The organism is Mesorhizobium sp. M4B.F.Ca.ET.143.01.1.1, assembly GCF_004792275.1.
Taxonomy (GTDB): Bacteria; Pseudomonadota; Alphaproteobacteria; order Rhizobiales; family Rhizobiaceae; genus Mesorhizobium; species Mesorhizobium abyssinicae.
In genome coordinates this window covers 215,146-271,897 of sequence record NZ_SRSR01000003.1, presented here as the reverse complement: position 1 = coordinate 271,897, position 56,752 = coordinate 215,146, and the positions used below count along the sequence as shown (strand labels likewise).

The window sequence follows — 56,752 nt, the reverse complement described above, 5'->3', positions numbered from 1 at the left end:
GGATCGCCCATGACCTTGCGGTTGAAGGCATCCTCAGGCAGCGCCTCGACCGCCTTGGTGTTTGCCGACACCGGCGCGCCGACCTTGGTGACCCATTCGACGTAGAATTTCGGGTCGATCATGTAGTTGATGAAGGCTTCGGCGCCCTCGACATTCTTGGAGCCGGCCGGGATCGAGAAGGCGTCGAGCCAGGCGACGGCGCCTTCCTGCGGGATGACCAGCGAAACTGGCAGCTTGAAATGCGTCTTGGCGCGGTCGGCCGAGCCGCTCCAGTAGGTGCCGATGTCGATCTGGTTGGAGGCGACCATCTGGTTCCAGTCGTTCTCCGAGCTCCAGAACGTCTTGATCTGCGGCATCAGCGAGGTGAGCTTCGCCTTGACCGCTTCCATATCCTTGATGTCGTTGATGTTCTGGCCACTGGCAATGGCGCCGAACTGCACCGCCTCGACGGCATCGTCGCGGATGATGACGCGGCCCTTATGCGCTGGATCCCACATTTCGGCGATGCTTGTCGGTGGCTTGGGGAACGACTTCTCGTTGATCGCTAAGGCGGTCAGCCCCCAGACCCACGGCACGCCATAGACCTTGCCGTCATGGTTGAGCATCGGTGAGCCGGCCTTGTCCTTGCTGATGTCGGCGTAGTTGGCAAGCTTCGACACGTCGATCGGCTGGATCAGCTTGCCGGCCATTGCCTGATCGTTGAAGGCGGCATTGATCATGACGACGTCGTAAAGGCCGGGATTGGTCCTGAGCTTGGTCAGCATCTCCTGTTCGGAGTTGAAGAAGTCGTTGACCACCTTGTTGCCGGTCGCCTTCTCGAAGGCTGCGATCGCCCATGGCTCGTCGGCGCCGTAACCCTTCCAGTTGAGCACATGCACTTCGCCGGCATTGGCGGCAAGCGTGAATGCTGAAGCGAAGACGGCTGTCGCCGTCAGAAAAGCGGTCAGTCTGGGCATGCGCATGTTTCTTTCCTCTCATTGTTTGCCCGGTTTGCGGGCTTGTTAAGTTGTGGCCTCTTGTTCCCGGTCCTGAGCGCTCGCCGTTTGAACGCGCCGGGCAAGGAATTCCTGGATTTCGGCGTCGGTCGGCGCCGACGATCCGCCATGACGAGTGACGGAAAGCGCAGCCGCCGCGTTGGCGTAGCGCGCTGCTTCGTAAGGCGGCATTCCGCGCGACAGGCCGCTGACGAAGGCGCCGATATGGGCATCGCCGGCGCCGTTGGTATCGATGGCTTCCACGTCAAAGCCCGGCACCGCCTGCGTCCGGCCATCGGCAAGCCGTACGAGGCAGCCCTGCGCGCCGGCGCGGATGACGACGCCCGCCGCTCTCTGGCAATGGTCGGCGAGCAGCCGGATGGCGACGGTCTGCGCGTCGCCCGAACCGGCGATCTCGGCCGCCTCGTTGGTGTTGCAGCTCAGCCAGGTCGTGCGCGCCAAAACCCGGTCCAGGATCGGGCGCGGGATCTCGGCTATCACCGGCGTCGGATCGAAGACGAAGGGGACTTCCGCAGGCAGCGCCTCGATCCAGTCGGTGAGCGTATCTCGGCTTCCTGGATAGCTCAGCGTGTAGCCAGAGGTGAAAACCCAATCGCCCGAAAGGATTTGGACCGGCTTCATCATGTCGAGCGTGAGCCAGCTCTCAGCCCCCGGCCAGGAGACGAAGGTCCGTTCGGCATCGCCGCTGATCATGGCGACGCAATTGCCGCTGTCCATCAACGGCGATGGCAGCGTCAACGTCGTGATGCCTTCGGCGGCAAAGGCCGTGCGCAGGAAATCGCCGTCGGGCCCGGTGCCGAGCTGACCGCCGAACACCACCCTCATGCCGGTGCGGCTCGCCGCCACCATCATGTTGAAGCCGCCACCGGCGACCCGCGCGTAGCTCGACGCGGTCTTCTCGGTGCCTGGCGCCGGCAAGGCGTCGATGCGGTAGACATAGTCCACCACGGCGCTGCCGACATGGACCAGCCGTCCGCTCATGCGGCAGCCTCCTTGCCGGAGCGGATCTTTGCCTTGCGTGCCGCGACGAGATCGTCTGCCAGCGCGCGAACCTCGGCGAGATCGATGCCGTGCAACTTGGCGATGCGGTGCTGCGGCAGGCGCGACAGTCCGGCTGAGGCGCCTGCCATGCCGGCGGCGATGGCGCCGATCGTGTCGGTGTCGCCGCCGAGATTGGCGCTGATGACGGCCGCCCGCCAGGGATCGCCATCGGCGACCTCCAGCACGGCGAACGCCGCCGGAACCGATTCTTGGCTGGCGACGCCGGTGCCGACCAGATCGACGATCAGCCTGATCGCTTCTTTCTCAGTCTTGCCGCGCACGAGATCCTGCGCCCAGGCGATCCGCGCTGCGATATCGCCGCCGGTGACCCAATTCCCGTGCGTTGCCCCCAGCCGCGCCGCGGTCACGGCGCGCTCGGAAGCCGCGCGCCAGTCGGCGCCTGAGACTCCGCTGCTGACCGCCGCAGCGACCGCGGCCGCCGAAGCTATGGCGATCGAGGTGTTGTGCGTCGCCCGGCAGGCTTCCGCGACCTTCGCAACCAGCGCGTCGAGCGGCTCCGGTGGCATCATGATGCCGACCGGCGCGATGCGCATCGCCGCGCCATTGGTATCGCCGGCGCTGCCGGCTTCCTCCGGCGGCACGCCGTCATTGATGGCGTCGATGGCGCGCTTGGTCGACGGGCCGAGCAGGTCGTAGCTGCCGCGCGCCTTGACCTCGCGCTCCCAGTCGAGCAGCGCATTGACCCAGCGCGTGTGGTCGAAACGGTCGCCGGACTCGACCATAATGCGGCCAAGCAGCAGCGCCTGTTCCGTGTCGTCGGTGATCGTGCCGGCAGCAAGGCCCTTCGACACCGGATGATCGTCGACGGGCGCGACGAAGTCCTCGACATGGCCGTAAAGTTCGGCGATCCGGGCCGGCGACAGAAGCTGCGTCGGCATGCCCAGCGCGTCGCCAAGCGCGCCGCCGATCAGCGCGCCCATGGCGCGGTCGATCGCCCCGGCCGCAGGCGTCATCTCAAAACTCCAGATGCAGGGCGAAATGCGCCGGGTTGAGCAGGCTGGTGACGAATTCGATGGCGCGGCCGTCGGCGGCGCGGGTCAGGCGCCGGGTGCGCAGGAAGGGCGTGCCGGGCGCGCAATCGAGGATAGCGGCATCCGCCGCGCTCAGCATCTCGATGTCGACCCATTCCTCGCCATGGTCGGGCACCAGCCCTGCCCCGCGCAGCGTCTGGTGCAGCGAGCCTTCGCGCAGGCCGCGCAGCGGCACGTCTTCCAACTCGGGCGAAAGCGGCAGGCGGCTGCGCTCGATCGAAATCGCATGGCCGTCATTTGCATTGGTGCGGACGCGATCGACGGCGATGAAGGCCGGATTGCCAAGGCCGAGCCTGGCGGCAAGGTCCGCGTCCTCGATGACTTCGAGCCGCAGCGTGCGCGTCTCGGCATTGGCGCCGGCATTGGCAAGCGCGCGCGACCAGCCGACGGCATCGTCGACCGGCATGCCGTCGAAGGTGACGAAGGAACCGATGCCGACCCTGGTGGTGATCAGGCCCCGGCTCGACAATTCCTCGAGCCCTTTGCGGACCGTGTTGCGGCTGACGGAGAAGCGCTGGACGAGTTCGTTCTCGCTCTGCAGGCGGTCGCCGAAGCCGAGCACCCCGGAGCGGATTTCGTGCTCCAAAACCGTCGCGATCTGCTCGGGCTTGCCGGTTCCGGGGGTGATCTGCGTCGCGCGACGGGCCATATCGATACCTGTTCAGTGAACCTGTATAGTCCTGTTCAATAGTGCATTCGAAAGGCGGCGTCAACGGGTAAGCCTTTGAGCAGGGAACGAACTCCTCAGGCGACTGCCTCATTCCCATTTTCAACCGTCGCGCCGCCCCTCACCTGCCTGCCGACCCCTCTCCCCGTATAGTGACGGGGAGAGGGGCGCTGTCCTGCCGGTTTCGCCAATCATCAGCGTTGCCAAGAAAGGGCCGTCGTTGTGGCCAGCCCCTTCTCCCCGTCACTATACGGGGAGAAGTGCCCGGCAGGGCGATGAGGGGCGGCGCCAACCTCGGACAATTGGCAACTGGCGGCGACGATCGCCAGTCAGACGAAGAAGAATTCCTCGACCCGCTGCTTGGCCTTGCGCAGCCCAGGCAGGATCTCGCGCTCCATCGCCTCGACCGAAAAGCGGGCCGACTGCGTCGAGACGTTGATGGCGGCGACGACCTGGCCGGTACGCTCGCTGATCGGTACGGCTATCGAACGCAGGCCGAGCTCCAGTTCCTCGTCGACAATGGCGAAGCCGTCCGTCTCGGCCTGTTGAACCGCCTTGGCCAGCAAGTCCCGCCTGACGATCGTCTTCGGCGTCCGCCGCTCGATCTTTGCATCGGCGAGGAAGGTCTTCATCTCACCGGCGCTCAGGCCGGAGAGCAGCACGCGACCCATCGATGTGCAGTAGGCGGGCAGCCTTGTGCCGACGTCCAGCGCCACGCTGAGGATGCGGCGGCCGGGGATGCGCGCGACATAGACGACATCCTCGCCCGACAGCACCGCGGCGTTGCAGGCCTCGTCGAATTGCGCGGCCACCTCGCGCATGATCGGCGCCGCGAAGGTCCACAACGAGGCGCCGCCGAGCCAGGTCCGCGCGACGGTGAGCAGGCGCGGCGACAGTGAAAACAGCCGGCCCGACTGCGTCGCGTAGCCGGTGGCGACCAGCGTCAGCAGAAAGCGGCGGGCGCCGGCGCGGGTCAGGCCCGCCTCCTCCGCCATCTCGGTCAGCGTCATGCCGGCCGGGTAGCGGGCGAGGATCTCCATCACCGCAAGGCCGCGCTCCAGCGAGCCGACATGATCGCGCGAACTGGCTTCGTCTTCCACGACTGGGCCCATGGCATTGACTCCCCGTCAGGGCAAGATTAGAAAGTATCTCATATAAAACATATGTTCGCAATGCGAACTTTCTTGCCAACGCCGGAGCCCAAGCATGGTGAAGTTCCTGCCGCTGAAGGAGGCTGTCGCAGAGAACCTGCACGACGGCGATACGGCCGCATTCGAGGGTTTCACCCATCTGATCCCGACCGCAGCCGCGCACGAAGCCATCCGCCAGGGCTTCCGCGATCTCACTTTGATCCGCATGACGCCGGACCTGATCTACGACCAGATGATCGGCATGGGCATGGCGAGAAAGATCATCTTCTCCTATGTCGGCAATCCCGGCGTCGGCCTGCTGCGGCGCGCCCGCGACGCCATTGAGAATGGCTTTCCGCGCGCGATCGAGATCGAGGAGCACAGCCACGCCGGCATGGCCAACGCCTATGAGGCGGGTGCTGCCGGCCTGCCCTGCGCAGTGTTCCGCGGCTATCGCGGCGCCGGCCTCGCTTCGGTCAACCCGAACATAAGGGCGCTCACCTGCCCCTTCAGCGGCGAAGTGCTCGCCGCCGTTCCATCGATCCGGCCCGACGTCAGCTTCATCCATGCGCAGAAGGCCGACCGCAAAGGCAATGTGCTGGTCGAAGGCATCATCGGCATCCAGAAGGAAGCCGTGCTCGCAGCGAGGCGCGCCGTGGTGACGGTCGAGGAAGTGGTCGACAATTTCGACGATCTCCACCCCAATCTCACCGTGCTGCCGAGCTGGACGATATCGGCCATCTCGGTCGTGCCGGGCGGCTCGCATCCGTCCTACGCACACGGCTACTATGCGCGCGACAACGCCGCCTATCTCGACTGGGACGAGATCGCCGCCGACCGCGACCGCTTCCAGGCATGGATGCAGAGGAACGTCATCGAGGGCAGCGCCGACGACTTCGCCGCCCGCGTCGAACATCTGAGGAAAACCGCATGAGCGACGCCGGAAATCTGGGCTTCACGCCCAACGAAATGATGACGATCGCCGCCAGCCGCGCGCTGAAGAGCGACGACGTCTGCTTCGTCGGCATCGGCGCGCCATCAGCCGCCTGCAACGTCGCGCGGCTCACCCATGCGCCGGACATCACGCTGATCTATGAGAGCGGCACCATCGGCACCGCGCCCGACGTGCTGCCGCTGTCGATCGGTGACGGCGAACTGTGCGAGACAGCAGTCACCACCGTCGCGGTGCCGGAGATGTTCCGCTACTGGCTGCAGGGCGGCCGCATCTCCATCGGCTTCCTCGGCGCGGCCCAGCTCGACAGGTTCGGCAACATCAACACAACCGTCATCGGCGACTACGCGCACCCGAAAACGCGCCTTCCCGGTGGCGGCGGCGCGCCGGAGATCGCCACCTCTTCAAAAGAGGTCTACATCACCATGGCGCAATCGAAACGCGGCATGGTCGAAAAGATCGACTTCTTCACCTCCTTCGGCCATGGCGAGGGCGGCGATCACCGCAAGCGGCTCGGCATCGACACGGCCGGCCCGACGCTTTTGATCACCGACCTTGCGATCTGGAAGCCGGATCCGGTCACCAAGGAATTCACCGTCGTGTCGCTGCATCCAGGCGTGACCCGCGAACAGGTGCAGGCGACCTGTGGCTGGGTGGTAAGATTTGCCGAGGCTCTTGACGAGACGCCGGCGCCGACGAAACTCGAGCTGACGACATTGCGCGATCTTCAGGCCCGCACCAAGGCGGCGCATGAGGGGACCGCCAAGGGGAAAGCTGCATAGATGACCGACGCCTTCATCTGCGATTACATCCGCACGCCGATCGGCCGCTTTGGCGGCGCGCTCTCCTCGGTGCGCGCCGATGATCTCGGCGCCATACCCTTGAAGGCTTTGGTCGAGCGCAACACGGGTGTCGATTGGGCTGCCGTCGACGACATCGTCTATGGCTGCGCCAACCAGGCCGGCGAGGACAACCGCAACGTCGCCCGCATGGCGCTGCTGCTCGCAGGCATGCCCCAGGACATTCCGGGCTCCACCGTCAACCGCCTCTGCGGCTCGGGCATGGATGCCGTCACCATCGCGGCGCGCGCCATCAAGGCCGGCGAGGCCGAGCTGATGATCGCCGGTGGCGTCGAGTCGATGAGCCGCGCGCCCTTCGTCATGCCCAAGGCTGACACCGCCTTCTCGCGCAACGCCGAGATCCACGACACCACCATCGGCTGGCGCTTCATCAACCCGCTGATGAAGAAACAGTATGGCGTCGATTCCATGCCGGAAACGGGCGAAAACGTCGCCGCGGACTTTGCCGTTTCGCGCGCCGACCAGGATGCCTTTGCCGTGCGCAGCCAGGACAAGGCGGTGACGGCGCAAGCCAATGGCCGGCTGGCGAAGGAGATCACGCCGGTGACGATCCCGCAAAGGAAGGGCGATGCAATCGTGGTCGGCAAGGACGAGCATCCACGCGCCGGCACCACCATCGAGGCGCTGGCCAAACTGCCGACGCCGTTCCGCCAGGGCGGCACGGTGACCGCCGGCAACGCCTCCGGCGTCAATGACGGCGCGGCCGCCCTCGTCATCGCTTCGGAAGCAGCCGCGAAGAAACACGCCCTGACGCCGATCGCCCGCATCCTTGGCGGTGCTGCCGCCGGCGTCGCGCCGCGCATTATGGGCATCGGCCCGGCGCCGGCGACGAAGAAACTCTGCGCCCGCCTCGGCCTGACGCCCGAGCGGTTCGACGTCGTCGAGCTCAACGAGGCCTTCGCCTCGCAGGGCATCGCGGTGCTGCGCCAGCTTGGCATCGCCGAGGACGCCGCGCACGTCAACCCGAATGGCGGCGCGATCGCGCTCGGCCATCCGCTCGGCATGTCGGGCGCCCGCATTACCGGCACGGCGGCGCTGGAGCTTCGCGAGCGCGGCGGCCGCTATGCGCTCGCCACCATGTGCATCGGCGTCGGCCAGGGTATTGCGATCGCGCTGGAGCGGGTTTGACGGGCCTTGCCGATCAATATGGCAGGCCGACGTAATTCTCCGCCAGAGCGGTAGACGCCGCTTTGGAATGCACGAGATAGTCGAGCTCGGCTTCCTGGATGCGCTGGCCGAATTCACCCGTCTCGGGAAAACGGTGCAGGATCGTCGTCATCCACCACGAGAAGCGCACCGCTTTCCAGACCCGCGCCAGCGCCTTGGCTGAATAGGCGTCGAGCCCTGCCTGCGACCTCTCGCGATAGAATTCGCGAAGCCCGGCAAAGAGATAGCGCACGTCGCTGGCGGCAAGGTTGAGGCCCTTGGCGCCGGTCGGCGGCACGATATGGGCCGCGTCGCCGACCAGGAACAGCTTTCCGAAGCGCATCGGCTCGGCGACGAAGGAGCGCAGCGGCGCGATCGACTTTTCGAAGGACGGCCCGGTGGTGACGGCGGCGGCCGTCTTCGGCGGCAAGCGCCGGCGCAACTCGTCCCAGAAACGGTCGTCGGACCAGGCTTCGACGCGCTCGTCCGCCGGGCACTGTACATAGTAGCGGCTGCGGTGCGGCGAGCGCATCGAGCACAGCGCAAAGCCTCGCTCGTGATTGGCGTAGACCAGCTCGTGGTCGGCCGGCGACACCTCCGCCAGCACGCCCAGCCAGCCGAACGGATAGGTCCGCTCGAAGGTCTTCAGTGCGCCCTCCGGCACCGAGCGGCGGCTGACGCCGTGATAGCCGTCGCAGCCGGCGATGAAGTCGCAGTCGATGCGGTGGCCGACACCGTCCTTGTCATAGGTGACGAAAGGCGCCGTGCCATCGAAATCGTGAAGCGCGACATTGGCGGCTTCGTAGACGGTGACCAGCCCCGCCGCCTCGCGCTTGTCCATCAGATCATGCGTCACCTCGGTCTGGCCGTAGACGGTGACATGCTTGCCGCCGGTGAGCGCCGTGAGATCGATGCGGTGCAGGCGACCGTCGAAGGCGAGCGAGATGCCGGCATGCGGCAGGCCTTCGGCGTGCAGCCTGTCCGCGGCGCCGGCCTCGCCGAGCAGGTCGACCGTGCCTTGCTCCAACACGCCGGCGCGCACGCGGCCGAGCACATGCTCCCGGCTCGACCGTTCGAGAATGACGGTCTCGACACCGATGGTGGCGAGCAACTGGCCGAGCAGCAGGCCGGATGGGCCCGAGCCGATGATAACAACCTGTGTACGCATCAGTGTCCGAGGCTTTCGATCTGTCCGGCAAGCTCCGCGGCGAGCCGGAGTGCTCCCGCTGTCGCCACCACCATCTGTGGCAGGATCAGCCATTCCAGTGTCCAGGCGGCGCCAGAGCGCTCCTGCTCGTGCACCAGCGCCTGGTGCATGCCGGCAAGCTGGGTGGCGTTGAAGCGGGCAAGGGCCACCAGCGCCTCCGCCTTCACCGGGTTCTGCTTGTGCGGCATCGCCGACGAGCCGCCGCCCGCGGACAGCTTGATGTCCATGCCGCCTTGCGCCATCAGCGCGATGTCCTGGCCGAACTTGCCGAGACTGCCGGTCACCAGCGACAGCCAGCCGGCGAAATCGGGCAGCGCGTCGCGCTGGCTATGCCATTGCGCCGCATCGCCAAGGCCGAGTTTTGCGGCAAGGGCCGCCCGCACGGGCGCAGCCTTGTCGCCGAGTCTATCGAGCGTGCCGGCCGCGCCGCCGAACTGGACGACGAGCATACGCGCGCACTGTTCGTTCAACCTGAGTTGGTGGCGCTCGAGCGGCGCCCGCCATGAGGCGATCCGACCTCCAACCGTGATCGGGATTGCCGGCTGCATGCGCGTCATCGCCATCTGCGCCCTGCCCCCGAAATCCTGTTCTAGGCCCGCAAGCCGCACGATGTTTTCGCTGAGCAGCAGGCCGATATGGTCGACCGCCCCGCTCAGCCGCAGCACCAGCGAGCTATCGATGACGTCCTGGCTGGTCGCGCCGAAATGAACGAACGCATTGTGCGGTTCGCCGACGGCGGCCTTGATCTGGCGTACCAGCTCCGGCACCAGGACCCCGTCCCTGGCAACGCCGGCCCTGAGCCTGGCCGTGTCGGGCCGGAACAAGGCCAGCGCCGAGCCGATTGCCGTTGCGGCGTTGTTGGAAATGACGCAGCACTCGGCCTCGGCCTCGGCCAGGGCGCGCTCGAAAGCCAGCATCGCGTCGATGTCGGCTTCCACGGAAAAATGCCTTGCCGCCTCCTCGTCGCCAAGGAGAGCCGAAAGCAGCGGATGATCGAAGGGCGATACGGTCATGTTCAGGCCGGTCAGCTGTCGAAGAAGACCGTCTCCTTGTCGCCCTGAAGGTGGACATCGAAGACGTAGGTGTCGCCCTGGCGCTCGGCGATCAGCGTCGGCACGCGCAAGCGATGCTCGATGCGGGCAAGGATCGGGTCCTCGCCATTGGCCTTTTCCTCGTCCGAGAAATAGAGCCGGGTGTGGAGGCCGATATTGATGCCGCGCGCCACGATCCACAGCGTGATGTGCGGCGCCATCAGCCGCCCGTCGCGGAACGGCACGCGGCCTGGCTTGATCGTTTGGAACAGGCAGGCGCCCGTTTCCATGTCGGTCGGCTGCCGGCCCCAGCCCAAAAAGTTCGGATCGGCCGCGCCGCGCAATTCGGCCGGCGAATTGTAGAATCCGCTGGCATCGGCCTGCCAGATCTCGATCAGCGCGTCCTTGAGCGGCGCGCCGGCACCGTCGAAAACGCGGATGCGCAGCTCGATGCGCTCGCCCCTGGTCTCACCGTTGACCATGCTCGAGCCAAGGTCGCTCTCATAGACGCCGCCGATGCCGCAGAAATTCGGCGTCAGCCCGATATGAACGTAGGGTCCCGCGGTCTGCGAAGGGCTCTCCTTCAGCCGGTCGAGCGATTGCGCCATCAATTGCCCTCCGGCCTGTTCTCGAACAGCGTCGAGCGACGTCCGCGCAGCACGATATCGAACTTGTAGGCGAGCGCGTCCATCGGGATCGTCGACTGCATGTCGAGGGTGGCAATCAGCGCTTCGATGGCTGCCTTGTCGGAAATTCCGCCGACGATCGGGCAGCGCCAGATCAGCGGATCGCCTTCGAAATACATCTGGGTGATCAGCCGCTGCGCGAAACCCTGGCCGAACACCGAAAAATGGATATGGGCAGGGCGCCAGTCGTTCGGACCGTTCGGCCACGGATAGGGTCCCGGCCTGACAGTGCGAAAGGCGTAGCCGCCGTCATCGCCTGTGATGGTGCGGCCGCAGCCGCCAAAATTCGGATCGAGCGGCGCCAGATAGCCGTCCTTCTTGTGGCGGTAGCGGCCGCCGGCATTCGCCTGCCAGAATTCGAGCAGCACGCCCGGCACGCCCTTGCCCCGTTCGTCGAGCACCCGCCCATGCACGATGATGCGCTCGCCGATGGCGCTCTCGCCTGGCTGGGCGAAATTGTGGATCAGGTCGTTGTCGAATTCGCCGAGCATGGCGTGCCCGAACACCGGGCCGGTGAGTTCCGACAGCGTGTTGTCGAAGGAAAGCAGTGCCTTTTGCGGCGAGCGCAGCACCGAGCTCTTATAGGCGGGCGTCAGCGCCGGCGGATGCCAAAGGCGATCGCGCTGGAAGAAGGCGCCGGTCTCCGGCGCCCGGTTGGAGCCCGGCTCAGGCATGGGCATTCTCGTCCATCTGCGCGAACACCTCCTTGGCGATCCTGAAGGCGCGGTTTGCGGCCGGTACGCCGGCATAGATCGCGACATGCAGGAAAGCCTCGCAGATATCGTCGCGCGATGCGCCGGTGTTGGCGGTGGCGCGCACATGCATGGCCACCTCCTCGTCATGGCCGAGTGCCGCAAGCAGCGCCAGCGTCACGATCGAGCGCTCGCGTTTCGACCAGCCCGGCCGCGCCCACACCGTTCCCCACGCGGCCTCGTTGATCAGGTGCTGAAACGGCCGGTCGAAATCGGTGGCCGCATCCTCGGCCCGGTCGACATGGGAATCGCCGAGCACGGATCGCCGGACCTCAAGTCCGGTCCGGTATCGGGTTGTGTTCTTGGAAATGTCATCCATGGATTTGCTTTCCGCTGGGAAGCGATGCGACGAAATCGCGGATCAGCCTGGTAAACGGCCCGGGCTGCTCGACGCAGGCAATGTGGCCGGCATTGGGGATCATCTCGAAGCGCGCGCCAGGGATGAGATCGGCAAGCGAGCGCACGAGGTCGGGCGGCGTCGAGCCGTCCTGGTCGCCGACGACGCAAAGCGTCGGCACCGCGATGCCGCGCGCGGCCTCGGTGAAGTCAGCATCGCGAACGGCAGCGCAGGTGCCGATATAGCCGGCGAGCGGCTGCCTGGTCAGCATGTTCCAGCAGCCGTCGAGATCGGCGGAACGCTCCGCGTGGAAGGCAGGGGTGAACCACAGCTTGAGCACGGCGTCGGCGATCTCCTGGATGCCTTTGCTTTCGACCGTCGCGATGCGTGTGTTCCAGCTGTCGGCCGTGCCGATCTTGTGCGCCGTGTCGCTCAGGATGAGGGCCTCGACGCTTTCGGGGCGCCGCGCATGGAAGCCCTGCGCGATCAGGCCGCCGACCGACAGGCCGCACAGCACGATCTTGGCAAGGCCGAAGTGATCGACGAGGCCGCAGAGGTCATCGACATGATCGTCGATCGAGCTGACGCCGCCGATGTCTGACAGTCCGTGCCCGCGCTTGTCATAGACGAGCGTCGGCATTTCATCGCCGAGCAGCGAGACAATTTCGTCCCAGATCCGGAAGTCGGTCCCCAGCGAATTCATGAATATGATCGGGCACGCATTGCCAGTCCCCGGCCTGTAGCGGTGGTGCAGCGTAACGCCGCCAATGCTGACGAATGGCACGATTTCGATCCTCCGATGTTAGCTTGCACTAGGTATTTGGTTCGGTAAAATGATATTTTGCGGCGTTTCATTAACTCCGAGGTTATCGAACCATGGCCGAAAGCCGCATCCGCTTCCGACACCTGCAGGCGTTTCTCGAAGTGGCGCGGCAAGGCAGCGTGGCAAGGGCGGCCGAGTTCCTGCATGTCAGCGCGCCGGCCGTGACCAAGACGTTGCGCGAGCTGGAAGAGGCGCTCGGCATCGCCGTCGTCGAACGCGACGGCCGCGGCATCCGCGTCACGCGGCTCGGCGAGATCTTCCTCGGCCATGCCGGCACGGCGATCACGGCACTGAAGCGCGGTGTCGATTCCGTCCGCCAGGACGGCGCTATCAACCGCCATCCGATCCGCATTGGTGCCTTGCCGACGGTGTCGGCGCGGGTGATGCCGCTCGCCATGAGCCTGTTCCTCGAGGAGAACACGGGCGCCGCCCTCAAGATCGTCACCGGCGAGAACGCGGTGCTGCTGGAACAGCTGCGCGTCGGCGCGCTCGATCTCGTCGTCGGCCGCCTGGCGGCGCCGGAGCACATGACCGGCTTCTTCTTCGAGCATCTCTATTCCGAACAAGTGTTGTTCGTGGTGCGGGCCGGACATCCGCTGTCGGAACCGGGGGCCGATATCTTCGCCCGCCTCGACGAATTCCCCGTGCTGATGCCGACGCGGGAGTCCGTCATCCGCCCCTTCGTCGACCGCCTGTTCATCACCAATGGCATGACCGCGCCGGCCACCGAAATCGAGACCGTCTCGGATTCCTTCGGCCGTTCCTTCATGCGCCAGAGCAACGCGGTGTGGATCATCTCGGCCGGCGTCGTCGCCAACGAGATCGCCAGCGGCGCCTTCGTCGCCTTGCCAGTCGACACCGAGGAGACCAAGGGACCGGTCGGCCTGACCATGCGCACCGACACTGCCCCCTCGCCGGCCTTTTCCATCCTGCTGCAGACGATCCGCGAGGCGGCGCGGCATAACGCCTGACAACGGACTCCGTTCGGCGCGGCATTTCATAACCTATGGGTTAATGAAACACCGCAAAATATCATTTTACCGAACCAAACCGCTAGTGCAATGTGACCGTGGAGGATCAAGGCCGAGCCCTGTCTGGCGGCACCGGAAAACCGGTACCGGCCCGTACGGGGACGGCCACGGAGGGAGGAGCAGATGACCAGGACTATCGGCAGCAAACCCGTTGTCGCCGGCATGTCGCGACGCCAGTTCATGGCCACTTCGGTGGCCGGCGGCGCGGCTCTTGCGCTCGGCCGCGGCAAGGCCTTCGCGCAGGCCGCGGACACCCTGAAGGTCGGCTTCGTCAGCCCGCGCACCGGGCCTCTCGGCGGTTTCGGCGAGACCGACGGCTACGTGCTCGACCTCGCCCGCAAGGCGCTCGCCAATGGCATCGAGCTCGGCGGCAAGAAATACAGTGTCGAGATCCTCGATCAGGATACGCAATCCGATCCCTCCCGCGCCGGCCAACTCGCCAAGGACCTGATCAACAACCAGGCCATCGACCTGATGCTCGCCGTCTCGACGCCTGAGGTGATCAACCCCGTAGCCGATGCTTGCGAAGCGGCCGGCGTACCTTGCCTGTCCACCGTCATGCCGTGGGAAGCCTGGTATTTCGGCCGCGGCGCCAAGCCGGGCCAGCCTTCGCCGTTCAAATGGACCTATCATTTCGGCTTCGGCGTCGACGAATTCTTCAAGGCCTATGTCTCGCAGTGGAATCTGATCGAGACCAACAAGAAGGTCGGCGTCATGTATCCGAACGACGCCGACGGCAATGCCATCCGTGCCCATCTTGCACCGCTGCTCGCCAAGCAGGGCTTCACCATCGTCGACCCCGGCGCCTACGAGACCGGCACCACCGACTATTCCTCGCAGATCGCGCTGTTCAAGCAGGAAGGCGTCGAGATCTTCAATTCCTTCCCAATCCCGCCGGATTTCGCCGCCTTCTGGCGCCAGGCGGCGCAGCAGGGCCTGACCCGGCAGATCAAGATCGCCCAGGTCGCCAAGACCGGCCTGTTCCCGTCCGACATCGAGGCGCTCGGCGACCTCGGCATGAAGATTGCGAGCGCCGCTTACTGGCACAAGGCCTTCCCCTACAAATCGCCGCTCACTGGTGTTTCCGGGACCGAGCTGGCCGACGGCTACGAAGCGGCGAGCGGCAAGCAGTGGACGCAGCAGCTCGGCGCCACGATGTCGCTGCTCGACGCCGGCTTCGAAGCGCTGAAGTCCAGCACCGACGCCAAGGACAAGGCGGCGGTCGCCAAGGCGCTGAGCGCGCTCAACACCGAGACGATGATCGGCAAGGTCGATTTCACCAGCGGCCCCGTCGCCAACGTCTCGCCCGGCCCGATCATCGGCACGCAGTGGGTGGCGGCGAAGGAAGGCAGCAAGTTCCCGCTCGACTATGTCGTGACCGAAAACGCCACCGACCCGAAGGTGCCGGTCGAAGCCAAGCTGCAGCCGTACAACGGCTGATTGGACTGCTGACGGGGTTCGCATCGTGACCATTTTGCCCAACGCTGCGATCCTCGATGCCGCCGGCATCCACAAGCGCTTCGGCGCGCTGGTGGTGCTCGACGACATCGACTTCGCCATGGGAGCCGACGAGGCGGTCGGCATTGTCGGCCCGAACGGCGCCGGCAAGACGACATTGCTCAGCGTGCTGTCCGGCGCCTATCCGCCCAGTGCCGGCACCGTCGCATTCAAAGGCGGCGACGTCACCGCGCTGCCGGCCACGGCGCGCTGCCGCCTCGGCCTCGTGCGCACGCATCAGGTGCCGAAGCCTTTCGGCGGCATGACCACCTTTGAGAACGTCTTCGTCGCCGCCTCGCATGGCGCCGGCCTCAAGCGCGACGAAGCCTATGAGGAAGCGCTTGGCTCGCTGAAACTCTGCGGCATGCTGGGCGTTGCCAACCGGCGCGCCGAGACACTCGGCTTGCTCGACCGCAAGCGGCTGGAACTCGCCCGGGCGCTCGCTGCCAGGCCGGCGCTGCTTCTGCTCGACGAGATCGGCGGCGGCCTGACTGACGGCGAGGCCGGCGAGCTGGTCGAGACCATCAGGGAATTGCGGCGCCGCAAGATCGGCATCGTCTGGATCGAGCACATCGTCCACATCCTGCTGCAGGTGGCCGAGCGACTGATCTGCATGGATGCCGGAAAGATCATCGCCGACGGCGATCCGCAAGCGGTAATGGCCAACCCGCATGTGATCAGCGCCTATCTCGGCGGAGGCCCGAAATGAGCCTGCTTTCGGTCGAGGATCTCGTTGTCCGCCACGGCCTGTTGCAGGCGGTACGCGGCGTCAGCTTCACCGTCGAGCGCGGCGAGACGCTGGCGCTGGTCGGCGCCAACGGCGCCGGCAAGACGACGCTGCTGCGCGCCATTGCCGGAGCGCATCCGCAGGCATCGGGTCGCGTGCGGTTCGACGGGGCCGACCTTTCCGGGGTGCCCTCGCACAGCAGAGTCGGCATGGGCATCGCGCTGGTGCCCGAAGGCAGGAAACTGTTCGTCGAAATGACGGTCGAGGAAAACCTCCTGCTCGGCAAGACCGCCGGCCGCCCCGGCGACTGGAGCGTCGACAAGGTGCTCGACACGTTTCCCAACCTCAAGCCGCGCCGCCATTCCAGGACCGGCCATCTGTCCGGCGGCGAGCAGCAGGCGACCGCCATCGGCCGCGCGCTGATGAGCAATCCGGAATTGCTGCTGCTCGACGAGGTCTCGCTCGGCCTGTCGCCGCTGGTCGTCGACCGCGTCTACGCCTCGCTGCACGGCCTGATCAGTTCCGGCACGACGATCATCCTGGTCGAGCAGGATCTCAACCGTGCCCTCTCCGTCTCCGACAAGGTCATCTGCATGCTGGAGGGAAGGATCGCGCTTGCCGGAGACAGCAAGAGCGTTTCGCGCGACGAGGTGACGAAAGCCTATTTCGGCCTGCATCGGAAGGGCGCCGGAGGCGTGCCGGCATGACCAACCAGATCGTCCAGGGCATCCTGCTCGGCGGCTACTACGCGCTGATCGCCTGCGGCCTCTCCTTCATGTTTTCGGTGATGCGCATCATCAACCTCGCCCATGGCAGCCTCGCCGTGCTGTCTGCCTTCGCGCTGTGGCAGCTCGCCTCGCGCTTCCACATTTCACCCTTTCTTGGATTGCTGATCGTCCTGCCGCTGATGGCCGCGATCGGCTGGGCCTTGCAGCGCTTCCTACTCGAACGCAGCGCGCGCGGCGGTGCGCTGTTGCCGATCCTGACGACCTTCGGTCTCGCAATCGTCATCGACAATCTCTTGTTCGAACAGTTCGGCGCCGACACGCGCTCGCTGGCGCCCTTTATCGGCAGCCTCTCCTACGATTCCTGGGAATGGCCGGGCAGCATCTATGTCGGCAAGCTCGCGGTCATCATCTTCGTCACCGCCGTGGCGCTGCTTGGCGGGCTGCAGCTCTTCCTCACCCGCACCGGCCTTGGCCGCGCGATCCGCGCCACCTCGGCGGACCCTGATACGGCCGGCCTGGTCGGCATCGATGCGCGCCGCGCCAATGCGGTCGCCGCGTCCATCGCCATGGTCACCGTCGGCCTCGCCGGCGCCTTCCTCGGCATGCGCGCCACCTTCGAACCCTATGCCGGCGCGCCGCAGTTGCTGTTCGCCTTCGAGGCGGCGGTCATCGGCGGCGCCGGCTCGCTGTGGGGCACGCTGATCGGCGGCATCGTGCTGGCGCTTGCCCAGACGCTCGGCGCCCAGGTACATCCGCAGGGCTTTCTGATCGGCGGCCATGTCGCGTTCCTGATCGCGCTGTTCATACGCCTGTCCACCTCCGGCCTCGGCCTGCGCGGCCTGCTGCGCCTGCCCGCGAGGAAGGCATCATGAGCGCCGCCTCCCCTGTCATCGAGCGCGGCACCGCCGCCTCGCGCATTGCCGCGATCGCGGTGGCCCTGATCATCGCGCTGCTGGCGATCGCGCCGCAATTCCTGTCGGTAGGCGCCGTCGACCGCATGACCGCGCTGTTCATCTATGTGATCCTCGCGGCGATGTGGAACGCGCTCGCCGGTTTCGGCGGACTGGTCTCGGTCGGCCAGCAAGTGTTCTTCGGCCTCGGCGCCTATTTCAGCATCCGGCTGGCGGATGCCGGCCTCAATCCTTTCGTCGCGCTCTTCGTCTCGGCGATCGTCGTCGGCGCGGTCTCCTGGCCGATCTCGCTGTTCATGCTGCGGCTCAGGAACGGCGAGTTCGCCATCGGCATGTGGGTGATCGCGGCCCTCACCCATCTCCTCGTCAACCTCGACCGGCTGGTGCAGGGCGAGACCGGCACGTCGCTGATCTCGCTCAACGTCTACGACGCTTCGACCAGACGCGTGGCGATCTACTGGCTGGCGCTGGCGTCGATGACCGCCCTGCTTGCCGTCCTGTTCGGCCTGCTGCGCGGCAGCACCGGTGCCGCCATCCGCGCCATCCGCGACAACGAGGATGCGGCAGCCTCGGTCGGCGTGCGCGTTACCGGCACCAAGCGGCTGCTTTTCGTTCTCGCCGCCTTTGGCATCGGCATTGCCGGCGCGCTGTGGCTGGCGACCTCGATCACCTTCCAGCCGAAGACCTATTTCAGCGTCCAGTGGACGGCCTACATGATCTTCATGGTGCTGGTCGGCGGCATCGGCACCTTCGAGGGCGCCATCCTTGGCGCGTTGCTGTTCTTCCTCATCGAGACCTGGTTCGGCGGCGCAGGCGTCTGGTACCTGATCGGCCTCGGCGCCACAGCGCTTGCCTTCTCGCTGCTGTTGCCGCGCGGCCTGTGGGGAACGCTGGAGGAGCGATTTGGGCTTCGGCTGCTGCCCGTCGGCTATAGCGTCAGAATTCCCGTCAACGCGACCCTAACGACGGGCGAGACTGCCTCGCCGGCACAGACAACGACATCTCGGGAGAAAGCCTGACCATGCTTTTCGGCAAGACCATCCTCATCACCGGCGTCGCCTCTGGCATCGGCGCCCGCACGGCGGAACTCGCCGGCCAACTTGGCGCCGACGTGATCGGCGTCGACGTGCGTGAGCCAGCTGCAAGTGCCGGCAGCTTCGTCAAGGCCGACATCTCGTCGAAGGCCGGCGTCGACGAACTGGTGGCACGGCTGCCGCTGCGCCTCGATGCGCTCTGCAACGTCGCCGGCCTTTCCGGCAACACCGGCGCCGTGTCGACGCTCGCCGTCAATTTCTACGGACTGCGCGCGCTTTCCGAGGCGCTGGCGCCGAAGCTTCGCGAAGGCGGCGCCATCGTCAACGTCGCCTCGATCGCCGGCTTCGGCTGGCGCGCCAATCTCAACCGCGCCGCTTCGATGATCGGCATCGAGGGCTTTCCCGATGTCGCCAGGGTGGTCGCCGACCATGCGGTCAAGAACGAGGAAGGCTATCCGGTCTCGAAGGAGCTTCTGCTGCTGTGGACCTTCCGCGCCGCGCATCAGGAGCGCTTCAAGAGCCGCGGCATCCGTGTCAATGCGGTCAGCCCAGGCCCGGTCGAGACGCCGATCCTGAAGCAGTTCCGCGCCGTGCTCGGCGACGACCGCGTCGACAGCGATATTTCGCGGGTGGGTCGTGCCGGCACGTCGGGCGATATCGCGCCGGTCGTGCTGTTCCTGTGCTCGGATGGCGCGCGCTGGATCAACGGCGCCAATGTGCCGGTCGACGGCGGCCTCGAAGCCTCGATCAACGCCGAGGTGCTCGGCTTCTAGTTTGCAACGCTCCACCCGGAGCGAGGGAGAGACCAAATGGATATCGGACTTCTGATCGACGGCGACGAAAGAACTGCAACGGGCAAGGCTTCCTTCGACCGCCTGGACCCCTTCACCGGCAAGCTGGCGACGCGCGCCGCCGCCGCCAGCATCGCCGACGCCAATGCCGCCGTCGGCGCCGCTGCCGCGGCCTTCCCGGCCTGGTCGCGGACGGGCCCAGGCGAGCGCCGCGCTTTGCTTTCCAAGGCCGCCGAGGTGATGGCCTCCAAGGTCGGCGAATTCACCAGGCTGATGATGGAGGAGACCGGAGCGACCGGGCCGTGGGCCGGCTTCAACGTTATGCTGGCCGCCAACATGCTGCGCGAGGCAGCCGCGATGACGACACAGATCGCGGGCGAGATCATCCCCTCGGACAAGCCGGGCACGCTTGCCATGGCGATCCGCCAGCCGGCCGGCGTCTGCCTGGGCATCGCGCCCTGGAACGCACCCGTCATCCTCGGCACCCGCGCGCTGGCGATGCCGCTCGCCTGCGGGAACACGGTGGTGCTCAAGGCCTCCGAGATGTGCCCCGGCACGCATCGCCTGATCGGCCAGGTGCTGGTCGAGGCCGGCCTGCCGAAGGGCGTCGTCAATGTTGTCACCAACGACCCGAAGGATGCCGCCGGGATCGTCGAGGCGCTCGTCGCGCATCCGGCGGTGAAGCGGGTCAATTTCACCGGCTCGACCAAGGTCGGCCGCATCATCGCCGAGCTCGCCGGGCGCCATCTCAAGCCGGCCCTGCTCGAGCTTGGCGGCAAGGCGCCGCTTCTGGTGCTTGACGATGCCGACATCGACGCGGCGGTCAACGCCGCGACCTTCGGCGCCTTCATGCATCAGGGCCAGATCTGCATGTCGACGGAGCGGCTGATCGTCGACGAGAAGGTCGCCGACGAGTTCGTCGCCAAGCTTGCAGCCCGCGCCGCGCAGCTTCCGGCCGGCGACCCGCGCGGCCATGTCGTGCTTGGCTCGCTGATCAGCAGCCAGGCCGCCGACAAGATGGAGGAACTGGTCGCCGACGCCGTCGCCAAGGGTGCGAAGCTCGTCGCAGGCGGCAAGCGTACCGGCACAGTGGTGGACGCAACGCTGCTTGATCACGTGACGCCTTCGATGCGCGTCTATGCGGAAGAATCCTTCGGGCCGGTCAAGCCAGTCATTCGCGTCAAGGGCGAGGACGAGGCGGTGCGCGTCGCCAACGACACCGAATACGGCCTGTCGTCGGCCGTCTTCAGCCGCGACATCAAGCGCGCCATGGCGGTCGCTGCCCGCATCCAGGCCGGCATCTGCCACATCAACGGCCCGACCGTCGGCGACGAGGCGCAGATGCCGTTCGGCGGTGTCAAAGGTTCCGGCTACGGCCGCTTCGGCGGCAAGGCCTCGATCGCCGAATTCACCGACCTGCGCTGGGTGACGATCGAGGATCCCGGCCAGCACTACCCGTTCTGACGGAGAGCCTGGCGACCTTCTATCTGCCGAGGCTCAGCCCTGCCTTCCTCGCCTCGTCGCGCAGGAACGGCAGGCCGACCTCGATGACGTCGCGCGGGTCTTCAGCCACCGGGCGCCACACCGCCAGTCCGCCGGCGATGTCGACGTCGACATGGTTCATGCTTTCGAGCGTGATCGGCCCCTCGTAGCCGATGTCGGCGATCGCCTTCATGCAGGCCGCCCAGTTGATCATGCCGCGCCCCGGCACGCCGCGGTTGGCTTCCGACACGTGCACATAGCCGAGGAAGGGCGCGGCCGCCTCGAAGCCGGCGGCAAAGCTCTCCTCCTCGATATGCATGTGATAGGTGTCGAGATGGATGAAGATGTTGTCGGCGCCGATGCGCTCGATGATCCGGGCCGCATCGATGCCGCGGTTGATCAGATGCGTCTCGTAGCGGTTGCAGGGCTCGATGCCGAGCTTCAGCCCGCGCGCCTTCGCCGACTTCGCCGCCCGTTCGAGGAAGCGGCACATGCCGTCGATCTCCTTGCGCGTCGGCGCCCGGCCCGTCGTCTTGCCGATCGTGCCGTAGGTGACGCCGCCGAGCGCCTCGCTGCCGACCTCGTTGCAGACCTTGAAGGCCGGCTGCAGGAAGTCGAGCGCCTCGTCCGGCCGCTCGACCACGTCGAGGGAACGCGGCAGGCCGAGCGACGGGATCAGCTCAACGCCATAGTGGGTGGCGAAGCCCCGCGTGCGCTTGGTGTCGATCTCCTCCGGGCGCAGCAGCGGAATTTCCATCAGCCCGATGCCGTGTTCCTTCAACCGGTCCATCTGCGGCTCGATGCGGGCAAGGTCCCAGACCGGAGCGATGGCGAAAGTGTGCAGTCCAAAGGTGTTCATGAGCTCTAGCCTCGTTGTTCGTGCGCCGCCGCGGCGCTGACATCGCCACCGCCGACGATGCGGCTGACGACTTCGTTCATGTTGGTCTTGCTGGTGACGAGATCGGCATCGGCGCGGCCGTGACGCAGCACGACGATGCGGTCGGTGACCGATAGCACGTCGTTCAGCCGGTGCGAGATCAGGATGACGGCGATGCCTTCCGACCGCAGCCGGCGGATCAGGTCGAGCACGCTCTGCACCTCGCGCACCGCAAGCGCAGCCGTCGGCTCGTCCATGATCACGAGCTTCGGGTTGAAGGTCAGCGCGCGGGCGATCGCCACCGTCTGCTGCTGGCCGCCCGAGAACGAGCCGACCGAGCGGTTGATCGACGGCAGTCGTGCGCCGAGCCGCTCGATCATCCGCGTCGCCTCGCGGTCCATAGCCGCCTTGTCGACGAAACCGGGAAACAGGCCGAACACCCGTTTCGTCGGCTCGCGGCCGAGGAAGATGTTCGATGCCACGTCCTGCTGCTTGGCCAGCGACAGGTCCTGATAGATCATCTCGATGCCGAGTTCGCGCCGCTGGCCCGGGTCGAGCCCAAGGATGTCCTTGCCGTCGAATTCGATCGAGCCGGAATCGGCACGGTAGATGCCGGTGATGGTCTTCATCAGCGTCGACTTGCCGGCGCCATTGTCGCCGACCAGCCCGACCACCTCGCCGGCAGCGACCTTGAGGTCGACGCCGTGCAGCACGTCGACCGCGCCGAAGCTTTTGCGGATGCCTTGAAGCGAAAGAAGCGTCATACGCGCGACTCCTTCCGAACCTGGTACTGGTCGATGAAGACGGCAAGGATCAGCACCGCGCCGATCGCCATCTGCTGGTAATAGGACTGCACGGCAAGCAGCGTCAGCCCGTTCTGCAAGACGCCCATGATCAGCGCGCCGATCATCGTGCCGAGGATCGAGGCGCGGCCGCCGAACAGGTTGGTGCCGCCGATGATCGCCGCGGTGATGGCGGTGAGCTCGTAGTTGATGCCGGCGGTCGGGTCGCCGGCATTGACGCGGGCGGTGAACAGCAGGCCGGCGAGCCCGGCGAGCGCGCCGGACAGCGTATAGATGATGCGGCGATGGTGCTCGACGCGGATGCCCGCGGCGCGCGCCGCGCCCTCGCTATCGCCCAGCGCCAGCGTGTGGCGGCCGAAGCGTGTGTAGGCGAGCACGCAATGCGCGACGATCGCCGTCAGCACCAGGATGATCACCGGCATCGGGATGCCGAACGGCCGCCCTTGCCCGATATAGACGATCGCCGACGGCAGCCCGTAGATCGCCCTGCCTTGCGAGATGACCAGCGCCAGGCCGCGCGCCAGGCCGAGCATGCCGAGCGTGACGATGAAGGCCGGCACGAAGGCGCGGGTGACGAGCTGCCCGTTGATGTAGCCGGCAAGGCCGCCGGCCAGGATGCAGGCGATGAGCGCGAAGACCGACGGCCAGCCGAGATTGACCGCGACGAAGGCACCCGCCACGCCGGCAAGGCCCATGACCGAGCCGAGCGACAGGTCGAGCCCGCCCGAGCCGATGACGAAGGTGGCGGCGATCGCCAGCACGCCGATCGTCGATGTCGCGAGCAGGATGTTGAGGAAATTGCTCAGCGACAGGAAGAACGGCGACAGCAGCGCCATCGCCCCGCTCAGCGCCACAAGCACCAGCAGCGACTCCAGCCTGATGTGGAGCCGTTCGACGGATGCGCGCTGCACCCGAGCCCAGAAACCGGGCTGTTCAGAAGCCATGTCTTTGCACCTTTGAGAGCGGCCGTTAGGCAGTAGGGCAGTAGGGATTAGGCAGTAGTGGATTAAGGAGCGACCTGAAGCGATGCGAACCGCTTACTCCCCTACTGCCTACTGCCTACTGCCTATTCCCTATTCCCTATTCCCTGCTCACTTCACATATTGCAGCATCGGCTCCTTGCCGGCGTCGAGCATTTCCTTGGTCAGCACCAAGGTAGGCACGGCGATGCTCTCCTCGACCTTCTCGCCGGCGAGCGCCTTCTTGACGTTCTCGACAGCCTGCTTGCCGACCAGATAGGGGAGCTGCGCCACCGAAGCGTTGAGGCGGCCCTCCTTGATCGACTTGACCGCATCCGAATTGCCATCGACGCCGATGATCGTCACCTGCTCACCCTTGCCCGCCGCATAGACCGATTCCACAGCGCCGAGCGCCATGGTGTCATTGGCGGAGAAGATGGCGACCAGGTCAGGATGCGCGGTCAGCGTATCGGTTGCGATCGAGGCCGCCTTGCCGCGATCCCAGTCGCCGGGCAGCGAAGCAACGATCTCCAGCCCCGGCGCCAGTTCCTTGAGCTTGTCGGCAAAACCCTTGGCGCGTTTCTGACCGGTGATGTTGCCGGAAAGGCCCTCGATCACCAGCACCGGACCCTTGGCGTCCTTGCCGAGCTTGGAGACTAGATATTCTGCGCCCTGTCCGCCGGCCGCGACATTGTCGGAGCCGATGCGGAAGGTGATCTTGATGCCTTCCTTGTCGAGCACCGCCGGATCGAGATTGCCGTCGAGGTCGACCACCTTGATGCCGGCATCCTGCGCCGCCTTCAGGCAGGGCAACAGGTTGGTCGAGTTGATCGCCGCGGTGATCATCGCCACCGGCTTGCGCTCCAGCATCGTGTTGCAGAGGTTGAGCTGCGGCTCGGCCGCCTGGTCGCTCTCGGCGGCCTGCTGGAAATATTTCACCCCGGCTTCCTTGGCGCCGTCCTCGACGCCCTGGCCCATCGCGCCCCAGAACGGGTTGGCAAGCGTTTTCATCAGCACGCCGTATTCGCCGTCCTCGGCCTTGGCGGCGCCTACTGCCGACATCGCCAGAGCGATGCCCAAGGCCATCGTAAATCGATTTATCTTCAGAACGAATGCTGTCACGTTTTCCTCCCTGTTGATGTCACGCGCCACGAGCCAAAGCCAGGTGCGGCGCCACTCGGTTTTCGACAATGGGGGCTATTGTCGGCTTCCTCCCCCCGAATGCGGGCCGCTGCCTGGCGAGCCAACGGATTCCCGCATCAACACCTTGCAGGGCTCGAGCCGCGCCCTGGGCGGGCCGCGCTCCCCCTCGATCCTGCGAAACAGCACGTCCATCGCATTGCTGGCGATCTCGCGCACCGGCTGCACCACGGCGGCGATCGCCGGCCAGGTCACCTGCATCCATTCGGCGTCGTCGAAGCCGACCAGCGAGATGTCGTCCGGGCAATGCCAGCCACGACGGCGGAATTCGGAAAGCGCCACCAGCGTGCCTTTGAGGAACAGCGAATAGACCGCCGTCGGGCGTTCACCCCGATTGGCACCCTCGCTGAAATAGTCGCTGAGCAGCGTCCGCAGCGGCTCGACCTCGCTTTCGGCAAGCACGACGTCGATGCGGATGTCGGGCACCAGTTGCAGCGCGGTCGCGCGAAACCCTTCGAGGCGGGCGCGCACCGTTGCCGCCTGCTGGCCGAGACCGACGACCAGTATGTGGCGATGGCCCTTGCCGACGAGCGCGCGCGCCACCTCCGCACTTGCCGCGGCGCTGTCGGCCGAAACCGTATCGAATGCGTCGTCGGCGAGCACGCGGTCGATCAGCACGCCGGTCATGCCGTTGGCTTTCATGAAGCCGGCCGCCGGCCCATGCTCGTTGCGCACCGGTGCCAGCACGATGCCGGCGACGCGCCAGTCGTGCATGCGGGCCAGGATCTCCTTTTCGCGCGCTTCCGACTCACGGCTGGAGGCGGCGACCAGCGTGAAACCGCGCTGCTCGGCGAGCCCCTCGAGCTCGCTGACCATCTGGCCGAAGAACTCGCTTTCGAACTCTGGCATGATGGCGCCGATGATGCGCCGCTTGGCCCGGCGCATGTCGGACGCCAGCGGATCGACACGGTAACCGAGGAGATCGACGGCATCGAAGACGCGCTGCGCATTTTCGGGCTTCACCGTGGTGACGCCTGCCAAAACCTTGGAGACGGTGGCGGCGGACACGCCGGCGCGGCTTGCCACGTCGTGGATCGACGGACGCCGCTGCTGGGTCTCCCGATGCGCCATCATCCTGCTCCGAAAGGCGGGTAGCCGCACGCCACCTCGCCAGCGCAATGGATAAATCGATTTTTCGCAGTTGTAAATCGTTTAATCCGGAGTAAAACACCGCTGTGAGTGGCACGATCCGGCAACGCCGGGAGGAAACATCATGTCAAACAATGCCTTGCCGCTGGTCATCAGCGCACCCGAGCCGCGCACGCTCGAGCTGATCTTCACACCACCGCAACTGGCGCTCTTTCGCAAGCGATATCGCATCGTGGAAACAACGCCCGAAGGTGTCGCCGGGTTGCCGGCGCATGTGCTTGCCGAGGCGCGCTACATCGTCGGCCAGCCGCCGCTCCGCCCGGAGACGCTGGAACGACTTCAGGCGCTGCGCTGCGTCTTCAACGTCGAGACCAATCTCGTCAACAACATGCCCTACGACACACTGTTTGCCCGCGGCATCCATGTCGTCACCACCGGCCTGGTCTTCGCCGAACCGGTCGCCGAGCTCGGCCTTGCCATGGCGCTCAACCTGGCACGCGGCATCGTCGATGCCGACCTTGCCTTCCGGCAGGGCAAGGAGCTGTGGGGCGGCGACGGCAACGCGACCGCGCGGCTCCTCTCCGGCGCCGAAGTCGGCATCATCGGCTTCGGCGATCTCGGCCGCGCGCTGAACCGCCTGCTGACGGGCTTTCGCACCCTGATCAGGGTGTTCGATCCCTGGCTGCCGCCGTCGATCCTCATCGACAACGGCGTCGAGCCCGCCTCGCTCGACAAGGTGCTGTCGGAGAGCGACTTCGTCTTCGTCGTCGCCTCGGTGACCAGCGAGAACCAGGGCTTCCTCGGCACCGAGGCCTTCGCGAAAATGCGCAAGGGCGCCGCCTTTATCCTGCTCAGCCGAGCCGGTGTCGTCGACTTCCCGGCGCTGATGCAGGCGGTCCGCAACGGCCAGATCGTCGCCGCCAGCGATGTCTTTCCGGAAGAGCCGCTGGCCAGGGACCATCCGGTGCGCACCCTGCCCGGCTTCCTGCGCTCCGCGCACCGCGCCGGCGCGCTCGACGTCGCCTTCAAGCGCATGGGCGACATGGTGCTGGAGGATATGGAGCTGATCGACCGCGGGCTGCCGCCGCTGCGCTCCAAGCGGGCGGAACGCGAGACGGTTTCCAGGATGCGATCGAAGCCGGTCGACAAGAACTGAGGACGAATTCCCGGTAACCGCGCAACGTCATTGCAGGCGTCGGCGGAGTACAATTGAATCGAACGTTGGGCGACCGAAAAGGTTCAATTTGCGCCGGATCCTGTTTCGACAGAATTATCATCTCTCCAATCGCCACATCGTGGAACTTTCGTCCAGACCTGTCGTTTGGCCTTCGATCGTTGCTTCGACGATCCCCAAAGCAACAGGAGGATTATATCGTGAACATCAAGATGATAGGGCTGGGCGCCATGGCGCTTTCGATGGTCGCCAGCTCGGCGCTGGCTGCAGGAAACACCGGCACATCGGCACTCGACGACCCGGCCAAGATGCAGCCCTTCTATACCGACTCCAGCATGAAGACGATGGTCAGCAGCGATGACTTCGTGAAGGCCTGGAAGGCGCTGACGCCAGAAGACCAGATGGCGATGATGACGGCCTGCGACGACGAGTCGAAGAACGCCAATCCCACCAACACCCATCCGGAGTTCTGCAGCAGCGTCAAGGCTAACGGCGGCAGCAAGTAGACCTGCCGACATCGCAATGGATGAAACGGCTCCGCTTGCGGGGCCGTTTTCTTGCTGGTCGGACCCTACAGCGATCGCAGCCGAAGCGCATCGCGGGCGATGCGCCAGGCGGATTCGACATGCCGCCGCGCCGCCGCCTCCGCCTCTTCCGGCTTGCGCGCCCTGATGGCGTCCATGATCGCGTTCATCTCGTTGATCGCCGGCTCGCGGCGGTTTTCCGAGGCTATCGTCATCGAACGCAGTTGGTTGATGCGAACATTGAGCCCGGTGACGATCTCCCAGGCGATCCGCTTGTCGGCGGCCTCGAACAGCACCTCGTAGAAGCTGGCCGTCGCCCGCATGACCTCGACCGGAGCGCCCGAGGCCCAGGCTTCGAGCAGCTTTTCCAGGGCGGCGTCGAGAAGAGCGATTTGCTCCTTGCTGGCCGACGTCGCGCAGGCCCGCGCGGCGATGCCTTCCAGCAGCGCGCGCAGTTCGTAGATCTCGTCGGTACGGCCGAGGTCGGGCTTGGCCACGGCTGGTCCGTGGCCCGGTACCATCTGCACCAGGCCCTCGGCCTCAAGTTGCCGCAACACCTCGCGCACCACCGAACGGCTGACGCCGAGCTGGTCGCAGAGCGGCCGCTCGACCAGCCTTTCGCCGGGCTGGAAATGGAAATCCATGATCGCCTCGCGCATGCGCTCCAGCGCCAGTGTCCGCAGCGTCTTGGCAGAACGGTCGATCCGAAGCGTGTCGTCAGGCATTTTTTCCGCCCTTAGGGCAATTCCAGGAAAAGTCTGAAGCGGTTTTCCGTCAGGAGTTGCGTCAAAACAAAGAGTTAGAGCGGGTCGCCGTTTCCATGGAACGGCGAGGCGCTCTGGCGTCGCCACAAAAACAGATTCCATGGCCGGTTGACAAGGTTCTTGGCTCTCCATATCATGGTATACCATAAGACAAAGCAGAAATGACGAACCCGCATCGCGCCGTTTCGTCCGAGGAATCTCATGAAACCGGCCATTCGCAAGATCGTGACCTATGTCGAGAACACGCTGATCGAAGGCGGCAAGGCGGCGCCCCGCCCGCTGCGCCTGATCGGCGTCGCGGCGGTGCTGACCAACCCGTGGGCCGGACGCGGCTTCATCGAGGACCTGTCGCCAGAGATTCGCGCCGTCGCCCCGGTGCTCGGCGAAACGCTGACCAATGAGATCATTGGCGTCGCCGGCTCCGGCGAAGTGATCGAAGGCTACGGCAAAGCCGCCATCTGCGGCACGTCGGGCGAAGTCGAGCACGCTTCGGCGCTGATCCACACGCTGCATTTCGGCAACCACTATCGCCGCGCCGTCGGCGCCAAGACCTATCTCGCCTTCACCAATCTGCGCGGCGGGCCGAACACGCCGATCATGATCCCGCTGATGGACAAGAACGATGAAGGCCGCCGCTCCCACTATCTCACGGTGCATTTCCAGATCGGCGACGCACCGGCGCCCGACGAGTTGGTGGTGGCGCTCGGCGCGTCGATCGGCGGCCGCCCGCACCATCGCATCGGCGACCGCTACCAGGACCTGAAGGAACTCGGGGATCTGCATGGCTGACGCCGCCGCACTGGCCCTGGGCAAGGCTCCCGACGGCACCGGCTTCATCCGAGCCGGGTCCGGAGCGCCAGTTCTGCTGATCCATGGCGTCGGCATGGGCGCGGCGATCTGGCAGCCGCAGATCGCCTTGATGCAGGACCGCTTCGACCTGATCGCCATCGATATGCTCGGCCATGGCGGCTCGCCGCTGCCGCCGCAGGATGCCGGGCTGCCGGACTTCGCCGACCAGGCGATCCGCCTGCTCGACCATCTCGGCCTCGACCGCGTCGCGGTCGTCGGCCATTCCATGGGCGCGCTGGTCGCACAGGAGATCGCGCTGCGCGCCCCGTCGCGTGTCAGTTCCGTCGTTTGCCTCAACGCCGTCTTCCGCCGCCCGCCGGAACTTGCGCAAGCGGTGCGCGAACGGGCGGCCGCCCTCGGCGGCCATGGCGATCCCCAGGCCATCGCCGCGACTATCGCGCGCTGGTTCGGCGATCCGATCCCGCCGGATCTGGCCGACGCCGCCGCGACCGCGCAAACCGCGCTCGAAGGCGTCGATGCCGAAGGCTACGCCCGCACCTATCGCCTCTTTGCCAGCGCCGACACGGCCCATGTCGATCGCCTGGCCGCACTTGCCGCGCCGGCACTGTTCATGACCGGATCGGAGGATCGCAATTCCACGCCTGCAATGTCCGCCGCCATGGCGCGGCTCGCGCCATCAGGACAATGCCTGGTGCTGAGCGGAGAAAAGCACATGATGACAATCGCTTCGCCCAAGAAAGTGACTCAGCACATCACGGCCTTTCTCGACCGGACGGCCGACGTTACCGCAAGCGCCGAGGCCGCTTTCGACGCAATCGAATTCCGCCGCGCGCTGGGCTCCTTCCTGACCGGCGTCACCATCGTCACCACGGTGGACGAGGCAGGCGACCCGCGCGGCTTCACCGCCAACTCCTTCACCTCAGTCTCGCTCGAGCCGCCGCTGGTGCTTGTCTGCATCGCCAAGAAGGCGCTGGGGCATCAAGCCTTCTCGACCTCCAGGGGGTTCGCGATCAACATCCTGTCGGAAGACCAGAAGGCCGCGTCCGGCATTTTCGCCTCCAAGGCGGCCGACAAGTTCGCGTCGGTGATCTGGCAGCCGGGCCAGACGGGAAATCCCGTGATCGAGGGTTCCGTCGCGGTCTTCGATTGCGACATGGAGCAACTGGTGGATGCCGGCGACCATTCGATCCTCATCGGCCGGGTCCACGATTTCACCCACAACGGCGCGCAGCCATTGGGCTATTGCCGGGGCGCCTATGTCACGCCGGGCCTCAGCCAGGAAGCGCTTGCCGCCGCCCCGCCCGGAACCGAAGTCGGCGCCATCCTCGAGAGCGAAGGCCGCGTGCTCTTCCTCGAGGCGGCGGACGGCTCCCACCAATTGCCGGCCGGACATGGCCTCGGCGCCGCGAACGATGCCCGCAGTCTGAGGGGAAAGCTTGCCGCCAAGGCGATCGACGCCGATCTTGGCTTCCTTTACGCGGTCTGGGACGATGCGACGGACGCCTCGCGCACCCATGTCTACTATCGCGGCACGGTGAGCGCCCCGCTGTCCGGCGACGGCCAGATCAGGCTTGTCGACATCGACCGGATGGCCGATCTCAAGATCGCCGATCCGGCGGTGCGCTCGATGCTCGCCCGTTATGCGCGCGAGCGCACCGAGGACCAGTTCGGCGTCTATGTCGGCAATGAGGTCGAAGGCGAGGTCCGGCCGCTCGCCAAGGCCGCGCCGTCAGCAGCAATCCATTCCGGCCACGGGTGAGACCGATGAAGTTTTCGCTTTTCGTCCATATGGAGCGCTCGGATCTGGCCAAGCCGCAATCCGAACTGCTGACGGAGCTGGAGGAACTCGTCGTGCTGGCCGAGCAGGCAGGCTTCGAGGCCGCCTGGATCGGCGAGCATCACGGCATGGAATTCACCATCTCGCCGAACCCGTTCGTCAACATCGCCTATCTCGCCGCCAAGACTTCAAGCATCCGCCTCGGCACCGGCACCATCATCGCGCCGTTCTGGCACCCGATCAAACTCGCCGGCGAAGCCGCGATGACCGACATCATCACCGGCGGCCGGCTCGACATCGGCATCGCGCGCGGCGCCTACAGCTATGAGTATCAGCGGCTCTTTCCCGGGCTCGACGCCTGGGGCGCAGGCCAGCGCATGCGCGAGATGGTGCCGGCACTGCGCGGCCTCTGGGACGGTGATTTCGAGTTGTCCGGCGAGTTCTGGTCCTTCCCGCCGACCACCTCCTCGCCCAAGCCCTTGCAAGCCCCCTACCCGCCGATCTGGGTGGCGGCCCGCGATCCGAATTCACACGACTTCGCCGTCGCCAACAAATGCAACGTGCAAGTGACGCCACTTGCCTCCGGCGACGGCGAGGTGGCGAGCCTGATGGAGCGCTTCAACACCGCCTGCGAGGCCCATCCGGACATAGCGCGGCCGGAAATCATGCTGCTGATGCACACATTCGTGGCCGAGGGCGCCGCCGACGCCGACCGTCTGGCACGGGATCTGTCGCTGTTCTACTGCCAGTTCGGCGCCTGGTTCCAGAACAAGAAGCCTGTGCATCAGGGCATTCTGGAGCCGCTGACCGAGGACGAGATCGCGGCCATGCCGCAATACGCGCCCGACAAGATCAGGCAGAACCTCGTCATCGGCGAGGCCGACGAGGTGATCGCCAGGCTGAAGGCCTATGAAGCGCAGGGCTACGACAAGTATTCGATCTGGATCGACAGCGGCCTTTCGCATGAGCGCAAGAAGAAGTCGCTGCGGCTCTTCATCGACAGGGTGATGCCGGCCTTCCAGGCGGGGTCGCGATGAGCACCGTAGCCTTCAAGAATTATATAGATGGGGCGTTCGTCGAGGCGGCGGCGACCTTTGACAGCATCGATCCTTCGACCGGCACCCCCTGGGCGACGATGCCGGCCGCTGGCGTCGCCGATGTCGACCGCGCCGTCGAGGCCGCGCATCGGGCGCTGCGTTCCGGTCCCTGGGCCTCGCTGACGGCGACGGCGCGCGGCAAGCTCCTGGTCAGGCTCGGCGATCTCGTCGCCGCCAATGCCGGCCGGTTGGCGGAACTGGAAACGCGCGACACCGGCAAGATCATCCGCGAGACGCGCGCCCAGATCGCCTATGTCGGCGACTATTACCGCTACTATGGCGGCCTCGCCGACAAGCACGAAGGCGCCTTCATCCCGATCGACAAGCCCGACATGGAGGTCACGGTCCGGCCGGAGCCGATCGGCGTCGTTGCCGCGGTCGTGCCCTGGAATTCGCAGCTCTTTTTGTCGGCGGTCAAGCTCGGCCCGGCGCTGGCAGCCGGCTGCACCGTCATCCTCAAGGCTTCCGAGGAGGGTCCGGCGCCGCTGCTCGCCTTTGCCGAGCTTGTCCATGAGGCCGGCTTTCCGGCGGGTGCCGTCAACATCCTGACCGGCTTCGGCCACGATTGCGGACGCCGCCTGACCAGCCACCCGCTCGTCGCCCGCGTCGCCTTCACCGGCGGCCCCTCGACAGCCCGCCAGATCGTCGCCAACACGGCCGAGAACCTCGCCTATACGACGCTGGAACTCGGCGGCAAAAGCCCCGTTGTCGTGTTCGCCGACGCCGATCTCGACAGCGCCGCCAACGCCGTCGTCGCCGGCATCTTCGCCGCGACCGGGCAGAGCTGCGTCGCCGGCTCGCGCCTCCTGGTCGAGCGCTCGGTCAAGGACGAATTCCTTGCCCGGCTGAAGCGCAAGGCCGAGGCGATTGCCATCGGCGATCCACAGGACACCGCCACCGAAATGGGGCCGCTCGCAACCTTGCGCCAGCGCGAACGGATCGAGACGATCGTCGCCGAAAGCCTGGCCGGCGGCGGCCGGCTCATCACCGGCGGCGCACGGCCCGAGGGCAAGGCGGACGGCTTCTACTACGCGCCGACGATCATCGAGGCGCAGGACCAGGCGCTTGCCTGCGTGCGCGAGGAACTGTTCGGACCGGTGCTCAGCGCGCTCGCCTTCGACAGCGAGGCTGAGGCCCTGGCTTTAGCCAACGACACGCCCTTCGGCCTCGCCTCCGGCGTCTTCACCACCAACCTCACCAGAGCGCACCGCATGGCCCGCGGCATCCACGCCGGCGTCGTCTGGGTCAACACCTACCGCGCCGTTTCGCCGCTGGTTCCGTTCGGCGGCTACGGGCTGTCCGGTCTCGGCCGCGAAGGCGGCATCGACGCCATCCGCGACTACACGCGCTCGAAATCGGTGTGGATCCGCACATCGGACGAGCCGATCCCCGATCCCTTCGTCATGCGCTGAGGCGGCATGGCGACGGTGCACTGAAGAACAAGAAACGGAACACACAAAGTCAGAGGAGAACGACATGAAACTGATTTTCGCCGGCATCCTTGCCGGCCTCATGGCAACGACGGCCGCCAAGGCCGAGGAAATGGTGTTCACCAGTTGGGGCGGCACCACCCAGGAAGCCCAGACGAAATCCTGGGCCGAGCCGTTCACCGCTTCAGCCGGCGTCAAGGTGCTGCAGGACGGTCCGACCGACTACGGCAAGCTGAAGGCCATGGTCGACGCCAAGAACGTCACCTGGGACGTGGTCGACGTCGAGATGGACTTCGCCATCAAGGCGGCCAAGGACGGGCTGCTCGAGCCGATCGATTTCGCCGTCGTGCCGAAGGACGATCTCGATCCGCGCTTCAGCAACGAGCACGCAATCGGCAGCTTCTACTATTCCTTCGTGCTCGCCTGGAACAAGGGCGCGGTCTCCGGCGAGCCGGCCGGTTGGACCGACATGTTCGACACCAAGAAATTTCCCGGCAAGCGCACCTTCTACAAATGGTCGGCGCCCGGCGTCATCGAGATCGCGCTGCTCGCCGACGGCGTGCCGGCCGACAAGCTCTATCCGCTTGACCTCGACCGCGCCTTCAAGAAGCTCGACACCATCAAGTCCGACATCGTCTGGTGGGGCGGCGGCGCTGAATCGCAGCAGCTGATCGCCTCCGGCGAGGCCGCCTTCGGCCAGCTCTGGAACGGCCGCGTCTTCGCGCTGGAGAAGGACGGCGCCGATGTCGGCGTGTCCTGGAACCAGAACCTGACCGCCGCCGACGTTCTGGTGGTGCCGAAGGGCGCCAAGAACAAGGACACGGCGATGAAGTTCCTCGCCGCGGCGAGCAGCGCCACCGGCCAGGCGAAGTTCGCCGAGGCGAGCGGCTATGCGCCCATCAACACCAAGGCCAAGGCCGAGATGCCCGCCGACGTGGTCAAGGGTCTGCCCGACGCCCATGTCGACGGCCAGATCAACCTCGACATGAACTACTGGGCCGAGCATCGCGACGAGATCGCCACGCGCTGGTACGCCTGGCAGGCGAAATAACGCCCGCCTTCTCGTGACAGAAGCGGGACGGCTTCCGCCGTCCCGCTTCGCAACCCGGGATACCGCTATGTCGGTGGAAATTGAGCAGAGCATCGCCAGAATGCGTCTTCCGGCAGGCCTCGCCGGCCTGCTGCCGGCGCTGACCCTGATCGGGCTTTTCTTCGTCGTGCCGGTCCTGGCGCTGCTTCTACGCAGCGTCACCGATCCGGCTCCCGGCCTGCAGAATTATGCGGCGCTGCTCGGCGACGGCACCTACGCGCGGGTGTTCTTCAACACCTTCCTGGTCGCCTTCGTCGTCACCGTCGTCACCGTTCTCGTCGCCTTTCCGGTGGCCTGGATGCTGGCGATCATGCCGCCGGCCCTCGCCTCGCTCCTGTTCGGCATCATCATCCTGTCGATGTGGACCAACCTCTTGACCCGCACCTATGCCTGGATGGTGCTCTTGCAGCGCACCGGCGTGATCAACCGGGCGCTGATGGCCATCGGCATCACCGACCAGCCGCTGCCGCTCATCAACAACCTCACCGGCGTCACCATCGGCATGGTCTACATCATGCTGCCGTTCATGATCCTGCCTTTGGTCGGCACCTTGCGCGCGATCGACCCGATGACGCTGCGCGCGGCAGCGCTTTGCGGCGCCAGCCCGCTCGCCGCGTTCCGCCGCATCCTGTTGCCGCTCTCGCTTCCCGGCATCGCCGCCGGCGGGCTGATGGTCTTCGTCATGTCGCTCGGCTATTTCGTCACGCCGGCGCTGCTCGGCGGCACGTCGAACATGATGCTTGCCGAGATGATCGCGCAGATGATCCAGTCGCTGCTCAACTGGGGCCTCGGCAGCGCCGCCGCCTTCATCCTGCTGGTCGTCACCATGGCGCTCTACGCGCTGCAACTGCGCCTTGTCGGCTCGAAGCGACCCGCGGGAGGCGCCTGAGATGCTGCTCGACTATGACCGCCTGGGCTGGCTGAAGGCTGCGCTGCTCGCCTTCACCGCTTTGGTCGCCGCCTTCCTGCTTCTGCCTGTTGTCTTCATCGTGCTGCTCTCCTTCGGCTCGTCGCGCTGGCTGGCCTTCCCGCCGCCCGGCTGGACGCTGAAATGGTATCAGGAGCTGTTCGCCGACCCGTCCTGGATCGAGGCGGCGCTCACCAGCGCCCGCATCGCCGCCCTGACGGCAATCCTTGCCGTCGCCGTCGGCCTGCTTGCCTCATTCGCGCTGGTTCGTGGTGAGTTCCGTGGGCGCGAGATGCTGCGCGGGCTGCTGCTGACGCCGATGGTGCTGCCGGTGGTCGTCTTCGCCATCGCCATCTACGCCTTCTTCCTGCGCCTTGGCCTCGGCGGCACCACGGTCGGCTTCGTCATCGCCCACACCGTGCTGGCGCTCCCCTTCGCCATCATCCCGATTGCCACCGCGCTCGAAGGATTCGACAAGTCGATCGAGGACGCGGCCATCGTCTGCGGCGCCAGCCCACTTGAGGCCAAGCTCAGGATCACCTTGCCGTCGATCCGCATCGGCATCTTCTCCGCCGCGATCTTCTCCTTCCTCGCCTCCTGGGACGAGGTGGTCGTGGCGATCTTCATGGCGAGCCCCACCCTGCAGACCTTGCCGGTCAAGATCTGGGGCAGCCTCCGCTCCGACCTCACTCCCGTCATCGCCGCCGCCTCCAGCCTGCTGGTCGGGCTCACGCTCGCCCTCATGGTGGTGACGGCACTCTTGCGCCGAAAGTTGCCGACATGACCGAGCCTTTCCTGTCGATCCGCAAATTGCGCAAGGCTTTCGGCGCCTTCGTCGCCGTTCATGACGTGACGCTGGAGATCCCCAAAGGCGAATTCCTGACCTTCCTCGGCCCGTCAGGTTCGGGAAAATCGACGACGCTCTATGCGATCGCCGGCTTCCAGGACCCGACCTCCGGCGATGTCCGGTTGCAGGGAAAGTCGCTGCTTGCGGTGCCCTCGCACAAGCGCAACATCGGCATGGTCTTCCAGCGCTACACGCTGTTTCCGCATCTGAGCGTCGCCGAAAACGTCGCCTTCCCACTTCGCGTCCGCCGCCGGCCCGACGCCGAGGTCAAGCGCAAGGTCGCCGACATGCTCTCGCTGGTGCGGCTCGAAAGTTTCGCCGAACGGCTTCCCGGCGCGCTGTCCGGCGGCCAGCAGCAGCGCGTCGCGCTTGCCCGCGCGCTGGCCTACGATCCGCCGATCCTCCTGATGGACGAGCCGCTTTCGGCCCTCGACAAGAAACTGCGCGAGGAGATTCAGGCCGAAATACGCCGCATCCACCGCGAGACCGGCGTCACCATCCTCTATGTCACCCATGACCAGGAGGAGGCGCTGCATCTGTCCGACCGCATCGCGCTGTTCAGGGATGGCCGCATCGAGCAGATCGGCACCGGCGAGGATCTCTACCTTCGGCCCGCGACCGATTTCGTTGCCGGCTTCATCGGCAATTCGAATTTTTTGGCCGCCGAGCATCTGGAAACCGTCGGCGGCGCCGCGACCATCCGGCTTGCCGACGGCTCGGTGCTCTCAGGCATCAACGCCAATGGCAGCTTCGGCAGCGGACAAAAGGCCAGGCTGATGATCCGGCCGGAAGCGTTTCGCCTGGAGCGTGGTCCGAGAAGCGCCGAGCTTGCCGTCGAGATCGTCGATGTCGCCTTCTACGGCGAGCGCCGCCGCATCGTCGCGCGCACCGCCGCCGGGCAGGAGATCGACATCAGGCCGACATCGTCGGCCATGGCGTCGCACGATGCGACGGCAAGCCGACGGCAGGTCTTTTTCGACCCGGCCGCCGCATTCCTGTTTCCCGCCTGATTGCTCTGGCGTGCCCCTATTCCGCGGCGACACTCGCCCCGGAGCGATTGGCAAGCACCAGCCCGACTTCGCCCACCGCCTGCGCGACGCGCTTCAGGATCGGCTCGGAGCGCAGCACGCCGTCGGCGAAATCCTTGTCGGTGGCATAGACCGCCGTCGACAGGGCAAGCGCCTCGAAGAAGCCGAACAGCGGCCGCAACTGGTGCTCGACGATCAGCGCATGCCGTTCGCCGCCGCCGGTCGCCAGAAGCACCACAGGCTTGCCGCGCAGGGCGGCCGGATCGATCAGGTCGAAGAAGTGCTTGAACAGGCCGGTATAGCTGCCCTTGTAGGTCGGCGAGCCGACCACCAGCACATCGGCATTGATGACTTTGTCGAGAATGGCGCGGGCCTGCTCGTCGAGATCGCGCGCCCATTTCGCCTGGCCGAGCGACGGGCCGAGATCCTCCACATCATAGGTGCTGGCCGACAGGCCATGCTGACGGGCAATATCCTTCACGACCTGTTCGACAAAGCCCCGGGTCTTGGAGGGTCGGGTGAAATTGCCGGAAAAGCCGACAACGGTGGGATTGGGCATGCTCAGGCACCTTCACGCCGCGGATGGGTTCGCGTTAATGTCTACAAGTTTGATAGACTTCAGGGCCCGATAAAAGGAACAATCGGCTTTCGGCGGCGCCGGTCCCGAACAATTTTTCCACGACCAGGCCTATTGGCGACAGCCAGCTCATGGTCCGCGGCTGCGTCGGGCTTCGCCCCGGCCAGTCTCGATGGCGAGATCGCCGAAATTGTCCTGAAGCCAGCCGATCGCGCCGGTGACATCGGCAATGACATGGCGTGCCGCCGTTGGTCCCCGAGGCTTGATCCGGATGGATATCCCGCCCGCGGCATTGGTCGTCTCGAAGCCGTTTTCATCGGATGTGTCGTCGCCGAGGAAAACCGGCCGTCGCCCGGCAAAGGGTGGAATGTCCATGAACCTCCTGATGGCGGCACCCTTGGCCGCCTCGAGCGGCATCAGCTCGACCCCGGCATTGCCGGCGATCACACGATATCCCTTCGGCAGCCGGTCCAGAGCCTGCTCGACGAGCTTCGTCGCCCGCGCAAGCAGATGCGGCGCGGCGCGCGTATGGACGGCGAGCACCGGGCCCTTGCGCTCGACATAGACGGCCTGGCTCGCCAGCTCCAGCTCGATCTCGTCGGCGAGCGCCGCCATGTCCGCCGGTTCGTCAGCGGCCTCGACAGGGCCGCCAGGGGCAAGTCTGTGCTCCAGTCCGTAGAGACCAGCAGTGCGCAGCTTCAGCGGATCGAACAGTCGGTCGACCGCCGCGACCGAGCGGCCGGTGATGAAGGCAAGCGCGCCGTCCAGCCGGCGCTCGATCGTCTGCAGCAGAAGGCGAAGCTCCTCGCTGACCGACACGGCGTCCGGATGGGCGGCGTGCTCCAGCAAGGTGCCGTCAATGTCGAGGAACAACGCCCATCGGCCTTCGGGGAGGCGTGGCGTCAACTCTGGCTGAAGATTCATCGGAGTCCGGCTACCTGTTTGCGTTCGAAGATGGGGACGACGTTGTCGGGGGTGGCCAGGCGCTCGGCGCTGGCCGTGACGCGGTCGAGCTCGCCGCGCTTGCGCAGGCGCGCCGCGTCCAGAAGCATGCTTCCGGCCCAGCGGTAGACATTGTTGTCGCGCACGATCTCGCGCATCCTACGCATCCGCTCGCGCTGCTCCTCGGCCGACATGGTCAGCGCCTGCGAGAGGGCCGCGCTCATCATCGCCGCGTCGTAGGGGTTGACGATCAGTGCTTCCAGCAACTCGCGCGAGGCGCCGGCAAAGGTCGAGAGCAGAAGCACGCCTTGCTCGTCGTCGCGCGCTGCGACGAATTCCTTGGCGACCAGGTTCATGCCGTCATGCAGGCTGGTGACCATGCAGATATCGGCGGCGCGGTAGATCTCGTAGACCGCCTTTTGCGAATGATGCTCGGCCACGATGACGACCGGCCGATAGCCGTCTGCGCCATAACGCAGGTTGAGGTCGTCGGCATAGCGCATGCATTCGTCGTACAATTGCCTGTAGGCAGGCAGCGTGCCCCTGCTGGGAGCCGCAATCTGCAGGAACACGACCTTGCCGATCAGCTCGGGATGCCTGGTGAACAATTCCTCCAGCGCATGAAAGCGATCGAGAATGCCCTTGGTGTAGTCGAGGCGCTCGACGCCGATGCACAGCTTCGCATCCGCCGGCAGCCCGAACCGGTCGCGGACGCGCGCACGGCACTCAGCGACATCGGGCAGCTTGGCCAGAAGCTGCAGGGGCCATTCGATGGAGATCGGATAGGCGTGCACCAGCGTCGTCTGGCCGCCGTAGGAAATGGCGGCGTCCGCCCGTTCGATCCGGCTTTCGAGGAAGCGGTCGACGCTTTCGGTGAAATTGTTGGCGTGGAACTGGGTATGGAAACCGATGATCGAACTGCCGAGCAGCCCGTCCAGGATACGCTCCCGCCACGGGCAGATGCTGTAGACTTCCGAGTTCGGCCACGGAATGTGCCAGAAGGTGATGACGATCGCCTCGGGCAGGCGCTCGCGGATCATGCGCGGCAGAAGCGCGAAGTGATAGTCCTGGACCAGCACGATCGGCCGCTCGTTGCGCGCCTCGGCGACCACGGTGTCGGCGAACTTGCGGTTGACCGCCTCGTAGGCGTCCCAGTCCGACTCGCGGAAGATCGGCCTTGTGAAAGCGATATGGCAGAGCGGCCAGAGACCTTCATTGGCGAAGCCGAGATAGTAGCCCTGATATTCCTCCTCGGTGAGCCACACCCTGCGCAGGGTGTAGGACGGTTTGTCGGGCGGCACCTGCACCCGGTCGTCACCGTCGACCATCTGGCGGTCCGCCGTGCCGCCGCCATAGGCGATCCAGGTGCCGGCGCAGGCGCGCGTGATCGGCTCCATCGCCGAAACCAGCCCACTCGCCGGCACGACGAGTTCGACGCCGTCGCCCTTGGTGTTGTGGATGTAAGGCTCGCGGTTGGAAACCACGATCACCTGCGCCTCCGGCAGGTCCTCGTGAAGGATCTTGCGTAAGGTTTCGGGCGACCATGTCACCAGCGCCGCGTCGACCGACTGGCCGTTCTTCTCGAATTCCCGAAGTACTTTGCGCGCCGCTTCGGAAGCCACGTCCTCGCCAGCGACGTGCACGGTCGCAGGCGTGGAATTGCGTCGATGTCGGGATATGGAAAAAAACACCGCAAGAGCGGAAAGTCCAAGACTTACCAGGAGCAGGCTCCACAGCAAGTCGATGCCTTGATCAGTCATTGATACGCCAATTTGCCACCGGCCGCCGCAGGCCTCATTCTTCTTGTTTTCGACACCTTGCCGGGCGACGGAACAGACTGCCGCGCGTCCGGTGTGATTGTGCAACGCACAAACGGACCATCGGTTCCGACATTTGTCAGGCGGCGAGCGAACCCTTGGCTAAGTTCGCACGATGAGCGGCACCAACCCCTCATGCCGGTCGGCAAGGAAGGCGACGACCCGGTCGCCGACGCGTTGGAATGTCAGGTCGACCGCCCGGTCGCCGACGGTCAGGTGCCGAAGTGTAAGCATGTCGATGCCGATCGGCAGCCTTGGCCGCGTGACGCGGACCTCGCCCTCCCACCCATCGATTTCCAGGCCGAGGCAGGCCTGCATCAGCATGAAGGCGGAGCCGGCCGACCAGGCTTGCGGCAGGCAGGCGACGGGATAGGCGATGGGCGCCTCGCCCGGCGCGCGGGTGAAGCCGCAGAACAGTTCCGGCAGCCGCATGTTGAAATGCACGGCGGACTCGAACGTGCCGCTCATCAGCCGCACCACGCTTTCGCGCTCGCCATAGCGCGCCAGGCCGACGCCGCAGATGGCGGTGTCATGCGGCCAAATCGAACCGTTGTGATAGGACATCGGGTTGAAGAACACGGCGTCGTCGGCAAGCGTCCTCAGGCCCCAGCCCGAATGGAAGGGAGCCGAAAGCAATTGGTCGGCGACCAGCTTTGCCCGCTCGGGCTGGGGCAACCCGACAAACAGAAGATGCCCGGCATTCGACGTCCGCACCTTGCAGGGCTCACCGGCGCCGTCGATCGCCAGCGCATAGAAATTCAGGTCGTCCACCCAGAAATCGCGCTCGACCGCGATCCGTATTTCCTCGGCCCGTTCCTCCCAGTGCTCGGCCTCCGCATATCCGCCCCGGCGCCGTGCCAGCGCCGCCAGCCCCCGGAACGCGGCAAAGACGTAGCCCTGCACCTCGACCAGCGCGATTGGTCCTTTGGGGATGCGGCCGTCGGCATGGAAGACGGAGTCGAAACTGTCCTTCCAGCCCTGGTTGGCGAGGCCGGATTCGGCAGCGCGCTGATAGGTGACGAACCCGGTCTCCCGGCTCGCCTCTTCAGTCCATTCGGCCGCGGCCTTGAGCGACGGCCACAGCGTGTCGATGAAGTCCATGTCGCCGGTGCGCTCCGCATAGGCGCAGGCGAGATGGATGTAGAGCGGCGTGGTGTCGACGCCGCCATAGTAACGCCCGAAGGGAAGCTCGCGCAGCGCCGCCATCTCGCCCTTGCGGGTTTCGTGCATGATCTTGCCCGGCTGTGAATCGCTGAACGGCGACGTCTCGGTCGCCTGGTGCTGGGCGAGGAAGGCAAGCACGCCGCGCGCCAGACCGGGGTTGAGCCAGAGCATCTGCAGTGCCGAGATCACCCCGTCGCGGCCGAATGCCGTCGAAAACCAGGGGATGCCGGCATAGGGATAGGGCCCTGTCGCGAGTTCGGTGGTGAGCAGCGCCACATCGGCGCGGGCGCGCTCGACCCAGTCGTTGAAGACGCGGCCCGAACTGTGCACCGTGGCGCCGTGGCGGCGCTTTGCCCGCATCCCGAAACGGGCGCGGGCCGCTGCGGCGCGGAAGCGATCGCGATCCGGGGTCTCGACAACCTCCGAACCGACCTCGACATAGAGCACCTTGCTGGAACGCTTGGTCACCGCGACGAGGAAATCGGCGCGGCTGTCCGTCAGTTGATCGGGCGCCTGAGAGAACGATATCGCCGACAGGCGCGCCAGCCCGTCCAGCCCGTCATAGCGAAGCAGCACCGACGTCGCATCGATCTTGGCCGCGTGCGCGGTGCCCCGCTTTGCCCGTGTCGAGCCGCGCACTTCGAACATGTCGCGGAAGTCGGCGGCAAAGTGCAGCGAAACGCGGATCGCCGACGTCTCCTGGCTGTAATTGGAAAGCGTGATGCGCTCGAACAGCCGGTCTTGCCAGATCAGCCTGACGCGCTCGACATGGATTGCACCTTGTGAAATGTCTCGCCCGCCGGCGCTCTGGATCGGCAGATTGGTGAGGTTGCTGGTGAACAGCACATTGTCCTGGCTGAGCGAGGCGCCGAGCAGCGAGGTCTGCCGGCCGCCGACGGTCAGCCGGAACTCCGAAAGCACGCGCGTGTCGTCGCGGAAGAAGCCGTCACCTGCGCCCCTGATGTCGCCATAGGCATCGGCCACCACGAAGCAGTCGCCCTGCTTCAGCGCGAACAGCCGGTGCGGTTCGCGCGGCGCGGTCTCGTCCAGCGAGGCAAGGGCAACGGCGGGATCAAGCTTGCGCTCGTCGAGCTCTGTCATCGGTTTCTTCCCGTTTGTTTCGCCCCCGGATCAGGCTGCGCCTCTCACGACGCCTTCGCTTCGGCTGAACCGCCGATGAGGCGCGCATAGGCCGCTGCATAGTCGCGAGCCATTCTGGTGGCGGAAAAGCGCTTTTCGAAGGCCGCCCTGACCTTTCGACGGTCCAGCCGAAGCAGCGCCGGCACTGCCTCGATCGCCTCGTCCATCGACTCCACGACAAATCCAGTCACGCCCTGGTCGATGATCTCCGGCAAGGCGCCGCGATTCCAGGCAATCGACGGCGTGCCGCAGGCCATCGCCTCGATCGGGGCAAGGCCGAACGGCTCCGGCCAATCGATGGGGAACAGCAGGCCGGCCGCCTTGCCGAGGAAGTCGGCCTTCTCGTGCTCGGCGATCTCGCCGACATAGTCGACGCGGTCACCGTCGATCAGCGGCTCGATCTCGTCATGGAAATAGGCGCGGTCGTCGTCGCCGATCTTGGCCGCCAGCTTCAGCTTCAACCCCGAGCGGCGCGCGATCTCGATGGCGCGGTCAGGCCGCTTGTCGCGCGAAAGCCGACCAAGAAAGGCAAGGTACGGTTCCTCCTTCGTCGACTCGAAAGCGGGCCGGTAGATATCGATCGGCAATCCGTGGTGGATCGTCGCCAGCCAGTTGGCCTCGGCCAGCCCCGCTCTCTGGCTGCGCGAGATGGAGATCATCGGAAAGCGCGGGAAGCGCCGGTAGGCGGGCGCCAGATCGACATAGTCCAGCCTGCCATGCGGCGTCGTCACCGTCCGTCCGGCCATATCCGCGAAGAAGGGAAAATGCAGGAAATGGCTGAGATGGAAGTGGATGAGGTCGAACTCGTGCGCTCGCTCGCGGACCTCGGCCAGCATCGCCAGATGCGCTGCTATCTCCGATTTCTTCGGGCGCGGGTCGAGGCGAAGCGCGCATTCCCGGCCAGGGATGAGCCTCGCGGAGGTGCGGCTGTCGCCGCTGGCGAACAGCGTCACCTCGTGCCCCAGCGCCACCAGCGCTTCCGTCAGGTAGGAGACGATCCGCTCGGTGCCGCCATAGAGTTTCGGCGGCACGGACTCATAGAGCGGCGCGACATGGGCAATTCGCATGATGTCTCCAGCTGATTGGCACAGGGCCAAAATGCATCAGCCGGCAGATCGTTCCGGGTTCCGCTTCTCAAGCTGACAGCGCCGCGCCGACCCAGTCGAGCCGCGCGGCGGGAACGAGGCCGTAATTGTAGAAGTTGATGCCGTCGACGCCGGGCGCCCTCCCCGGCTTCACCTTGGCAGCGAGCACGTCCGCGCCGGCCATCTCCGGATAAAAGAGCCGGTAGCCGGTGCCGAGGAACTTTTCCGGGCCGAGCGCCGCGCGTCCGGCTTCGAGCAGTCCAGCGACATCGCCCGCCTGCATGTCATAGGCGCACAGGATCGCCCCATCGCAGACCTTGCCGAGCGCGGCGAGATCGCAGCCGCCGAGCCAGCCCTCCTTCAGATCGATGATGACGACCCTGGTTGACGGGTGCGCCACCTCGCGCAGCTCGGCGACCAGGCTGGTCACCGGCTCGAAGCGCCAGGCGAGATAGGCGTGAAGTTCCGGCCACGGCAGGAAGGTATCGAGCCCGCTTGCCGGAAAGTCGGGAAAGCGCCGCTCGGGCACGGCGCGCTCGCAGGCCTCGGCGATCCATTGCCTGACCAGCTTTCGCGCCGGCTCGCCATCGACACCGGCCTTGGCGGCGCGATCCAGGCAGGATGGGCAGAAGCACAGCGACAGCAGGAAATCGTCCTCCGGCGTCAGGCCGACACCATCTTTTTCGTGATGGTACTCATGCGCAAAGCCCATGAAGGATGGGCTCTCGAGCTCGATCCTGTCCGGCCTGTAGCCGTGCGAGATATCCGCGACCAGCGCGCGGACATAGGCGCGCGCGTCCGGATGCGAGGGACAGAGATTGTAGTAGTTGGCATCGCCGAAGGCGTTGCGGGTGACGGCCTCGGGGTGAAGCATGCCGAGGCGGGTGTTGTGCAGGCAAACTGTCCAGCACGAGACCCCAGGCCGGCCCGCCTCGCGACGGCGCACGAGCTGGCCGAGCACGTCGCCGCCTTCGCCGATCACATCGGCCACCTTGGGCTGGATGGCAAGGTCGGCCCAGCGCGCCGCCGTCGGCTGGAAGTAGATGGTGCCGTCCTCCGGAAAGTAGGCCTTCCGGCGCGGGCTGCGCGGCTGCAGGAACCGCCCGGCATGGTAGGACGTGGCGAGGCTGATCATGTTCAGTCCCGCGCGCTGGGTTAGATCGCGTTCAACCGTCTCAAGGCCGAGATCCTGGATGTCCCAGGGATAGGTCCACATCGATAGCTGCATGCTGATCCTCGAGTTCGTAGTGAGGCCAGGAGCCTCGGTCTTCAGCCTTCGACCGGCTCGGCCACCTGCATCAGACAGTCGCCAGCCTCGCACATCGTGTGCAGCCGGCGCGACAGCACGATGCCGCTCTCGGCGAAATGCAAGGCTTCCTCGTCGACATCAAGCCGTTCGAGGTCGTGATACCAGCCGGCCAATTGTCCAGCGCTCACGCTGTCACCGAGCCTGACGGCGGGCTCGAACCAGCCGCGCCGCGTCGCATAAATGCCCTGACTGTGGCGGGATAGCGAAAGCAGGCGCGTTGGAGCGGCAGCCTTGGCATCCGGCGCGAGCACAGGGGCCTCGACCACGCCCAGCGCCACCATCAGCCTGTCGAGTGCGCGCGCGGTGAGCGCCATGGAATCCACCGTCGCCGTGCCGCCGCCGCCGAACTCGCCGCTGACACCGACGGCGCCGGCCCGGCGCGCGGCACCCATCGAGGTTGGCGAGGCTGTGCCATTGTCGGCAATGAAGCCATAGGGCATGCCGAGCGTGCGCATCAAATCGAAGCCGCGCCGGTGGCGCTCGGGCTCGGCATTGCGTTCGACCAACGCCGTCGGCAGATGCTCCATCGAGGTGCCGCCGGAATGGATGTCGAAGACGACGTCGTGGCGGGAAAACAGCTTGGTCTCGAGGAAATTGGCCAGCCGGCTGGTCGGCGTGCCCGAGGGATCGCCCGGAAAGGCGCGGTTGAGGTTGCCGCCGTCGAGCGGCGAGCAGCGCTTGGCGGCCATCACCGCCGGCGCGTTCGCCATCGGCAGGATGGTGACGCGACCCCTGATCCGCTTGGGATCGAGCCTGCGCACAAGCTTGGCCAACGACAACTCGCCCTCATATTCGTCGCCGTGATTGCCGGCCATCAAAAGCAGCGACGGGCCTTCGCCGTTGCGGATCAGGCAGATCGGCACCTTGACCTGGAAATAGGGCGAGCGGTCGATCGAGAACGGAATGCTCAAGTGCGCGAGCGTCTTGCCGTCGCGGTCGAAATCGAGCGTATGGACGAGGCCGGTATGCATGGCTCCCCCCTCAGACAGCCGCGACCGCCGTGACCTCGATGCGCAGGTCCGGATCGGCCAGCCGCGCCTCGACGCAGGCGCGGGCAGGCAGCCGCGTTGGGTCCACCCAGGCATCGTAGATCTTGTTCATCGCATCGAAGTCGCCGATCTGCGGCAGGAAGATGTTGACCGCTACGAGCTTCGACTTGCTGCTGCCGGCTTCGATGAGCAGCGACTCGATCTTGGCCAGCACATCGCTGGTCTGCGCCTCGATCCCGGCCTTGCGGTCGTTGGCGACCTGTCCTGCTATGTGCACCATGCCCCCATAGACGACGGCCTGCGACATTCGGGAGCCAGACTGGAAGTATTTGATCATGTCGGATCCTTTCGAGGTTCTCTTCTTGTGGCCCTGGTCAGCCGAAATAGGTCGGGAAGGCGTGCGTCACATGCCCGCTCCCATCGACGCCGAAGATGACGCGGTAGCGGTCGAGGCAGGTGCAAGGATGCGAAATGCCGAATTCGATGACGTCGCCGACGGCGATGTCATCGTCCGGCTGAAGCGACAGGAAGGCGTGCTGGTCGTTGAGTTTCACGACCTCGCCTCTTAGCGGCACCGCAAGCGACTGGCCGCCGCGATAGACCGTGAGCGGCTTCGGGAAGCCCTGGTCGAACGAGACGTCGCGCATGCCCATGCCGCAGATGGCGAGACCGGTCTCCGGCCGCGACAGCACCTCCGCCCAGATGCGCAGCGCCGGGCGGAACGAACGCCGCGCCGAAGCGCCGGCGCCATCGACGGCAAAACCGTTGCGGGCATCGACCGCGCCCAGCGATCGGTCGTAGACGCCATGGTCGTGGAAGAAGATGGCGCCGCTGCGCAGCACCAGCCTCGCGTTGCCGTCCTTCGCGGCAAGCGGCGAAAGCGCCGCGACCACCTTGTCGAAGAAGACCGAACCACCGGCCGTCATGATCAGCGGCGCCTCGCCGCCGACACGGGCGCGCAGCCTGAGGAACATGTCGCCGACATTCGCCAGCAGCGCCGAGACGACCTCGTCGGTGCGCACCGGATCGGGCTGCGCGGCTGCCCCTTCATAGGTCGCAACGCCTGCGATCAGCAAGCGTCCGCCGGTCGCCGCGATCGCATCGGCGATCGCCTCGGCCTCGGCGGTGCTTCGCGCACCTGCCCTCGCCGCGCCAAGCTCGACCAGCACGCGCAACGGAGCAAGCGCAGCATTGGCGAGCCAGGCCTGCGCCAGCGCGTTCACGGCGGCGACCGAGTCGGCGAAGACATAGAAGTCGGCGCTCGGCCAGGCAGCGGCGAGCGCCGCGAGCCGGCTCGCGCCGCCCGTGCCGCCGACCTCGTTGGCGATGATCAGCCGCGTCAATCCGGCCTTGAGCATCACCGTGGCCTGCCTGATGTCGGCGACCGTGGTGCCCCACGCGCCAGCCTGGACCAGTGACCGAGCAAGATCGGGCGCCATCGGCGTCTTGGCATGCGGCGCGATCTCTGCGCCATGCCCACGGACATAGCGCAGGAACAGGTCGCGATTTGACGCGAAGGCGGCCTCGTCGAGCGTCAGCAAAGGCAGCGACATGCGGCCACCAGCAGGATGCCAGCCTTGCAGTCCGACATGGCTGCTGTCTAGCGCGGCCGTGCCGGGCGGCACGCCGCGAATGCGGTCGTCGAGCCAAAAATTTTCATGCACGGCAAGCGGCGGAGCCGATGTGTTCTCGCTCATCGAATGCTACCTCTTGCGCCATCGCCAAACGAGGGCCTGACCGATTGCCGGCGCTCCCCACAGCCTGCGAGAAACGCGTGCCAGCCCCCTACTCCGGACCGATCATCGACGCCCATCATCATCTCTGGGACCTCGGCCTCGGCCGGCACCCCTGGCTGAACGCCACGGCCGGCGAACGCGGCGGCCTCGGCGAGCTTGGCCCGTTGCGTCGCAACTATCTTCCCGACGATTACCTCCGCGACGCCGGCCGGCACGATGTCGTCGCCAGCGTGCATGTCGAAGCCGGCTGGGCCACCGACGACTGCGTGGGCGAGACGCGCTGGCTGGAGACGCTCGGCAAGTCGCGGGGCATCCCTGCACGCTATGTCGTCCATGTGCCGCTGGCCAGCCGGCAGGCGCCGGCGCTGTTCGAGGCGCAGGCCGCGTTCGACCGCGTCGTCGGCGTCCGCGACATTCTGAGCTGGGATCCTGATCCGGCGCGCCGCTTCGCCGCCCGCGACGGCATCATGGACGATCCGGCCTGGCGCTCCGGACTGAAGCTGCTCGGGCGCTACGGTCTCTCCTTCGACCTGATGGTGTTCCCGCGCCAACTGGCTGACGCCGCTCGCCTCGCCGCGGCGTTTCCGGACCAGCAATTCGTCCTCAACCATTGCGGCAGCCCGATCGACCGTGACGCCGACGGCATGCGCAGGTGGCGCGACGGGCTGCGCCTGCTGGCGCAGCGCGACAACGTCGCCGTCAAGATCTCCGACCTCGTCGCCTACGATCATGACTGGACGCTCGACAGCCTGCGGCCGGTGGTCCTGCACTGCATCGACTGCTTCGGCACGAAGCGCGCCATGTTCGGTTCCGACTTTCCCGTCGCCGGCCTGCATGCCTCGTTCGATGAGGTGTATGACAGCTTCAAAGCCATTTCGGCTGGCCTTTCCGCGGACGAGCAGGCGGCGCTGTTTTTCGACACCGCAAGGCGCATCTACCGGCTGGACGAATTGTCATCGGCGGGCCTGCTCCCTGCCTGAGAGAAGCAGCAGGCCGAGGATCAGCGAGCCGAACAGGATGCTGCGCCAGCCGGGCGATGCGTTGACGACGGTGATCAGCGCGGTGATCGTCACCAGCAGGATCGCGCCGGGAATGGTCCCGGCATAGGTGCCGAGCCCGCCGAGAATGGACGTGCCGCCGAGCACCACCGCCGCGATCGAGGCAAGCAGGTAGGGATCGCCGATCCCGACATAGCCCTGTCCGTTCATGCCGAGCACAAGCACGCCGGCGAGCCCCGCGGTGAAGCCGCTGATGCCGTAGACGGCAAGCGTCGTCAACGTTACCGGCACGCCGGACAGGGTAGCGGCAAGCGGATTGGCGCCCATGGCGAAGATGCGCGCGCCGAAAGGCGTGGCGTGCATGACCGTCAGCACGATCGCGGAAACGGCCACCCAGAGCAGAATGCCCGCGGGAATCCCGGCCGGCCGCGCATTGCCGAGCCAATGGACGAGCGGGTTTTCGGCCGTAACGGCGCTGCCGCCCGCAATGATGATCAGCAGACCCTGCAGGAAGGTCGCCATGGCCAGCGTCATGATCATCGGATGAACGCGCAGCAGCGCGACGCCAAGTCCATTGACCAGGCCGATCATTGTGGTCAGCGCAACCACCGCGAGGACCGGCGCAAGGCCGGTCGGATCGGCCTGCCATGACAGCAACGGCAGGCTGATGGCGCTGACGGTGACGATCGCCGCGACGGAAAGATCGATGCCGCCGGCGATCACGACGAAGGTCTGGCCCGCAGCGACCAGGCCGATCACGGCGCCAAGTTCGACCAGATAGCGCAGATGGCCATAGGCGCCGAAGCCACGCGAGGCGAAGCTCGCGCCGATCCAGACCGCCGCGACGATGGCGACGGTAAGGAAAGGCCGGCTCTTCAGGATCGCCACGGCGCGCCTGCCGCCCGCGCTGTCGTTCCAGGCTGTCATGGCTGCACCTTGCGAAATTGCGGGATGGCGACGGCGCCGATGATGATCAGCCCCTGCGCGACATACTGCGCCACCGGCGTGAAGCCGAGGAAGAACATGACGCTGATCATCAGGCTGAGCAGCAGGCTGCCGGCCAGCGCGCCGCGCATGGTGCCCTGCCCGCCGAGGAAGCCGATGCCGCCGAGCACGGCGGCGGCGATGGAGTTGAGCGTGAAGGCGTTGCCGATCACCGGATCGCCCGAGCCCGTCTGCGCCGCGACGAAGAGGCCGGCGCTGGTCGAGAGCAGGCCGCTGATCGCATAGGCGGCGACGCGCGCCATATCGACCGGCACGCCGGACCGATAGGCGCCGACCGGATTCTCGCCGGCGGCATAGAGGCTCAATCCCAGCGGCGTCGCCAGATAGAGCTTCCACAGCAGGACAATCATCACCAGAAGCACGAAGGCTGCGGGGGTATCGCCGGCCAGCAGGTCGGAGAGCCATTCCGGGATGGCGCCACCTGGCCGCGGCAGGACCAGCAGCGCGGCCCCGCCGATGATGAAGGAGCCGGCGAGCGTCACCACGATCGCCGGCAGGCGAAGCCGCACCACGATGAAGCCGGTGACGGCCCCGATGCCGAGTCCGGCCACTGCAACGGCAGCAGCGCCGCCGGCGACGCCGAGCGGCCCGGCCATGGTGGTCGCGGCGATGACGGCGCCGAGGCTGACGGTGGCGCCGATCGCCAGGCTGATGCCGCCGGCGAGCATGAGGATCGCCTGCGCCATCGCCACCAGCGCCAGCGGAAACCAGCTCTGGGTGAATTTGGCGAAGCCGGAGGCCGTGAACAGACCGGGGAACAGCACGCCGTAGGCGATGAGAAACGCCAGCACGACGACGAACAGGCTGCGCACGCCGATGTTGCGGCGCGCTTGCACCGGCCAGTAGAGCGAGCCGGCAGGTTTCGCGGAGGAAGAAATGCTCATGCCGCGACCTCCTGCTTCTCGGCGCCCATCGCCGCCGACACGATGGCTTCTTCGCTCAGCGCCGCGCGCTCGAGGGTGGCGACGATGCGGCCTTCCCGCACCACCGCCACGCGGTCGCACAGATGCACCAATTCCGGCGTGTCGGAGCTGAGCAGTACGACGGCCTTGCCGGCGGCGGCGAAGGCGCGCAGCATCAAATAGATCTCGCGCTTGGTCTCGACATCGACGCCGCGCGTCGGGTCGTTGAGCAGCAGGACCAGCGGATCGTGCGGCATCCATTTCGCCAGCGCCACTTTCTGCTGGTTGCCGCCGGAAAGCGCCTGCGCCGGCCGTTCGAGATCGCCCTTGATGGCAAGCTGCGCGGCAAGGCCCTTTGCCGTCTTGCGCTCAGCCAGGCGGCTGCGCAGCTTCAGCGCCGGCAGTCGCGCGAAAGCAGGCAGCATCATGTTGGTGATGATCGGGTGGATCAGATGCAGTCCCTCGCGCTTGCGGTCGGCCGGCACATAGGCGAGGCCGAGCGCATTGGCCTTCGGCACGCCCCCGGGCAGGCCCGACGCGCCATTGACGCTCGCCGAAGCCGTCCTTGCCGGAATGGCGCCGTAGAGGCCGAGCAGCAGATCCTCCTGCCCCTGCCCAACCAGGCCGCCGATGCCCAGCACCTCGCCCGTCCTGATGTCGAGATCGACGTCGCGCATCAGGCCGGCCGAGAAGTTGCGGACCGAGATCGCCGTGGCCGTCGACGCGGAAGGCTGCCACCTGGGAAAGAGATCGCCGGGGTCGCGGCCGACCATCAGCCGCACCAGCCCGGCGGCATCGGTTCCGTCCAGCGAGCGGTCCGCCGTGCAGGTGCCGTCCTTCAGCACCGTGACATGCTGGCAGAGCGCCATCACTTCGTTCAGCCGGTGCGAGATATAGAGGATGGCGATGCCTTCCCGACGCAACCGTTCAAGAAGGTCTGTCAGGATTTTCGTTTCCGTCGCCGACAGCGACGAGGTGGGCTCGTCAAGGATCAGCACGCGCGGCCGGCGGTAGAGCGCCTTGGCGATCTCCACCATCTGCCGGCGCCCGAGCGGCAGATGCCCGACCGGCGTCGACAGCGGCTCGTGCAGCCCGACGAGGCCGCACGCCGCCCTGGCCCGGGCGGCGAGCTCATTGTAGTCGACCAGGCCGAAGCGCTTCGGATAGGCGCCGAGGCCGATGTTCTCGGCAATCGAAAGGCTGGCCGTCAGGCTGAGTTCCTGCTGCACGACGGCAATGCCCGCCTGCCGCGCCAGCGCCGGCGTCATGCGCGCGACGGCGCGCCCGTCGACCTCGATCGTCCCACCGTCCGGGCGCAGCGCGCCGGACAGAAGGTTGATCAGCGTCGACTTTCCGGCGCCGTTCTCGCCGAGCAGCGCATGCACGCGGCCGGGCTGGAGAGCGATCGAAACCTCGCGCAGGACGGGGTTGCCGAAGAAAGCCTTCGACACCCCCCGCGCGGCAAGGAGCGGAGCCCTGGTTGTCAATGCTACAACCCTTCCGGCTTATTTCTGCGCCAGCAGCTTCTTGAACAGCTCCTCATCGTAGGGCGAATAGATGTAGCCGTCAGCCGGGAAATCCTTGGCCCTGGCGAGGTATTCGTCGATGTTGGAATTGTCGATCACCGGCAGCGGGATCTTGACGAAGGCCGGCACGTCCTTGCCTTCAAGCGCCTGGACAGCGGTGTAGGTGGCGAAGGCGCCGAGCCAGTTCGGCTGCATGGTGGCCCAGCTCTTCAGGCCCTTTTCCTTCCACAGTTCGAGGAACTGGCGCGCGTTCTCGCCGGTGATCGGCACCTGGTCGCGGCCCTGCTTGTCGAGCGCCAGCACCGCGCCCGCCGACAGCGCGCCGCCAAGCGACAGGATGCCGTCGATCTCGGGATTGGCGAACAGCAGGCTGGTGACGGCTTCCTGCGCCGGTGCGACATTGTAGGGCGTGTTGGTCTCGGCCAGGACCTTCACATCGGGATGCGCCTTGAGCTCGGCATCGGCGCCCTTGCGGCGGTCGTCGCTGACCGAGACGCCGGCCGGGCCGTTGAGGATCAGGATTTTGCCCTTGCCGCCGATGGCGTCGATCAGGAATTTGGCGGCCTGGTCGCCCCACTGCGAGGAATCGGTGTTGACCTTGGCGGTCACCTGGTCGGTGTCGACGAGGCTGTCGAAATTGATGATGGCGATGCCCTTGGCGCAGGCGTCGGCGATGACGCGCGCCGGGGCGGTCGAGGAACCGGCAATCAGGATGATGGCGTCGACATTGGAATCGATCATCGACTGGATCTGCTGGATCTGGACGTTGGCGTCGCCCTGGGCGTCGGTCACCACCAGCTTGTCGACCAGACCCTGCTTCTTCAGCGCCTCGACCTCGGCCTCGATGGTGCCCTGCGTCTGCTTCATCCAGGTCGGCACCGAATAAATGTTGGCCCAGCCGATCGTGTACGGCGCCTTGCGGTCGCCCTTGATGCATTTGGCGGCGGCATTGGCTTGCGAGCCTACGCCCAGGGCCAGGACGAGACCGAGGCAAAGGGCGCTGGCGGATGCGAAAAACGACGATTTCATCATGACTGTTCCCCTTCAGTGGTTGTGTCCGGGCGCGCGGGGTCGGGACGACAAAACCCGCCGGTTGCCGCGTTGCGGAACCGCCCGTTTTTTCGTCTGGACTTCTCTGTCCGGCTCGTTAATCTGTCCGGTATTTCAGACATCATGTCTGTATATCGGACAGAAGGGATGCTAGACCGAGCCTTGACTTCTTTCAAGCGTCTTGAGACGAGGACTTAAAAATGATTTCGGGCGGCTGAAATGAGCGATGGCAAGACCGATCTGATCGAGGCTGGCGGTGCGTCACCGCAAGGTGGCGAGCGGCGCCGTGGCATCGACCGCGTCATCATGCTGCTCGAGGCGCTGCTCAGGCACCGCGCGCCGGTGCGCGTCGGCGACCTCGCCAAGATGATCGGTGCGCCGCGCTCGACCACCTACGAGATCGTCAACCGCCTGCTCGAAGCCGAGATGCTCGAGACTGTCGGCACCGAGGGCTATGTCTATTTCGGCCGGGCGATGCACCTGTTCGGCTGGGCCTATTCGCACCACAACGCGCATTACCGGCGCATCCTGGAGACGCTGGACAGGATGGCGGCGGAGACCGGCGAGACGGTTCAGATGTGTGGGCTGCGCGGCAACAAATACGTCGTCCTCGACTGCCGCGATTCGCCCGGACCGTTCCGCATTTCCAGCGATGTCGGCGTCGAGGTGCCGATTCCGTGGACGGCGTCGGGACGTCTGCTGGTCGGCCATATGGGCAAGGAAGAGCTGAAGAGCTTCATTCCCGCCGGCGACTACAAACTGCCCGACGGCCGGATCATTCCTGCGGAAGAATTCTTCGCCGACGTCGAACTGGCGCGCCAGCAGGGCTTCAGCGAGACCGCGGCACTCGCTGACCGCTTCACCTGGTGCATGGCCGCGCCGATCCAGGACGGCCACGGCGCCATCAACAAGACGCTCTGTTTCGTCCTGCCCGTCGACACGCCCGAGGCGCGCCGAAGCGAGTTGCTGGCCCTGCTGCGCGAACGCGCCAGCGGCCTGTCGTTGGCGGGAAGCTAGCTCTCGCCGACCGGCTCACCGAGTTCGGCCACGAGATCGCGGTGCGGCCGAAGCGCCGGATGCTTGGCCTGAAAGGCGGCGGCCTGATCGGATTCTGATGCCCGCGACTGCTTTGCGAAACGCGCCTCTGCCAGGCAACGCCGCCGGGCCATCGGCCCCTGCCTTCTTGGCCGCACGAGGAAAAGAGCGGCAAGGCGGAGCTGAACCACGGGGTCTCTACCGGCGCAGCCTATCTTCCGGATGCGTCGATTGCCGCGCAACCGGTCCTGCGGCCATGCGCTGAAATGAGTAGCGGCCGTAATATTAACTGTTATGCCAAGCAGGATGTTGACGCCTCCTCGCTGACAGGGTTAATAATACCCTAATATAAGCGTCGAATAAAATGGCCCCCGACCGGCAACAACGGGTTAAGCGACGCTAAAGGGGCTGGGGAGACGCAGCGCGGCGATCGCTTTCGCCGCAGCCATCACCATTTGAGCCACCACCCGCCTGTGACCGGCCACGCATTTTGCTGGCCGTAGCTCAGCGCCGGCATCGGGGCCCTCTGGTGCGCTGATACAATCGATGTCTGCCGGTATCTGCGCGCCGGCTGTGCAACATTTTCAGTCAAGAAGCGGCTGGTCTTTCAATGGGGTCGACAGGCGGTGGGGCGTCTGTCGTTAAACAACAGGGGTGAAAAATGGCTACTCAGGTCACCGGTGCCGGCGGCACCACGACGTCTTTTTCCAACACACCGCAGGCCAAGGATGACACCTTCCTCTATTCGGAAGATGCGACTGGCATTCTGATTCTGAATGTGCTGGCGAACGACCTGGGCGGCGCGGCCAAGACTCTCTACTCCATCGACGACACCATCAGTGCCTCGACAGCGACGAAGACATATGCGCCGGCGGACCTGCTGACCAAGGACATTACATACTCCAGCTCCAACGACAGCGCGGGAGCCGCCGGGACCACCGACACCAGCCAACTGGGCGCCAAGATCTGGATAGCCAGTGACGGCACGATCCACTACAGCACGGCCAGCATCGACGGACTGTTGCAGTCGCTTGCCGCCGGACAGGTCCTTGTCGACTATGTGACCTACGCCATCCAGCTCGGCAACGGCACGCTGAGCTGGGCCACCGCCGCCATCCAGTTCACCGGCACGAACGACAAGCCGGACATCCATCTGGTGACCACGGACAGCGCCGCCGCGTCGCTCACCGAGACCAATTCGCCCCTGACCGCCAGCGGCACGCTGACGGTGAACGATGCAGATGTTTCCGATACGGTGAGCGCGAGCGTGACCTCGGTGTCGCTCGGCGGCACCACCGGCGGACTGAACAGCGCCGCCGTAATCAACATGCTGACGGTGTCGCCGGCATCGCTGTCGGCCAATCCGGGCGAGACCCACAATCTGACCTGGACCTTCAACTCGACGCCCCAGGCCTTTGATTTTCTTGCCGCCGGCGAGACGCTGACCCTCACCTACACGATCACGGCCGACGACGGCCATGGCGGCAGCGACAGCCAGCTCGTCACCGTCACCATCCATGGCACCAACGACAGCGCGGTGATCGGCGGCGTCTCGACCGACGACGTCACCGAGGACAATGGCGCCGACGGCATCGTTGCCGGCAACCTGACAGCCGACGGACTGCTGACCATCACCGACGTTGACGCCGGCGAGGCCAATTTCACCACCCAGGCCGCCACCGCCGGCAGCAACGGCTATGGCACCTTCACCCTCGCCGCCGACGGCAGCTGGACCTACACCGCCGACAACACCCAGGCCGCCATCCAGCAGCTCGGCGCCGGCGACACCATCACCGACAGCTTCACCGCCGTCTCCTCCGACGGCAGCGACAGCCAGCTCGTCACCGTCACCATCCATGGCACCAACGACAGCGCGGTGATCGGCGGCGTCTCGACCGACGACGTCACCGAGGACAATGGCGCCGACGGCATCGTTGCCGGCAACCTGACAGCCGACGGACTGCTGACCATCACCGACGTTGACGCCGGCGAGGCCAATTTCACCACCCAGGCCGCCACCGCCGGCAGCAACGGCTATGGCACCTTCACCCTCGCCGCCGACGGCAGCTGGACCTACACCGCCGACAACACCCAGGCCGCCATCCAGCAGCTCGGCGCCGGCGACACCATCACCGACAGCTTCACCGCCGTCTCCTCCGACGGCAGCGACAGCCAGCTCGTCACCGTCACCATCCATGGCACCAACGACAGCGCGGTGATC

General features: G+C 66.0%; 54 protein-coding genes (1 of these 54 cut by a window edge). 24 read left to right on the top strand and 30 right to left on the bottom strand.

Features of this window, described 5'->3' with window-relative positions:
* From EN786_RS08700 to EN786_RS08675, 5 genes are all read right to left on the bottom strand, one after another.
* Window positions 1-962 carry the 5' portion of an ABC transporter substrate-binding protein gene (locus EN786_RS08700; protein WP_127310480.1) on the bottom strand. Its footprint begins 100 nt before the window's first position, so only the first 962 of its 1,062 coding nucleotides appear in the window; its start codon is at window positions 960-962; its stop codon lies beyond the left edge, outside the window.
* Between the two features lie 39 nt (window positions 963-1,001).
* Window positions 1,002-1,976, bottom strand: coding sequence for a PfkB family carbohydrate kinase (locus EN786_RS08695; RefSeq protein ID WP_127310481.1), 975 nt, complete (start codon window positions 1,974-1,976; stop codon window positions 1,002-1,004).
* Complete coding sequence (locus EN786_RS08690; protein WP_127310482.1) at window positions 1,973-3,010, bottom strand: ADP-ribosylglycohydrolase family protein; 1,038 nt, start codon at window positions 3,008-3,010, stop codon at window positions 1,973-1,975. The genes EN786_RS08695 and EN786_RS08690 overlap by 4 nt, the downstream gene beginning before the upstream one ends.
* Before the next feature lies 1 nt (window position 3,011).
* The gene (locus EN786_RS08685) at window positions 3,012-3,737 is read right to left on the bottom strand and encodes a GntR family transcriptional regulator (RefSeq protein ID WP_127310483.1); all 726 of its coding nucleotides are present in this window, start codon (window positions 3,735-3,737) and stop codon (window positions 3,012-3,014) included.
* Window positions 3,738-4,084: 347 nt separating this feature from the next.
* Window positions 4,085-4,855: an IclR family transcriptional regulator C-terminal domain-containing protein gene (locus EN786_RS08675; protein WP_135908302.1), complete on the bottom strand. Its 771-nt coding sequence runs from the start codon at window positions 4,853-4,855 to the stop codon at window positions 4,085-4,087.
* A 106-nt stretch (window positions 4,856-4,961) separates the two neighbouring features.
* Here EN786_RS08675 and EN786_RS08670 point away from each other — a divergent pair, with 106 nt between their 5' ends.
* Genes EN786_RS08670 through pcaF form a run of 3 tightly spaced genes read left to right on the top strand, consistent with a single transcriptional unit; the run spans window position 4,962 to window position 7,825 of the window.
* A complete protein-coding gene (locus tag EN786_RS08670) occupies window positions 4,962-5,819 on the top strand; it encodes a CoA transferase subunit A (protein WP_127310484.1) in 858 nt (285 codons plus the stop codon).
* Window positions 5,816-6,619, top strand: coding sequence for a CoA-transferase subunit beta (locus EN786_RS08665; RefSeq protein WP_135908184.1), 804 nt, complete (start codon window positions 5,816-5,818; stop codon window positions 6,617-6,619). Before EN786_RS08670 ends, EN786_RS08665 begins: the two co-directional genes overlap by 4 nt.
* Window positions 6,620-7,825, top strand: a complete 1,206-nt coding sequence (gene pcaF, locus EN786_RS08660) for a 3-oxoadipyl-CoA thiolase (RefSeq protein ID WP_127310485.1) — start codon at window positions 6,620-6,622, stop codon at window positions 7,823-7,825. It abuts the gene before it with no gap.
* A gap of 13 nt (window positions 7,826-7,838) precedes the next feature.
* On the opposite strand, the gene pobA is transcribed toward pcaF, so the two are convergent.
* Genes pobA through pcaD form a run of 6 tightly spaced genes read right to left on the bottom strand, consistent with a single transcriptional unit; the run spans window position 7,839 to window position 12,640 of the window.
* Window positions 7,839-9,011, bottom strand: coding sequence for a 4-hydroxybenzoate 3-monooxygenase (gene pobA, locus EN786_RS08655; RefSeq protein ID WP_127310486.1), 1,173 nt, complete (start codon window positions 9,009-9,011; stop codon window positions 7,839-7,841).
* Window positions 9,011-10,063 (bottom strand): 3-carboxy-cis,cis-muconate cycloisomerase, encoded by a 1,053-nt coding sequence (locus EN786_RS08650; protein ID WP_127310487.1) that lies wholly within the window; start codon window positions 10,061-10,063, stop codon window positions 9,011-9,013. The genes pobA and EN786_RS08650 overlap by 1 nt, the downstream gene beginning before the upstream one ends.
* An 11-nt stretch (window positions 10,064-10,074) precedes the next feature.
* Complete coding sequence (gene pcaG, locus EN786_RS08645) at window positions 10,075-10,689, bottom strand: protocatechuate 3,4-dioxygenase subunit alpha (protein WP_127310488.1); 615 nt, start codon at window positions 10,687-10,689, stop codon at window positions 10,075-10,077.
* Window positions 10,689-11,441 (bottom strand): protocatechuate 3,4-dioxygenase subunit beta, encoded by a 753-nt coding sequence (gene pcaH / locus EN786_RS08640; RefSeq protein ID WP_135908168.1) that lies wholly within the window; start codon window positions 11,439-11,441, stop codon window positions 10,689-10,691. The genes pcaG and pcaH overlap by 1 nt, the downstream gene beginning before the upstream one ends.
* Window positions 11,434-11,838: a 4-carboxymuconolactone decarboxylase gene (pcaC, locus tag EN786_RS08635; protein WP_127284636.1), complete on the bottom strand. Its 405-nt coding sequence runs from the start codon at window positions 11,836-11,838 to the stop codon at window positions 11,434-11,436. Before pcaC ends, pcaH begins: the two co-directional genes overlap by 8 nt.
* Window positions 11,831-12,640 (bottom strand): 3-oxoadipate enol-lactonase, encoded by an 810-nt coding sequence (gene pcaD / locus EN786_RS08630; protein WP_135908165.1) that lies wholly within the window; start codon window positions 12,638-12,640, stop codon window positions 11,831-11,833. The genes pcaC and pcaD overlap by 8 nt, the downstream gene beginning before the upstream one ends.
* A 92-nt stretch (window positions 12,641-12,732) precedes the next feature.
* On the opposite strand from pcaD, the gene pcaQ reads away from it, so the two are divergent.
* The 8 genes from pcaQ (at window position 12,733) to EN786_RS08590 (ending at window position 20,862) form a co-directional block, all read left to right on the top strand.
* A complete protein-coding gene (gene pcaQ / locus EN786_RS08625; RefSeq protein WP_127284634.1) occupies window positions 12,733-13,650 on the top strand; it encodes a pca operon transcription factor PcaQ in 918 nt (305 codons plus the stop codon).
* Window positions 13,651-13,833: 183 nt separating this feature from the next.
* Entirely contained in the window at window positions 13,834-15,150 is a 1,317-nt protein-coding gene (locus EN786_RS08620) for an ABC transporter substrate-binding protein (RefSeq protein ID WP_127284633.1), read from the top strand.
* 31 nt (window positions 15,151-15,181) lie between these two features.
* A complete protein-coding gene (locus EN786_RS08615; RefSeq protein WP_281033899.1) occupies window positions 15,182-15,916 on the top strand; it encodes an ATP-binding cassette domain-containing protein in 735 nt (244 codons plus the stop codon).
* On the top strand, window positions 15,913-16,641 hold the full coding sequence (locus tag EN786_RS08610; protein WP_127284631.1) for an ABC transporter ATP-binding protein: 729 nt from the start codon (window positions 15,913-15,915) through the stop codon (window positions 16,639-16,641). Before EN786_RS08615 ends, EN786_RS08610 begins: the two co-directional genes overlap by 4 nt.
* The gene (locus EN786_RS08605; protein WP_127284630.1) at window positions 16,638-17,534 is read left to right on the top strand and encodes a branched-chain amino acid ABC transporter permease; all 897 of its coding nucleotides are present in this window, start codon (window positions 16,638-16,640) and stop codon (window positions 17,532-17,534) included. The genes EN786_RS08610 and EN786_RS08605 overlap by 4 nt, the downstream gene beginning before the upstream one ends.
* Complete coding sequence (locus EN786_RS08600) at window positions 17,531-18,592, top strand: branched-chain amino acid ABC transporter permease (RefSeq protein ID WP_135908163.1); 1,062 nt, start codon at window positions 17,531-17,533, stop codon at window positions 18,590-18,592. Before EN786_RS08605 ends, EN786_RS08600 begins: the two co-directional genes overlap by 4 nt.
* Window positions 18,593-18,594: 2 nt before the next feature.
* The gene (locus tag EN786_RS08595) at window positions 18,595-19,380 is read left to right on the top strand and encodes a coniferyl-alcohol dehydrogenase (protein ID WP_127284628.1); all 786 of its coding nucleotides are present in this window, start codon (window positions 18,595-18,597) and stop codon (window positions 19,378-19,380) included.
* 36 nt (window positions 19,381-19,416) lie between these two features.
* On the top strand, window positions 19,417-20,862 hold the full coding sequence (locus tag EN786_RS08590) for an aldehyde dehydrogenase (protein WP_127310785.1): 1,446 nt from the start codon (window positions 19,417-19,419) through the stop codon (window positions 20,860-20,862).
* Window positions 20,863-20,881: 19 nt separating this feature from the next.
* On the opposite strand, the gene EN786_RS08585 is transcribed toward EN786_RS08590, so the two are convergent.
* From EN786_RS08585 to EN786_RS08565, 5 genes are all read right to left on the bottom strand, one after another.
* Window positions 20,882-21,739: a sugar phosphate isomerase/epimerase family protein gene (locus EN786_RS08585; protein ID WP_127287229.1), complete on the bottom strand. Its 858-nt coding sequence runs from the start codon at window positions 21,737-21,739 to the stop codon at window positions 20,882-20,884.
* A 5-nt stretch (window positions 21,740-21,744) separates the two neighbouring features.
* Window positions 21,745-22,521 (bottom strand): ATP-binding cassette domain-containing protein, encoded by a 777-nt coding sequence (locus EN786_RS08580; RefSeq protein ID WP_127311936.1) that lies wholly within the window; start codon window positions 22,519-22,521, stop codon window positions 21,745-21,747.
* Window positions 22,518-23,504: an ABC transporter permease gene (locus EN786_RS08575; RefSeq protein WP_127311935.1), complete on the bottom strand. Its 987-nt coding sequence runs from the start codon at window positions 23,502-23,504 to the stop codon at window positions 22,518-22,520. The genes EN786_RS08580 and EN786_RS08575 overlap by 4 nt, the downstream gene beginning before the upstream one ends.
* A 147-nt stretch (window positions 23,505-23,651) precedes the next feature.
* Window positions 23,652-24,641 (bottom strand): substrate-binding domain-containing protein, encoded by a 990-nt coding sequence (locus tag EN786_RS08570; protein ID WP_210214087.1) that lies wholly within the window; start codon window positions 24,639-24,641, stop codon window positions 23,652-23,654.
* A 75-nt stretch (window positions 24,642-24,716) separates the two neighbouring features.
* Window positions 24,717-25,790 (bottom strand): LacI family DNA-binding transcriptional regulator, encoded by a 1,074-nt coding sequence (locus tag EN786_RS08565; RefSeq protein WP_128273845.1) that lies wholly within the window; start codon window positions 25,788-25,790, stop codon window positions 24,717-24,719.
* Window positions 25,791-25,932: 142 nt separating this feature from the next.
* Here EN786_RS08565 and EN786_RS08560 point away from each other — a divergent pair, with 142 nt between their 5' ends.
* Window positions 25,933-26,964 (top strand): hydroxyacid dehydrogenase, encoded by a 1,032-nt coding sequence (locus EN786_RS08560; protein WP_127311484.1) that lies wholly within the window; start codon window positions 25,933-25,935, stop codon window positions 26,962-26,964.
* A gap of 218 nt (window positions 26,965-27,182) precedes the next feature.
* Window positions 27,183-27,488 carry a hypothetical protein gene (locus EN786_RS08555; protein ID WP_127311485.1) on the top strand — a complete coding sequence of 102 codons (306 nt, stop codon included), beginning with the start codon at window positions 27,183-27,185 and terminating at the stop codon, window positions 27,486-27,488.
* Window positions 27,489-27,553: 65 nt separating this feature from the next.
* Here the strand turns inward: EN786_RS08555 and EN786_RS08550 are convergent, their stop codons facing one another.
* Window positions 27,554-28,231 carry a GntR family transcriptional regulator gene (locus EN786_RS08550; protein WP_127311486.1) on the bottom strand — a complete coding sequence of 226 codons (678 nt, stop codon included), beginning with the start codon at window positions 28,229-28,231 and terminating at the stop codon, window positions 27,554-27,556.
* Window positions 28,232-28,471: 240 nt separating this feature from the next.
* Here EN786_RS08550 and EN786_RS08545 point away from each other — a divergent pair, with 240 nt between their 5' ends.
* The 8 genes from EN786_RS08545 (at window position 28,472) to EN786_RS08510 (ending at window position 37,238) form a co-directional block, all read left to right on the top strand.
* Entirely contained in the window at window positions 28,472-29,059 is a 588-nt protein-coding gene (locus tag EN786_RS08545; RefSeq protein ID WP_127311487.1) for an amino acid synthesis family protein, read from the top strand.
* A complete protein-coding gene (locus EN786_RS08540) occupies window positions 29,052-30,839 on the top strand; it encodes an alpha/beta fold hydrolase (RefSeq protein ID WP_127311488.1) in 1,788 nt (595 codons plus the stop codon). The genes EN786_RS08545 and EN786_RS08540 overlap by 8 nt, the downstream gene beginning before the upstream one ends.
* Window positions 30,840-30,844: 5 nt before the next feature.
* A complete protein-coding gene (locus EN786_RS08535) occupies window positions 30,845-31,894 on the top strand; it encodes an LLM class flavin-dependent oxidoreductase (RefSeq protein WP_135908161.1) in 1,050 nt (349 codons plus the stop codon).
* A complete protein-coding gene (locus EN786_RS08530) occupies window positions 31,891-33,366 on the top strand; it encodes an aldehyde dehydrogenase (protein ID WP_127311877.1) in 1,476 nt (491 codons plus the stop codon). The genes EN786_RS08535 and EN786_RS08530 overlap by 4 nt, the downstream gene beginning before the upstream one ends.
* A 64-nt stretch (window positions 33,367-33,430) precedes the next feature.
* Window positions 33,431-34,435 (top strand): ABC transporter substrate-binding protein, encoded by a 1,005-nt coding sequence (locus EN786_RS08525; protein WP_127311878.1) that lies wholly within the window; start codon window positions 33,431-33,433, stop codon window positions 34,433-34,435.
* 67 nt (window positions 34,436-34,502) lie between these two features.
* Window positions 34,503-35,363: an ABC transporter permease gene (locus EN786_RS08520; RefSeq protein WP_135908159.1), complete on the top strand. Its 861-nt coding sequence runs from the start codon at window positions 34,503-34,505 to the stop codon at window positions 35,361-35,363.
* A 1-nt stretch (window position 35,364) separates the two neighbouring features.
* On the top strand, window positions 35,365-36,165 hold the full coding sequence (locus EN786_RS08515; RefSeq protein ID WP_127283730.1) for an ABC transporter permease: 801 nt from the start codon (window positions 35,365-35,367) through the stop codon (window positions 36,163-36,165).
* Window positions 36,162-37,238 (top strand): ABC transporter ATP-binding protein, encoded by a 1,077-nt coding sequence (locus EN786_RS08510; RefSeq protein ID WP_127310867.1) that lies wholly within the window; start codon window positions 36,162-36,164, stop codon window positions 37,236-37,238. The genes EN786_RS08515 and EN786_RS08510 overlap by 4 nt, the downstream gene beginning before the upstream one ends.
* Window positions 37,239-37,254: 16 nt before the next feature.
* Here the strand turns inward: EN786_RS08510 and msuE are convergent, their stop codons facing one another.
* The 9 genes from msuE to EN786_RS08465 all read right to left on the bottom strand — a co-directional run bounded on the left by msuE (window position 37,255) and on the right by EN786_RS08465 (window position 47,976).
* Window positions 37,255-37,815 carry an FMN reductase gene (gene msuE, locus EN786_RS08505; RefSeq protein WP_127310866.1) on the bottom strand — a complete coding sequence of 187 codons (561 nt, stop codon included), beginning with the start codon at window positions 37,813-37,815 and terminating at the stop codon, window positions 37,255-37,257.
* Window positions 37,816-37,962: 147 nt separating this feature from the next.
* Complete coding sequence (gene otsB, locus EN786_RS08500) at window positions 37,963-38,757, bottom strand: trehalose-phosphatase (RefSeq protein ID WP_127283727.1); 795 nt, start codon at window positions 38,755-38,757, stop codon at window positions 37,963-37,965.
* Window positions 38,754-40,535, bottom strand: coding sequence for a trehalose-6-phosphate synthase (locus EN786_RS08495; RefSeq protein WP_127283726.1), 1,782 nt, complete (start codon window positions 40,533-40,535; stop codon window positions 38,754-38,756). The genes otsB and EN786_RS08495 overlap by 4 nt, the downstream gene beginning before the upstream one ends.
* A 159-nt stretch (window positions 40,536-40,694) precedes the next feature.
* Complete coding sequence (locus tag EN786_RS08490; protein WP_127283725.1) at window positions 40,695-42,857, bottom strand: amylo-alpha-1,6-glucosidase; 2,163 nt, start codon at window positions 42,855-42,857, stop codon at window positions 40,695-40,697.
* A 44-nt stretch (window positions 42,858-42,901) separates the two neighbouring features.
* Window positions 42,902-43,963: a glycosyltransferase family 4 protein gene (locus EN786_RS08485; RefSeq protein ID WP_135908157.1), complete on the bottom strand. Its 1,062-nt coding sequence runs from the start codon at window positions 43,961-43,963 to the stop codon at window positions 42,902-42,904.
* A 67-nt stretch (window positions 43,964-44,030) separates the two neighbouring features.
* Entirely contained in the window at window positions 44,031-45,209 is a 1,179-nt protein-coding gene (locus EN786_RS08480) for a hypothetical protein (protein WP_127283723.1), read from the bottom strand.
* A gap of 41 nt (window positions 45,210-45,250) precedes the next feature.
* Window positions 45,251-46,261: a succinylglutamate desuccinylase/aspartoacylase family protein gene (locus tag EN786_RS08475; protein ID WP_127311890.1), complete on the bottom strand. Its 1,011-nt coding sequence runs from the start codon at window positions 46,259-46,261 to the stop codon at window positions 45,251-45,253.
* Window positions 46,262-46,271: 10 nt separating this feature from the next.
* Window positions 46,272-46,616 (bottom strand): RidA family protein, encoded by a 345-nt coding sequence (locus EN786_RS08470; protein ID WP_127283721.1) that lies wholly within the window; start codon window positions 46,614-46,616, stop codon window positions 46,272-46,274.
* Window positions 46,617-46,653: 37 nt separating this feature from the next.
* Complete coding sequence (locus EN786_RS08465) at window positions 46,654-47,976, bottom strand: alanine racemase (protein WP_127283720.1); 1,323 nt, start codon at window positions 47,974-47,976, stop codon at window positions 46,654-46,656.
* Between the two features lie 77 nt (window positions 47,977-48,053).
* Here EN786_RS08465 and EN786_RS08460 point away from each other — a divergent pair, with 77 nt between their 5' ends.
* On the top strand, window positions 48,054-48,995 hold the full coding sequence (locus EN786_RS08460; protein WP_127283719.1) for an amidohydrolase family protein: 942 nt from the start codon (window positions 48,054-48,056) through the stop codon (window positions 48,993-48,995).
* On the opposite strand, the gene EN786_RS08455 is transcribed toward EN786_RS08460, so the two are convergent.
* Genes EN786_RS08455 through EN786_RS08440 form a run of 4 tightly spaced genes read right to left on the bottom strand, consistent with a single transcriptional unit; the run spans window position 48,969 to window position 53,478 of the window.
* The gene (locus EN786_RS08455) at window positions 48,969-49,940 is read right to left on the bottom strand and encodes an ABC transporter permease (protein WP_127283718.1); all 972 of its coding nucleotides are present in this window, start codon (window positions 49,938-49,940) and stop codon (window positions 48,969-48,971) included. The genes EN786_RS08460 and EN786_RS08455 overlap by 27 nt on opposite strands.
* On the bottom strand, window positions 49,937-50,902 hold the full coding sequence (locus tag EN786_RS08450) for an ABC transporter permease (RefSeq protein WP_127283717.1): 966 nt from the start codon (window positions 50,900-50,902) through the stop codon (window positions 49,937-49,939). Before EN786_RS08450 ends, EN786_RS08455 begins: the two co-directional genes overlap by 4 nt.
* Entirely contained in the window at window positions 50,899-52,407 is a 1,509-nt protein-coding gene (locus EN786_RS08445) for a sugar ABC transporter ATP-binding protein (protein ID WP_127311509.1), read from the bottom strand. Before EN786_RS08445 ends, EN786_RS08450 begins: the two co-directional genes overlap by 4 nt.
* Window positions 52,408-52,425: 18 nt before the next feature.
* Complete coding sequence (locus EN786_RS08440) at window positions 52,426-53,478, bottom strand: ABC transporter substrate-binding protein (RefSeq protein ID WP_127283715.1); 1,053 nt, start codon at window positions 53,476-53,478, stop codon at window positions 52,426-52,428.
* Between the two features lie 237 nt (window positions 53,479-53,715).
* On the opposite strand from EN786_RS08440, the gene EN786_RS08435 reads away from it, so the two are divergent.
* Window positions 53,716-54,513, top strand: a complete 798-nt coding sequence (locus EN786_RS08435; protein ID WP_127283714.1) for an IclR family transcriptional regulator — start codon at window positions 53,716-53,718, stop codon at window positions 54,511-54,513.
* Between the two features lie 679 nt (window positions 54,514-55,192).
* A partial coding sequence (locus EN786_RS08430) for a VCBS domain-containing protein (RefSeq protein ID WP_210236113.1) occupies window positions 55,193-56,752 on the top strand: 1,560 nt, incomplete at its 3' end.

Coding starts and splice junctions, on each gene's coding strand:
- EN786_RS08490 (WP_127283725.1), bottom strand. CDS start 42,857: ATGACAGAGCTCGACGAGCGCAAGCTTGATCCCGCCGTTGCCCTTGCC.
- EN786_RS08590 (WP_127310785.1), top strand. CDS start 19,417: ATGGATATCGGACTTCTGATCGACGGCGACGAAAGAACTGCAACGGGC.
- EN786_RS08510 (WP_127310867.1), top strand. CDS start 36,162: ATGACCGAGCCTTTCCTGTCGATCCGCAAATTGCGCAAGGCTTTCGGC.
- EN786_RS08650 (WP_127310487.1), bottom strand. CDS start 10,063: ATGACCGTATCGCCCTTCGATCATCCGCTGCTTTCGGCTCTCCTTGGC.
- EN786_RS08515 (WP_127283730.1), top strand. CDS start 35,365: ATGCTGCTCGACTATGACCGCCTGGGCTGGCTGAAGGCTGCGCTGCTC.
- EN786_RS08475 (WP_127311890.1), bottom strand. CDS start 46,261: ATGCATACCGGCCTCGTCCATACGCTCGATTTCGACCGCGACGGCAAG.
- EN786_RS08585 (WP_127287229.1), bottom strand. CDS start 21,739: ATGAACACCTTTGGACTGCACACTTTCGCCATCGCTCCGGTCTGGGAC.
- EN786_RS08575 (WP_127311935.1), bottom strand. CDS start 23,504: ATGGCTTCTGAACAGCCCGGTTTCTGGGCTCGGGTGCAGCGCGCATCC.
- EN786_RS08435 (WP_127283714.1), top strand. CDS start 53,716: ATGAGCGATGGCAAGACCGATCTGATCGAGGCTGGCGGTGCGTCACCG.
- EN786_RS08540 (WP_127311488.1), top strand. CDS start 29,052: ATGGCTGACGCCGCCGCACTGGCCCTGGGCAAGGCTCCCGACGGCACC.
- pcaC (WP_127284636.1), bottom strand. CDS start 11,838: ATGGATGACATTTCCAAGAACACAACCCGATACCGGACCGGACTTGAG.
- EN786_RS08685 (WP_127310483.1), bottom strand. CDS start 3,737: ATGGCCCGTCGCGCGACGCAGATCACCCCCGGAACCGGCAAGCCCGAG.
- EN786_RS08485 (WP_135908157.1), bottom strand. CDS start 43,963: ATGCGAATTGCCCATGTCGCGCCGCTCTATGAGTCCGTGCCGCCGAAA.
- EN786_RS08480 (WP_127283723.1), bottom strand. CDS start 45,209: ATGCAGCTATCGATGTGGACCTATCCCTGGGACATCCAGGATCTCGGC.
- pobA (WP_127310486.1), bottom strand. CDS start 9,011: ATGCGTACACAGGTTGTTATCATCGGCTCGGGCCCATCCGGCCTGCTG.
- EN786_RS08595 (WP_127284628.1), top strand. CDS start 18,595: ATGCTTTTCGGCAAGACCATCCTCATCACCGGCGTCGCCTCTGGCATC.
- EN786_RS08520 (WP_135908159.1), top strand. CDS start 34,503: ATGTCGGTGGAAATTGAGCAGAGCATCGCCAGAATGCGTCTTCCGGCA.
- EN786_RS08470 (WP_127283721.1), bottom strand. CDS start 46,616: ATGATCAAATACTTCCAGTCTGGCTCCCGAATGTCGCAGGCCGTCGTC.
- pcaF (WP_127310485.1), top strand. CDS start 6,620: ATGACCGACGCCTTCATCTGCGATTACATCCGCACGCCGATCGGCCGC.
- EN786_RS08545 (WP_127311487.1), top strand. CDS start 28,472: ATGAAACCGGCCATTCGCAAGATCGTGACCTATGTCGAGAACACGCTG.
- EN786_RS08695 (WP_127310481.1), bottom strand. CDS start 1,976: ATGAGCGGACGGCTGGTCCATGTCGGCAGCGCCGTGGTGGACTATGTC.
- EN786_RS08495 (WP_127283726.1), bottom strand. CDS start 40,535: ATGACTGATCAAGGCATCGACTTGCTGTGGAGCCTGCTCCTGGTAAGT.
- EN786_RS08530 (WP_127311877.1), top strand. CDS start 31,891: ATGAGCACCGTAGCCTTCAAGAATTATATAGATGGGGCGTTCGTCGAG.
- EN786_RS08465 (WP_127283720.1), bottom strand. CDS start 47,976: ATGAGCGAGAACACATCGGCTCCGCCGCTTGCCGTGCATGAAAATTTT.
- EN786_RS08560 (WP_127311484.1), top strand. CDS start 25,933: ATGTCAAACAATGCCTTGCCGCTGGTCATCAGCGCACCCGAGCCGCGC.
- EN786_RS08690 (WP_127310482.1), bottom strand. CDS start 3,010: ATGACGCCTGCGGCCGGGGCGATCGACCGCGCCATGGGCGCGCTGATC.
- EN786_RS08455 (WP_127283718.1), bottom strand. CDS start 49,940: ATGACAGCCTGGAACGACAGCGCGGGCGGCAGGCGCGCCGTGGCGATC.
- EN786_RS08610 (WP_127284631.1), top strand. CDS start 15,913: ATGAGCCTGCTTTCGGTCGAGGATCTCGTTGTCCGCCACGGCCTGTTG.
- EN786_RS08620 (WP_127284633.1), top strand. CDS start 13,834: ATGACCAGGACTATCGGCAGCAAACCCGTTGTCGCCGGCATGTCGCGA.
- EN786_RS08440 (WP_127283715.1), bottom strand. CDS start 53,478: ATGATGAAATCGTCGTTTTTCGCATCCGCCAGCGCCCTTTGCCTCGGT.
- pcaH (WP_135908168.1), bottom strand. CDS start 11,441: ATGCCTGAGCCGGGCTCCAACCGGGCGCCGGAGACCGGCGCCTTCTTC.
- EN786_RS08550 (WP_127311486.1), bottom strand. CDS start 28,231: ATGCCTGACGACACGCTTCGGATCGACCGTTCTGCCAAGACGCTGCGG.
- EN786_RS08665 (WP_135908184.1), top strand. CDS start 5,816: ATGAGCGACGCCGGAAATCTGGGCTTCACGCCCAACGAAATGATGACG.
- EN786_RS08525 (WP_127311878.1), top strand. CDS start 33,431: ATGAAACTGATTTTCGCCGGCATCCTTGCCGGCCTCATGGCAACGACG.
- EN786_RS08450 (WP_127283717.1), bottom strand. CDS start 50,902: ATGAGCATTTCTTCCTCCGCGAAACCTGCCGGCTCGCTCTACTGGCCG.
- msuE (WP_127310866.1), bottom strand. CDS start 37,815: ATGCCCAATCCCACCGTTGTCGGCTTTTCCGGCAATTTCACCCGACCC.
- otsB (WP_127283727.1), bottom strand. CDS start 38,757: ATGAATCTTCAGCCAGAGTTGACGCCACGCCTCCCCGAAGGCCGATGG.
- pcaG (WP_127310488.1), bottom strand. CDS start 10,689: ATGGCGCAATCGCTCGACCGGCTGAAGGAGAGCCCTTCGCAGACCGCG.
- EN786_RS08600 (WP_135908163.1), top strand. CDS start 17,531: ATGAGCGCCGCCTCCCCTGTCATCGAGCGCGGCACCGCCGCCTCGCGC.
- EN786_RS08535 (WP_135908161.1), top strand. CDS start 30,845: ATGAAGTTTTCGCTTTTCGTCCATATGGAGCGCTCGGATCTGGCCAAG.
- pcaQ (WP_127284634.1), top strand. CDS start 12,733: ATGGCCGAAAGCCGCATCCGCTTCCGACACCTGCAGGCGTTTCTCGAA.
- EN786_RS08580 (WP_127311936.1), bottom strand. CDS start 22,521: ATGACGCTTCTTTCGCTTCAAGGCATCCGCAAAAGCTTCGGCGCGGTC.
- EN786_RS08605 (WP_127284630.1), top strand. CDS start 16,638: ATGACCAACCAGATCGTCCAGGGCATCCTGCTCGGCGGCTACTACGCG.
- EN786_RS08670 (WP_127310484.1), top strand. CDS start 4,962: ATGGTGAAGTTCCTGCCGCTGAAGGAGGCTGTCGCAGAGAACCTGCAC.
- EN786_RS08565 (WP_128273845.1), bottom strand. CDS start 25,790: ATGGCGCATCGGGAGACCCAGCAGCGGCGTCCGTCGATCCACGACGTG.